General features: G+C 71.9%; 55 protein-coding genes and 4 tRNA genes. 31 read left to right on the top strand and 28 right to left on the bottom strand.

The annotated features are described in order from the left end of the window. Nucleotides 1–46: 46 nt before the first annotated feature. Nucleotides 47–1132 (top strand): right-handed parallel beta-helix repeat-containing protein, encoded by a 1086-nt coding sequence (locus ASD16_RS00295; protein WP_055911605.1) that lies wholly within the window; start codon nucleotides 47–49, stop codon nucleotides 1130–1132. 4 nt (nucleotides 1133–1136) lie between these two features. Here the strand turns inward: ASD16_RS00295 and ASD16_RS00290 are convergent, their stop codons facing one another. The 3 genes from ASD16_RS00290 to ASD16_RS00280 all read right to left on the bottom strand — a co-directional run bounded on the left by ASD16_RS00290 (nucleotide 1137) and on the right by ASD16_RS00280 (nucleotide 3535). Next, a complete protein-coding gene (locus ASD16_RS00290) occupies nucleotides 1137–2171 on the bottom strand; it encodes a NosD domain-containing protein (protein ID WP_055911602.1) in 1035 nt (344 codons plus the stop codon). 99 nt (nucleotides 2172–2270) lie between these two features. Further along, nucleotides 2271–2906 carry a VanZ family protein gene (locus ASD16_RS00285; RefSeq protein WP_082570517.1) on the bottom strand — a complete coding sequence of 212 codons (636 nt, stop codon included), beginning with the start codon at nucleotides 2904–2906 and terminating at the stop codon, nucleotides 2271–2273. Then, complete coding sequence (locus ASD16_RS00280; RefSeq protein ID WP_082570516.1) at nucleotides 2903–3535, bottom strand: M15 family metallopeptidase; 633 nt, start codon at nucleotides 3533–3535, stop codon at nucleotides 2903–2905. The genes ASD16_RS00285 and ASD16_RS00280 overlap by 4 nt, the downstream gene beginning before the upstream one ends. A gap of 87 nt (nucleotides 3536–3622) precedes the next feature. Between ASD16_RS00280 and ASD16_RS00275 the strand changes: the two genes are divergently transcribed. The 3 genes from ASD16_RS00275 to ASD16_RS00265 are packed head-to-tail and all read left to right on the top strand — an operon-like array spanning nucleotide 3623 to nucleotide 5680. After that, nucleotides 3623–4291, top strand: a complete 669-nt coding sequence (locus ASD16_RS00275; protein WP_055911599.1) for a response regulator transcription factor — start codon at nucleotides 3623–3625, stop codon at nucleotides 4289–4291. Nucleotides 4292–4301: 10 nt separating this feature from the next. Then, nucleotides 4302–5393 carry a sensor histidine kinase gene (locus tag ASD16_RS00270; protein WP_369817941.1) on the top strand — a complete coding sequence of 364 codons (1092 nt, stop codon included), beginning with the start codon at nucleotides 4302–4304 and terminating at the stop codon, nucleotides 5391–5393. Further along, nucleotides 5390–5680 carry a hypothetical protein gene (locus tag ASD16_RS00265; protein WP_055911593.1) on the top strand — a complete coding sequence of 97 codons (291 nt, stop codon included), beginning with the start codon at nucleotides 5390–5392 and terminating at the stop codon, nucleotides 5678–5680. The genes ASD16_RS00270 and ASD16_RS00265 overlap by 4 nt, the downstream gene beginning before the upstream one ends. 9 nt (nucleotides 5681–5689) lie before the next feature. On the opposite strand, the gene ASD16_RS00260 is transcribed toward ASD16_RS00265, so the two are convergent. From ASD16_RS00260 to ASD16_RS00250, 3 genes are all read right to left on the bottom strand, one after another. Further along, a complete protein-coding gene (locus ASD16_RS00260) occupies nucleotides 5690–5887 on the bottom strand; it encodes a DUF2510 domain-containing protein (RefSeq protein WP_162250273.1) in 198 nt (65 codons plus the stop codon). A 126-nt stretch (nucleotides 5888–6013) separates the two neighbouring features. Beyond that, nucleotides 6014–7780, bottom strand: a complete 1767-nt coding sequence (locus ASD16_RS00255; RefSeq protein WP_055911588.1) for a bifunctional UDP-sugar hydrolase/5'-nucleotidase — start codon at nucleotides 7778–7780, stop codon at nucleotides 6014–6016. Nucleotides 7781–7883: 103 nt separating this feature from the next. Next, a complete protein-coding gene (locus tag ASD16_RS00250) occupies nucleotides 7884–9482 on the bottom strand; it encodes a VWA domain-containing protein (RefSeq protein ID WP_235523055.1) in 1599 nt (532 codons plus the stop codon). A gap of 435 nt (nucleotides 9483–9917) precedes the next feature. Here ASD16_RS00250 and ASD16_RS00245 point away from each other — a divergent pair, with 435 nt between their 5' ends. Further along, nucleotides 9918–10652, top strand: a complete 735-nt coding sequence (locus ASD16_RS00245; protein WP_157453740.1) for a hypothetical protein — start codon at nucleotides 9918–9920, stop codon at nucleotides 10650–10652. A 7-nt stretch (nucleotides 10653–10659) separates the two neighbouring features. Here the strand turns inward: ASD16_RS00245 and ASD16_RS00240 are convergent, their stop codons facing one another. Further along, complete coding sequence (locus ASD16_RS00240) at nucleotides 10660–11547, bottom strand: helix-turn-helix transcriptional regulator (protein WP_055911578.1); 888 nt, start codon at nucleotides 11545–11547, stop codon at nucleotides 10660–10662. 133 nt (nucleotides 11548–11680) lie between these two features. Between ASD16_RS00240 and ASD16_RS00235 the strand changes: the two genes are divergently transcribed. From ASD16_RS00235 to ASD16_RS00225, 3 genes are read left to right on the top strand one after another with little or no spacing between them, the layout of a single operon-like run. Further along, nucleotides 11681–12943, top strand: a complete 1263-nt coding sequence (locus ASD16_RS00235) for a multidrug effflux MFS transporter (protein ID WP_082570515.1) — start codon at nucleotides 11681–11683, stop codon at nucleotides 12941–12943. 26 nt (nucleotides 12944–12969) lie between these two features. Beyond that, nucleotides 12970–13989 carry a zinc-dependent alcohol dehydrogenase family protein gene (locus tag ASD16_RS00230; RefSeq protein WP_055911575.1) on the top strand — a complete coding sequence of 340 codons (1020 nt, stop codon included), beginning with the start codon at nucleotides 12970–12972 and terminating at the stop codon, nucleotides 13987–13989. Nucleotides 13990–14005: 16 nt separating this feature from the next. Next, nucleotides 14006–14872 carry an SDR family NAD(P)-dependent oxidoreductase gene (locus ASD16_RS00225; RefSeq protein ID WP_055911572.1) on the top strand — a complete coding sequence of 289 codons (867 nt, stop codon included), beginning with the start codon at nucleotides 14006–14008 and terminating at the stop codon, nucleotides 14870–14872. Here ASD16_RS00225 and ASD16_RS00220 read toward each other — a convergent pair. Further along, complete coding sequence (locus ASD16_RS00220) at nucleotides 14856–15812, bottom strand: DUF4190 domain-containing protein (protein WP_055911569.1); 957 nt, start codon at nucleotides 15810–15812, stop codon at nucleotides 14856–14858. The genes ASD16_RS00225 and ASD16_RS00220 overlap by 17 nt on opposite strands. 260 nt (nucleotides 15813–16072) lie before the next feature. Between ASD16_RS00220 and ASD16_RS00215 the strand changes: the two genes are divergently transcribed. Continuing rightward, a complete protein-coding gene (locus ASD16_RS00215; protein WP_055911566.1) occupies nucleotides 16073–16993 on the top strand; it encodes an ABC transporter substrate-binding protein in 921 nt (306 codons plus the stop codon). A 198-nt stretch (nucleotides 16994–17191) separates the two neighbouring features. Then, nucleotides 17192–17267: transfer RNA gene (locus ASD16_RS00210), tRNA-Lys, on the top strand. A gap of 23 nt (nucleotides 17268–17290) precedes the next feature. Here the strand turns inward: ASD16_RS00210 and ASD16_RS00205 are convergent. Continuing rightward, nucleotides 17291–17854, bottom strand: coding sequence for a phosphoribosyltransferase family protein (locus ASD16_RS00205; RefSeq protein ID WP_235523054.1), 564 nt, complete (start codon nucleotides 17852–17854; stop codon nucleotides 17291–17293). Between the two features lie 214 nt (nucleotides 17855–18068). Here ASD16_RS00205 and ASD16_RS00200 point away from each other — a divergent pair, with 214 nt between their 5' ends. From ASD16_RS00200 to ASD16_RS21970, 5 genes are all read left to right on the top strand, one after another. Then, complete coding sequence (locus ASD16_RS00200) at nucleotides 18069–18299, top strand: hypothetical protein (RefSeq protein WP_055911563.1); 231 nt, start codon at nucleotides 18069–18071, stop codon at nucleotides 18297–18299. A 41-nt stretch (nucleotides 18300–18340) separates the two neighbouring features. Next, nucleotides 18341–18910: a GNAT family N-acetyltransferase gene (locus ASD16_RS00195; RefSeq protein WP_055911560.1), complete on the top strand. Its 570-nt coding sequence runs from the start codon at nucleotides 18341–18343 to the stop codon at nucleotides 18908–18910. Beyond that, nucleotides 18907–19467: a YqgE/AlgH family protein gene (locus ASD16_RS00190; protein ID WP_055911557.1), complete on the top strand. Its 561-nt coding sequence runs from the start codon at nucleotides 18907–18909 to the stop codon at nucleotides 19465–19467. Before ASD16_RS00195 ends, ASD16_RS00190 begins: the two co-directional genes overlap by 4 nt. 57 nt (nucleotides 19468–19524) lie before the next feature. Further along, on the top strand, nucleotides 19525–20472 hold the full coding sequence (locus tag ASD16_RS00185; protein WP_055911554.1) for a DUF808 domain-containing protein: 948 nt from the start codon (nucleotides 19525–19527) through the stop codon (nucleotides 20470–20472). A 155-nt stretch (nucleotides 20473–20627) separates the two neighbouring features. After that, nucleotides 20628–25007: an alpha-L-arabinofuranosidase C-terminal domain-containing protein gene (locus tag ASD16_RS21970; RefSeq protein WP_055911551.1), complete on the top strand. Its 4380-nt coding sequence runs from the start codon at nucleotides 20628–20630 to the stop codon at nucleotides 25005–25007. A gap of 45 nt (nucleotides 25008–25052) precedes the next feature. Here ASD16_RS21970 and ASD16_RS00175 read toward each other — a convergent pair whose 3' ends face one another. Next, complete coding sequence (locus ASD16_RS00175) at nucleotides 25053–25973, bottom strand: aldose 1-epimerase family protein (RefSeq protein WP_055911548.1); 921 nt, start codon at nucleotides 25971–25973, stop codon at nucleotides 25053–25055. Between the two features lie 355 nt (nucleotides 25974–26328). Between ASD16_RS00175 and ASD16_RS00170 the strand changes: the two genes are divergently transcribed. The 5 genes from ASD16_RS00170 to ASD16_RS00150 all read left to right on the top strand — a co-directional run bounded on the left by ASD16_RS00170 (nucleotide 26329) and on the right by ASD16_RS00150 (nucleotide 32536). Beyond that, entirely contained in the window at nucleotides 26329–27975 is a 1647-nt protein-coding gene (locus tag ASD16_RS00170; RefSeq protein WP_055911546.1) for an ABC transporter substrate-binding protein, read from the top strand. A 96-nt stretch (nucleotides 27976–28071) separates the two neighbouring features. Beyond that, entirely contained in the window at nucleotides 28072–29184 is a 1113-nt protein-coding gene (locus ASD16_RS00165; RefSeq protein ID WP_055911543.1) for an ABC transporter permease, read from the top strand. A 1-nt stretch (nucleotide 29185) separates the two neighbouring features. Continuing rightward, nucleotides 29186–30304 carry an ABC transporter permease gene (locus tag ASD16_RS00160; RefSeq protein ID WP_082570513.1) on the top strand — a complete coding sequence of 373 codons (1119 nt, stop codon included), beginning with the start codon at nucleotides 29186–29188 and terminating at the stop codon, nucleotides 30302–30304. Then, a complete protein-coding gene (locus ASD16_RS00155) occupies nucleotides 30304–32001 on the top strand; it encodes an ABC transporter ATP-binding protein (protein WP_055911540.1) in 1698 nt (565 codons plus the stop codon). The genes ASD16_RS00160 and ASD16_RS00155 overlap by 1 nt, the downstream gene beginning before the upstream one ends. Before the next feature lie 52 nt (nucleotides 32002–32053). Then, a complete protein-coding gene (locus ASD16_RS00150) occupies nucleotides 32054–32536 on the top strand; it encodes a hypothetical protein (protein ID WP_055911538.1) in 483 nt (160 codons plus the stop codon). On the opposite strand, the gene ASD16_RS00145 is transcribed toward ASD16_RS00150, so the two are convergent. Beyond that, nucleotides 32490–33551 carry a hypothetical protein gene (locus ASD16_RS00145; RefSeq protein ID WP_055911534.1) on the bottom strand — a complete coding sequence of 354 codons (1062 nt, stop codon included), beginning with the start codon at nucleotides 33549–33551 and terminating at the stop codon, nucleotides 32490–32492. The two genes, ASD16_RS00150 and ASD16_RS00145, sit on opposite strands and share 47 nt — an antisense overlap. 44 nt (nucleotides 33552–33595) lie before the next feature. Here ASD16_RS00145 and ASD16_RS00140 point away from each other — a divergent pair, with 44 nt between their 5' ends. Next, on the top strand, nucleotides 33596–34033 hold the full coding sequence (locus ASD16_RS00140; RefSeq protein ID WP_055911531.1) for a hypothetical protein: 438 nt from the start codon (nucleotides 33596–33598) through the stop codon (nucleotides 34031–34033). Here ASD16_RS00140 and ASD16_RS00135 read toward each other — a convergent pair. The 6 genes from ASD16_RS00135 to ASD16_RS00110 are packed head-to-tail and all read right to left on the bottom strand — an operon-like array spanning nucleotide 34030 to nucleotide 39261. After that, nucleotides 34030–34899, bottom strand: coding sequence for a prenyltransferase (locus ASD16_RS00135; RefSeq protein ID WP_055911528.1), 870 nt, complete (start codon nucleotides 34897–34899; stop codon nucleotides 34030–34032). The genes ASD16_RS00140 and ASD16_RS00135 overlap by 4 nt on opposite strands. Next, nucleotides 34896–35201 (bottom strand): lycopene cyclase domain-containing protein, encoded by a 306-nt coding sequence (locus ASD16_RS00130; protein ID WP_055911526.1) that lies wholly within the window; start codon nucleotides 35199–35201, stop codon nucleotides 34896–34898. Before ASD16_RS00130 ends, ASD16_RS00135 begins: the two co-directional genes overlap by 4 nt. After that, nucleotides 35198–35563, bottom strand: coding sequence for a lycopene cyclase domain-containing protein (locus tag ASD16_RS00125; protein ID WP_055911523.1), 366 nt, complete (start codon nucleotides 35561–35563; stop codon nucleotides 35198–35200). Before ASD16_RS00125 ends, ASD16_RS00130 begins: the two co-directional genes overlap by 4 nt. Continuing rightward, nucleotides 35560–37206: a phytoene desaturase family protein gene (crtI, locus tag ASD16_RS00120; protein WP_055911521.1), complete on the bottom strand. Its 1647-nt coding sequence runs from the start codon at nucleotides 37204–37206 to the stop codon at nucleotides 35560–35562. Before crtI ends, ASD16_RS00125 begins: the two co-directional genes overlap by 4 nt. Then, nucleotides 37203–38102 carry a squalene/phytoene synthase family protein gene (locus ASD16_RS00115; RefSeq protein WP_055915481.1) on the bottom strand — a complete coding sequence of 300 codons (900 nt, stop codon included), beginning with the start codon at nucleotides 38100–38102 and terminating at the stop codon, nucleotides 37203–37205. Before ASD16_RS00115 ends, crtI begins: the two co-directional genes overlap by 4 nt. Before the next feature lie 16 nt (nucleotides 38103–38118). Beyond that, nucleotides 38119–39261 (bottom strand): polyprenyl synthetase family protein, encoded by a 1143-nt coding sequence (locus ASD16_RS00110; protein WP_055911518.1) that lies wholly within the window; start codon nucleotides 39259–39261, stop codon nucleotides 38119–38121. 228 nt (nucleotides 39262–39489) lie between these two features. Here ASD16_RS00110 and galE point away from each other — a divergent pair, with 228 nt between their 5' ends. Beyond that, nucleotides 39490–40449 (top strand): UDP-glucose 4-epimerase GalE, encoded by a 960-nt coding sequence (galE, locus tag ASD16_RS00105; RefSeq protein WP_055911515.1) that lies wholly within the window; start codon nucleotides 39490–39492, stop codon nucleotides 40447–40449. Nucleotides 40450–40543: 94 nt separating this feature from the next. Beyond that, nucleotides 40544–41032, top strand: coding sequence for a hypothetical protein (locus ASD16_RS00100; RefSeq protein WP_055911512.1), 489 nt, complete (start codon nucleotides 40544–40546; stop codon nucleotides 41030–41032). A gap of 9 nt (nucleotides 41033–41041) precedes the next feature. Here ASD16_RS00100 and ASD16_RS00095 read toward each other — a convergent pair whose 3' ends face one another. The 3 genes from ASD16_RS00095 to ASD16_RS00085 form a co-directional block, all read right to left on the bottom strand. After that, on the bottom strand, nucleotides 41042–41953 hold the full coding sequence (locus ASD16_RS00095; RefSeq protein ID WP_055911509.1) for an LLM class flavin-dependent oxidoreductase: 912 nt from the start codon (nucleotides 41951–41953) through the stop codon (nucleotides 41042–41044). Nucleotides 41954–42037: 84 nt separating this feature from the next. After that, the gene (locus tag ASD16_RS00090; RefSeq protein ID WP_055911506.1) at nucleotides 42038–42949 is read right to left on the bottom strand and encodes a cation diffusion facilitator family transporter; all 912 of its coding nucleotides are present in this window, start codon (nucleotides 42947–42949) and stop codon (nucleotides 42038–42040) included. A gap of 3 nt (nucleotides 42950–42952) precedes the next feature. Then, nucleotides 42953–43306 (bottom strand): metallopeptidase family protein, encoded by a 354-nt coding sequence (locus ASD16_RS00085; protein ID WP_055915479.1) that lies wholly within the window; start codon nucleotides 43304–43306, stop codon nucleotides 42953–42955. 148 nt (nucleotides 43307–43454) lie between these two features. Here ASD16_RS00085 and ASD16_RS00080 point away from each other — a divergent pair. From ASD16_RS00080 to ASD16_RS00050, 7 genes are all read left to right on the top strand, one after another. Continuing rightward, nucleotides 43455–43527, top strand: a tRNA-Glu gene (locus ASD16_RS00080). A 45-nt stretch (nucleotides 43528–43572) separates the two neighbouring features. Beyond that, nucleotides 43573–43646: transfer RNA gene (locus ASD16_RS00075), tRNA-Asp, on the top strand. A 51-nt stretch (nucleotides 43647–43697) separates the two neighbouring features. After that, nucleotides 43698–43770, top strand: a tRNA-Phe gene (locus ASD16_RS00070). A gap of 134 nt (nucleotides 43771–43904) precedes the next feature. Then, on the top strand, nucleotides 43905–44930 hold the full coding sequence (locus tag ASD16_RS00065) for a DUF389 domain-containing protein (RefSeq protein WP_200942782.1): 1026 nt from the start codon (nucleotides 43905–43907) through the stop codon (nucleotides 44928–44930). 67 nt (nucleotides 44931–44997) lie between these two features. Continuing rightward, the gene (locus tag ASD16_RS00060; RefSeq protein ID WP_055911503.1) at nucleotides 44998–45438 is read left to right on the top strand and encodes a phage holin family protein; all 441 of its coding nucleotides are present in this window, start codon (nucleotides 44998–45000) and stop codon (nucleotides 45436–45438) included. 66 nt (nucleotides 45439–45504) lie between these two features. Further along, nucleotides 45505–45915, top strand: coding sequence for a phage holin family protein (locus ASD16_RS00055; protein WP_055911500.1), 411 nt, complete (start codon nucleotides 45505–45507; stop codon nucleotides 45913–45915). Beyond that, a complete protein-coding gene (locus ASD16_RS00050; protein WP_055911497.1) occupies nucleotides 45912–46226 on the top strand; it encodes a DUF3618 domain-containing protein in 315 nt (104 codons plus the stop codon). The genes ASD16_RS00055 and ASD16_RS00050 overlap by 4 nt, the downstream gene beginning before the upstream one ends. A 182-nt stretch (nucleotides 46227–46408) precedes the next feature. Here ASD16_RS00050 and ASD16_RS00045 read toward each other — a convergent pair whose 3' ends face one another. Further along, nucleotides 46409–46618 (bottom strand): BldC family transcriptional regulator, encoded by a 210-nt coding sequence (locus ASD16_RS00045; RefSeq protein ID WP_055911495.1) that lies wholly within the window; start codon nucleotides 46616–46618, stop codon nucleotides 46409–46411. A 512-nt stretch (nucleotides 46619–47130) separates the two neighbouring features. Here ASD16_RS00045 and ASD16_RS00040 point away from each other — a divergent pair. Continuing rightward, a complete protein-coding gene (locus ASD16_RS00040) occupies nucleotides 47131–47343 on the top strand; it encodes a DUF3073 domain-containing protein (protein ID WP_055911492.1) in 213 nt (70 codons plus the stop codon). Nucleotides 47344–47665: 322 nt separating this feature from the next. Here ASD16_RS00040 and purM read toward each other — a convergent pair whose 3' ends face one another. The 7 genes from purM to ASD16_RS00005 form a co-directional block, all read right to left on the bottom strand. Continuing rightward, complete coding sequence (gene purM, locus ASD16_RS00035) at nucleotides 47666–48796, bottom strand: phosphoribosylformylglycinamidine cyclo-ligase (protein ID WP_055911491.1); 1131 nt, start codon at nucleotides 48794–48796, stop codon at nucleotides 47666–47668. Continuing rightward, the gene (purF, locus tag ASD16_RS00030; protein ID WP_055911488.1) at nucleotides 48793–50340 is read right to left on the bottom strand and encodes an amidophosphoribosyltransferase; all 1548 of its coding nucleotides are present in this window, start codon (nucleotides 50338–50340) and stop codon (nucleotides 48793–48795) included. Before purF ends, purM begins: the two co-directional genes overlap by 4 nt. Nucleotides 50341–50390: 50 nt before the next feature. After that, the gene (locus tag ASD16_RS00025) at nucleotides 50391–50780 is read right to left on the bottom strand and encodes a histidine kinase (protein ID WP_235523053.1); all 390 of its coding nucleotides are present in this window, start codon (nucleotides 50778–50780) and stop codon (nucleotides 50391–50393) included. A gap of 35 nt (nucleotides 50781–50815) precedes the next feature. Next, the gene (locus ASD16_RS00020; protein WP_055911482.1) at nucleotides 50816–51196 is read right to left on the bottom strand and encodes a sterol carrier family protein; all 381 of its coding nucleotides are present in this window, start codon (nucleotides 51194–51196) and stop codon (nucleotides 50816–50818) included. Nucleotides 51197–51298: 102 nt separating this feature from the next. Further along, entirely contained in the window at nucleotides 51299–52675 is a 1377-nt protein-coding gene (locus ASD16_RS00015; protein WP_055911479.1) for a glycoside hydrolase family 6 protein, read from the bottom strand. 174 nt (nucleotides 52676–52849) lie between these two features. Then, on the bottom strand, nucleotides 52850–53860 hold the full coding sequence (rsgA, locus tag ASD16_RS00010; protein WP_235523052.1) for a ribosome small subunit-dependent GTPase A: 1011 nt from the start codon (nucleotides 53858–53860) through the stop codon (nucleotides 52850–52852). 339 nt (nucleotides 53861–54199) lie between these two features. Then, nucleotides 54200–54781: polysaccharide lyase family 1 protein (locus tag ASD16_RS00005; protein ID WP_369817884.1), on the bottom strand; the 582-nt coding region annotated here is incomplete at its 5' end.

Here is a 54781-nt window from a genome sequence, read left to right as displayed (position 1 = left end):
CGAGGGTGCGCCCATCAGGGGACGCCCCGATCCCACGGAGCACACCATGCGAACGACCTCTGTCCTGGCCACCGCCGCCCTCGTCGGCACGGCCGTCCTCGTCGCCACCCCCGCGAACGCCGCGCCGCTGGTCTGCGGCTCGACCGTGACCGTCAGCTCCTCGCTCACCACCGACCTGACCTGTACGGGTCCCGCGCCCGCGCTGACCCTCGGCGCGGGAGTCACGCTGAACCTCAAGGGCCACACGGTCAGCGGCCCGGGCACCGGGGTCGGGATCCTCGTGCCGCAGGACGGGGACGTCGTGATCCGCAACGGCACGCTCACGGGCTGGGGCGACGGCGTCGACACCGGCGGCCCGGTGGACGAGCCGCGCACGGGCACGGTGGCGGTGGACCGGGTCACGGTCACCGACAGCGGGACGGGCGTGGACGCGTCCGGCGAGCTGCCGTTCTCCGGCGGCAAGGCCACGACCGTGACGCGCAGCCACTTCGAGCGCGTCGGCACCGGCATCAACGCGTCGTGGTTCGCCGACGTGTGGGTCAGCGCCTCGACGTTCACGGACTCGACCCTCGGCCTGCGCGTGGACACCTCGGTCGCCGACGTGTCGGGCTCCCGGTTCGTCGGCAACGGGACGGCGATCGCGGCGACCGAGGGCGAGGTCCACGTCCACGGCTCGACGCTCGCCGACAACACGACCGGCATCCAGCTCTACTTCATGGGTGCGGCCACGGCCGACGCGAGCACGTTCCGCGGCAACGGCGTCGCCGTCAACGCGCTGGGCTTCGTGCCGCAGCTGGCGCTGACGGGCAACACGTTCACGGCGAACACCCAGGCCGTCGAGCTCGGCGACGTCGACGGCACGATCAGCTCGAACGTGTTCCGTCGCAACGGCTCGGGCGTGCACGGACAGTCGACGGCCACCAACGGCCTCGTCGTGCAGGACAACGTGCTGCGGGGCAACGGGGACGCGATCGTCTTCGACGCCGCCGACGCGAACACGTCGCTGGGCGGCAACACCGCGACCCGGAACAGCGGCTGGGGCATCTACGCGCCGGGCGTGACCGACCTGGGCGGGAACATGGCCAGCGGCAACGGGAACAGCCCGCAGTGTGTGGGGGTCTCCTGCTCCTGAGCGCTCAGCTCCGGGTGGGGCAGACCACCCCGGTGCACTGCGGTTCGAGGCCGTTGCCCTTGGCGACGTTGCCGCCGAGGTCCGTGGCGCCCGGCGCGTAGATGCCCCACCCGGAGTTCCGCACCGCCCGGTTGTCGCCGAGGGAGACCGCTGCGCCCTCCTCGGTGACGATGCCGTCGCCGTTGCGGGTGAGGGTGTTGCCGACGATCTGGGCCGGCCCGTCCCAGATGCCGCCGCTCGGTGCCGACGCCGTGATGCCGACCCCGTTGTCCCGGAACGTGTTGCCCACGACGTTGCCGGGGAGCGAGCCCAGGCTCACCGCGACGTCGTTGCCCACGAACGCGTTGTCCTGCGCCGTGACGAACGTCCATCCGGACGGCGAGACGACCTCCTCGGAGCCCGCGATGGTGTTCCGGACCAACGACAGGTTGGCGATACCCACGAACCCGGAGAGCCGTCGGTTGTCGACGAGCGTGCTGTCCGAGAACGCCGCGCTGCCACCGTCGGAGATCGACGAGATGACCACGTCGTTGCGGATCAGACGTGAGTGCGTGACCTTCACGTCCGAGAACCGCTCCAGCGCGAACACCGTCGAGTTGTCCACGACCTTCGAGGAGTCGATGACGAGCGGTCCGCCCCAGTCGTTCGCGTGCGCGACCGTGCCGTTCCCGTCGATCCGCAGGCCGGCCAGCGTCACGTTCCACGCGAACGCCCCCCACGCGTTCTCGACGACCGTCCCGAATCCGGTGATCCGCCCGTTGCGCACGTCGAACGGGAACACGTCCAGGTCGGTGGCCTGGAGCGCGAACGCGACGTCGCCACCGCGCAGGGTGTGCCCGCGCAGGTCGAGCGTCGCGGGCGGGACCACCGTGAACGCGACCCCGGGACACGTGAGGTTGCGGTCGAGGTGGTGGTCTCCGGTCAGGACGTCACCGCACCGCGCGGCCGTGCCCGGCGGCGACGCGTGGGCGGGCACGCCGAGCGCCAGCACCGCGGCGGCGAGCAGGGCGGTCAGGACAGGACGTGCGACGAGCCTCATGGCGACCCCCGGTGGACGCGCGACGCACGCCGCCCACGGCGTCGGCGCCGGTCTGATTCATCCATAGTTGCCCTGTTTGTCACGATCCAGCAAGGCTGGCTAGAAGGTGAACACCGCATCCCGAGGCAACCCGTCGCGGGGGGCTCCGGGTGGCCCGCAGGGTACGGAGGGCGTGCACCGGACGTCCTCCGGCGGACCGAAGCGCATCGGCGACGCGACGACGAGCACGCCGGCCAGGACGGCGAGCACCGTCCCGATCGTGCAGGCGCGGGTCAGGACCGTGGTGGTGCGCGCCCCGAACTTGCGCTGTGCGAGGGCGAACAGCCCGAGCCCGACCAGGCCTCCGGCGGTGTTGACGACGACGTCGGTGAGGTCGGAGCTCCCGACGGCGAGGACGTACTGGAGTACCTCCAGGCCCAGGCTCGCCGCCGCGAACGTGCCCGCGGCCTTCCACCACGGCCACGACGGTGCGAGGAGGCCGAGGTAGAGGCCGAAGGGGACGAACAGCGCGAGGTTGGCGACGACGTCGAAGCGCGTGCTGGCACCCGCATCGTCCGTGGCGACGAAGGGGACGAGCTTGACGATGCGCCACCCCGCGTCGCCGACCCACGGGAGCTCGAGCTTCCACAGCACGACCCACACGAGCAGCGCGAGGTAGACCGCGAAGAGCGCGACCAGGCGGGTCCGCGGGCGGGTCTGCGGGTCGGCGGTGGCCGGCTCGGCTGTCGTGATCACTGCTGCATCCTCGGGTCCTGCGTCGGGTCGGTGTACATCGCGGGGCAGCCGCCGTCGACGGCGTCGGGGCGCAGCTCGTAGTGCCACGACTCGTTGGCGTAGACCTGGCACAGCCCGTACGCGGCTCCGTGCTCCGACAGCCAGGAGATGGCCGCCCACGGTCCCACGTCGATCGCGGCACCCTGCACGTGAGGAGACGTGTCCGGAGTCGCGACCCACCGGGCGGCCTCCGCGGCCGAGCCGTACTCGGTGACCGCGTCGCGCAGCAGCTGGTCCTGGTACCCCGCCGACCGCCAGCCGCTGGTGACGACGAACGTGATGCCCTCGTCAGCGGCATCGGTCGCGGCCTGGCGGAGGGCGGCGAGCAGGTCGGCGTCGAGGTTCACGACCGCCGGGATGTCGTCGTCGAAGACCGTCACCCCGTCCGGGACGCTCCCGTCGGCGCCGGGACCGTCCTGGCGGGGAGGCAGGGCGGGCGCCTCGGACGTCGCGGAGAAGGAGGCCGCCGACTGCTGGTCGCCGAGGAACCCGACGACCGCGGCCACCATGACGGCGACGCCGACCACCAGGGAGATCACGGTGGCGGAGGAACGGCGCGCCGGTGGTCGCGCCTGGGTGCTGGAGAACATCGCTCCAGCCAACGCGACCGCGTGTTGCCGGTGCGTATGCACTTCCCGATATCTCGACGATAGGTGGCTGCTCGTAGAGTCGCAGGAGTGCGCGTGCTGATCGTCGAGGACGAGCCCTACCTGGCCGAGGCCATCCGTGACGGCCTGCGCCTGGAGGCCATCGCCGCCGACGTCGCCGGGGACGGGGACACGGCCCTGGAGCTGTTCGCCGTCCACTCCTACGACCTCGCCGTCCTCGACCGCGACATCCCCGGGCCGTCCGGTGACGACGTCGCCCAGCGCATCGTCGCCTCCGGCCGCGGGACGCCGATCCTCATGCTCACCGCGGCCGACCGGCTCGACGACCTGGCCTCCGGGTTCGGCCTCGGCGCCGACGACTACCTGACCAAGCCCTTCGAGATGCGCGAGCTGGTGCTCCGGCTCCGGGCGCTCGACCGCCGCCGCGCCCACCACCGGCCGCCCGTCCACGAGATCGCGGGCCTGCGGCTCGACCCGTTCCGCCGCGAGGTCTACCGCGACGGCCGCTACGTCCCGCTGACCCGCAAGCAGTTCGCCGTCCTGGAGGTCCTCGTCGCCGCACAGGGCGGGGTGGTGAGCGCGGAGGAGCTCCTCGAGCGGGCGTGGGACGAGAACGCGGACCCGTTCACCAACGCCGTGCGCATCACCGTCTCGGCGCTGCGCAAGCGGCTCGGTGAGCCGTGGCTCATCGCCACCGTCCCCGGCGCCGGGTACCGCATCGAGGACGAGCGTGGATAGGGAGCCGGGGCTGAGCGTCCGGCTCAAGCTGACCCTCAGCTACGCCGGGTTCCTCATGGTCGCCGGCTTCCTGCTCGTCGCCGTGGTGCTCGTGTTCCTCCTGCGGTACGTCCCCGACGAGGCGGTCACAGTCGCCGCGCCCGGCGGCCCCGGGCTCTTCATCCCCGGGCGGTCCGACCTCTGGCGGGCCTTCGCCCCGAAGGCGGCGCTGGCGCTGGCGTTCCTGCTGGTGCTCGGGCTGGCCGGCGGATGGGTCCTCGCCGGCCGGATGCTCGCGCCGCTCGAGCGCATCACCGACGCGACGCGGGCCGCGGGGGGCGGGTCGCTCTCGCACCGGATCGCCCTGCCGGGCCGCCGGGACGAGTTCCGGGACCTCGCCGACGCGTTCGACACGATGCTCGCCCGGCTCGAGGCGCACGTCGCCGAGCAGCGCCGGTTCGCCGCCAACGCCTCCCACGAGCTGCGCACCCCGCTGGCCACCACCCAGGCGCTCCTCGACGTCGCCCGGCAGGACCCCACGCACGACCCGGACGAGCTGGTCGAACGCCTCCACGCCGTCAACGCCCGCGCGATCGACCTCACCGAGGCGCTGCTGCTGCTCAGCCGGGCCGACCAGCGGTCCTTCACGCGCGAGCGCGTCGACCTGTCGCTCCTCGCCGAGGAGGCCGCCGAGACCCTGCTCCCGTTCGCGGAGAAGCGCGGCGTGAGCCTCGAGACGTCCGGCGACATCACGCCGACCGTCGGGTCACGCGCGCTGCTGCTGCAGATGACCACGAACCTCGTGCACAACGCGATCGTGCACAACCTCCCCTCCGGAGGGTCCGTGCGGGTGCGGACGGCGGCCCTGAAGGGGTCGGCGGTGCTCACCGTCGAGAACACCGGCGAGGCGCTCGACCCGCGGGTGGTCGCGACCCTCACCGAGCCGTTCCAGCGCGGTACCGCACGGGTACACGGCGACCAGGCGGGCGTCGGCCTCGGGCTGGCGATCGTCGAGAGCATCGTCCGCGCGCACGACGGCCACGTCGCCCTCATGCCCCGCGCCGGCGGCGGCCTCCGGGTCGTCGTCCGCCTGCCCGCCGCACCCCCGCGGACCGACCGGTGACGATCGAGGTCCCCGGGGCGATCTCAGCGACCCGCCTGCGCGTGGGCGTCTTCCTGATCCTGCTCTGGTGGATCCCGGTGTGGCTCGCTGCCCCGGTGATCGGCGAGGCCTTCGGGCTCGACGTGGTGGACGTCGCCGTCGCGCTCGCCGTCGTGCAGACGGTGGTCGGCGCGCTCGGCACCCTCGTCGCCGGCAAGCAGATCACCCGCATCCTGCGCGGCGTGCCGCGGAAGCAGATGCTGCCGACCGTCTGGCGGGTGTTCCGGCACGGATCTATCGAGAGCTGACGCCGTCCGTCAGAACGCCGACGTCACCGCGATGGACAGCGGCACGTTGATCCCCCGGGCGCTCGGCGCCCACGGCGGCTGCTCGTACCGCACGACCCCGGGCTTGTCGGGATCGACCAGGTACCCCGTCCACTGGGCGCCGTCCCAGTACCGCAGTCGCGCGGGCTGCTGCGGGTCGGGGTACCAGTCGGCCGGTGGGGTGGGCACCACTCGACGGTACTCCCCCACGACCCGGCGCTGCACGAGCCGGGACCCGCACACCACGGCGGCGCCCGACCCGCAGGTCGGGCGCCGCCCTGTCGCGTCAGTTGACGCGGGTGATCCGCGTCAGCGTCAGTTGACGCGGGTGATCCGCGTCAGCGGCGGCGGGCTGATGCCCGTCGGCTCCGCCGCCTGGAGGTAGGCCTCGAACGCCTGCAGGTCCTCCAGACCGCCGACGCGGTCGGTGCCGCTGCGCAGCACACCGAATCCGTCACCGCCGTCGGCCAGGAAGTTGTTCACCGTCACGCGGTAGCTCGCGGCGAGGTCGAGCGGGACGCCGTTGATCGTCACCGACGCGGGGTTGACCGCGCCGAGTGCCGGGTCCGTCGCGCAGGTGACGTTCGCCGCCGAGTTCGCGACGGCGAAGTCCCAGGTGTAGCTGAAGCCGGTGGACGGCAGCAGCACCTTGAAGAACCCCGGTGTGGGGCTCGCGAACGGCGAGTTGAGGCCGCAGAACTGCTGCTCGAGGAGCAGGTCGATCTGCGCTCCGGTCAGGGTGAGGGTCTGCAGGATGTTGCCGAACGGCTGCACGGTGAACGCCTCGCCGAACGTCACCACTCCGTCGCCCTCGCCCGCCGGGCCGGACGGGTAGGTCAGCCCCGCGCGCACGCCGCCCGGGTTCATGAACGCGACGACGGCCTGCCCCTCCGGTGCCGGCCCGTCGGTGGCAGCCAGCTGGGCGTCGGCGATCACGTCACCCATCAGCTGCTCGCCGTCGGGCTGGTTCGTGTTGGTCAGCTCGCCCGTGATGTGCCCGATCGGCCGGTTCGCGATCGGCGCCGCGAGGGTGTTGTACCGGTCGATGAGTGCCTTGATCGTCGGGTCCTCCGGGACGTCCCGGGTGACGACCCGGTTGTTGATCGTGAGGCTCGTGACGTCCTTGGTGGACCGGCTGACGCGCATGTCGATGTCCGTGACCAGGCGCCCGAAGCTGTAGGCGCTCGTCGTCGGGATGCCGTCGATCACGCAGTTGTACGGCTGGTGGGTGTGGCCGCTCACGACGAGGTCGACTGCCGGGTCGAACCGCGTGACGATGTCGACGATGGGGCCGGACACCCCGGCGCACCCGTTGATGTCGAGGGCCGTCGGTGACCCGCCCTCGTGCACCAGCACGACGATCGACTCGACGCCCTGCGCCTGCAGCTGCGGGACGAGCGCGTTCACGGTGTCGGCCTCGTCGCGGAAGTCGAGGCCCTGGATGCCGGCCGCGCTGACGATGTTGGGCGTGCCTTCGAGGGTCATGCCGATGAAGGCGACCTTGGCGCCGGTGAAGTTCTGGATGGAGTACGGCGCGAAGAGCGTCTCTCCGGTCGACTCCTGCACGACGTTCGCCGCCAGGAAGTCGAAGTCGGCGCCCGCGAAGGGCGTGCCGTCCTGGCAGCCGTCCGTCGGGTGACACCCACCGTTCGCCATGCGCAGGAGCTCCGTCGCCCCTTCGTCGAACTCGTGGTTGCCGACCGCGTTGAGGTCGAGGCCGATCGCGTTCATCGCCTCGATCGTGGGCTCGTCGTGGAACAGGGCCGACAGGAGGGGGCTCGCGCCGATGAGGTCGCCCGCGGAGACCACGATGGAGTTCCTGTTGGTCGCCTCGAGGTTCTTCACGTGGGTCGCGAGGTACGCGGACCCGCCCGCGTTGATGGTCCCGACGCGCCCTCCGCTGCCCGTCGGAGGCAGGAGGTTCCCGTGGAAGTCGTTGAGGGCCAGCACCTGGACCTCGACCTCGGACCTGTCCATGATCAGCGGGGGCTTGGGCTGGGACGCCTGTGCGGGTGCGGCGCCCAGCGCGACGGCGAGCAGGGTTGCTGCTCCGGCGGCGATGAACTGCGGTCGATGTGTCATTTTCGGACAGTACTGCCGCGTCCCGCCGGGGTAAATGCCCGTCCTGGGCGATTGTCCATGGCGCCGGCCGTCGGCTGCGCGGCGCTTCGCAGCGGCTGCCGGATCAGTACGTGATCCGCTGGTAGGCGTCGATCAGGGAGACGAACTCCGACCGCAGGCCGTAGGAGTCCTCGCCGAGCGCGGACTCGGCGCGGTCGCGTGCACGGGCGGGGTCGGCATCCTCGGCGAACTGCGAGCCCGTCACCGCGAGGGCGAACTCGGCGACGGCGGACGCGAACCGGAAGTCGCTCGTGGGGCGGGTCGTGTAGGCGTCGGCCGTGGCGGGGAACTCGACCTCGGTGCTGGTGCTCGCCCCCGGGTGCTTGTAGCGCACGTGCACCGTCAGGAAGTCGGTGGACCGCCCGGCGTCGACGTCCTGGTAGTCCAGGTCGTCGTCGACCGAGTCGCCGCGAGCCGGGACCAGCTCGTAGAACGCCGTGACCTCGTGCCCGGCTCCGACGTCGCCGGCGTCCTTGGTGTCGTCGTCGAACTCCTCGTCCTCCAGGCGACGGTTGTCATAGCCCAGCAGCCGGTACTCGGCGACGGTCGCGGGGTTGAACTCGACCTGGACCTTGAGATCCTGGGCGACGACGAACATCGTCGAGTCGAACTCGTCGACCAGGACCTTGCGCGCCTCGTGCAGGGTGTCGATGTAGGCGTAGTTGCCGTTCCCGTGGTCGGCGATCGCTTCCATCGTGCTGTCCTTGAGGTTGCCCATCCCGAAGCCCAGCACCGAGATGTAGACACCGGAGCGGGCGTGCTCCTCGATCAGCTCGGTGAGCTCCTCCGGGCTGGACGGGCCGACGTTGAAGTCCCCGTCGGTCGCCAGGACGACCCGGTTGTTGCCACCCTCGACGAAGTTCCTCGACGCCAGCTCGTAGGCGGTCTGCAGGCCCTGTGCGCCGCCCGTCGAACCGCCGGCCCGCAGGTCGCGCAGGACCCTCACCAGCTCGCCGTGCTGGTCGCCCGGCACGGAGTCGGCGAGCACCTGGTCACTGCCGGCGTAGGTCACGATCGAGACGGTGTCGTCCTCGTCGAGCTGCTCGACCAGCAGCTCGAACGAGTCGGCGAGCAGCGGCAGCTTGTTGGGCTCGTCCATCGAGCCGGACACGTCGAGCAGGAAGACGACGTTGTTGCCACGCTCGGTGGTCTTCGCGGCCGTGGCCTGGACGCCGATCATCGCGAGCTGGTGGTCGTCGGCCCACGGAGCGTCCGCGATCTGCGTCGTGACCGTGAACGGGTCCTCCGCGCTCGGCTCCGGCGTCGGGTAGTCGTAGTCGAAGTAGTTGACGAGCTCCTCGATCCGGACCCCCTCCGGCGCGACGCCCTGGTTCAGCTGGCGGCGCAGGTTGCTGTACGACGCCGTGTCGACGTCGGAGGCGAACGTCGACAACGGGCTCGTCGACACGTCCTGGAACGACTGCTCCGGGGAGTCGTCGTACTCCTCCTGGTCGTCGGGCGGGACGTCGCGCCACCCCTCGGACGGGAAGGAGTCGTCGTAGGCGACTCCCTGGTCGTAGGAGGCGTCGCTCGAGCCGCCGGCGCTGCAGGCACCGAGCACGCCCACGACGGCAACCACGGCCGCCGCGGCGACCACTCGGCTCGACGTCCTCGCGTGAGCACGCCGGCTCGCCGCAACCAGGTGGAATGACTGAGCGCGCATCGTTGCCTCCATTGTTCGAGGACTGAAGCGTCGCGGTCGACGAGGGCCGGGACCAGCACGGCAGGGTCACGCGACTGTCCCGTTCGAGTAACGAGGATCCCGTTCCGGTAACGATGCCGAATCGCAATCCGGGAACGGCACTCAGCGCGGCAGATACTGCTATGACCAGCGAATATGGACCTCCCGCGGCCTCCTCCGCGCGCGCGGAAGCCCGGCTTTTGTCGTGGCTCCGCCCCGACCTCAGCAGGCGACGAAGAACGTCACCAGAAATCCGCACGATCGGAATGAGGAATCCACTCCCGCCCCTTTTCGGACATTCGGGCGGGACGCCTCGCGGTCGCAGACGAGATCGAGCTGTGACCTGCAGAGGCCCCGGCCGTCCACCTGACAGACGATCCTTGACGGCAGGAGGCCTCGATGACGACGGCAGGACGCGTGAGACGGCAGACGGCACTCTGTGGCGCGCTGCTCGCCACGCTCGCCGGGTGCGCCACCGGGGCGGGTCCGGCCGGTGCGAGCTCGTCCGGCACCTACGACTGCATGGGGACGCCGATCTCCGCCGAGACGCTGACCGACCCGCGGCCGGCGACCGAGCTCGACGCCACCGGCCGGGCCGCCCTCGACGGGCTGGAGGTGCCCCCGATCGACCCGGCCGCGTGGACGATCGTGTCCACGGCTCCGCAGGAGGTCGTGCTGCTGCGTGCGCTGGCCGAGCCCGACGACCACGGCGCCGGCGACGTCCGCACCCACGAGCGCATGGTCATCACCCTCGTGGACGCGCCGAACATCCCGGGCTCACCGGCCTGGATGCTCTCGGCGCTCGGCTCGTGCGCGCTGACCGTGCCCGGTCCCGGCGGGGGCACGGCCACAGTGACCCTCGACCCGGCCGCACCCGTGAGCCCGGCCTCGACCGCAGTCGCTCTCCTGGTCACCGAGACGGCGTGCAACAGCGGTCAGGATGCCGCAGGTCGCGTCGAGGTGACCTCGCTGCAGGAGACCGGCTCCACCGTCGAGGTGGTGATCGCGGTCTCGCCCCGGCGCGGGGACCAGACCTGCCCGTCCAACCCACCGACCCCGTTCACGGTCGACCTCGACGAGCCCCTCGGCGACCGGCTGCTGCTGGACGCGTCGACGGTGCCGCCCCGGCCCATCACGGTGCCGACGCCCTGACGGGCCGTCACCGCTGCGCCGGCCCCGATCCGGCGTCGACGGGGTCGGCGGCCCACGAGGCGAGCAGCCGGAGCCGCTCCGCCGACGGGGAGCCTGGCTCGGCGGTGTAGATGAGGAGGGCCTGGCCCGGCTCGGCGGTGATGGCGAGCTCTTCGTACACGAGGGTGAGCTCGCCGACGAGGGGGTGGTGGAACCGCTTGGTCCCGGTGCCGTGGGTGCGCACGTTGTGGGCGCCCCACAGCCGCCGGAAGACGTCGCTGCGGGTCGAGAGCTCGCCGACCAGGTCCTGCAGCCCCTTGTCGTGAGGGTCGCGGCCGGCGTCGGCGCGCATGATCCCGACGCACATCTCGGCGAACAGGTCCCAGTCCGGGTAGAAGTCGTGCGCCGCGGGGTCCAGGAACTGGAAGCGGGCCAGGTTCGGCGTGCGTCCGCCGCCGGCTCCGATGACCGGTGAGTAGAAGGCGCGGCCGAGGGCGTTGGTCGCCAGGAGGTCCTGGTGCTGGTCGCGGACGAACGCGACGCCGTCGGTGATCGCGGACAGCGCCCACTGGAGGCTCGGGCGGGGCGCGCCGGTCGTGGTCGCGCGGCGGCGGGCGCGCCCCGAGAGCGGGATGCCGTCGGCCGCCCGCGCCAGGTCGAACAGGTGCGCACGCTCCGTGTCGTCCAGCTGCAGGGCGCGGGCGACGGCGTCCAGGACCGAGGCGGAGGCGCCCGCGATCGCGCCCCGCTCGAGCTTGGCGTAGTACTCCACGCTGACCCCGGCGAGGGCTGCCACCTCTCCGCGGCGCAGTCCCGCAACCCGCCGGTTGGCGCCTCCGATCATGCCTGCCGCCGCGGGGGTGACCTTGGCGCGTCGCGACATGAGGAACTCGCGCACGTCGGCTCGGTTGTCCATGACGTCGACGGTAGATCGCCCCCGGGTCGAGAGGGAGACCTGCGAGGGCACCCCTCGACGCGAGGGGTGCCCTGCCGGTACACCCCACGGCAGGGACTCCCGGGCGTCGGCGAGCGCAGGTTGTCTTGTCGGCATGACGTCCTCGTCCGAGCACCCCCCACCCGCCGTCGGGCGCCTGCTGCCACCTCTCCTGCTGTTGCTGACCGTCTTCGGGCCGATCTCGATGGACCTGTACCTGCCCGCCCTGCCCGCACTCACGGCGGAGCTGGGCGCCGCGACGTCGACCGCGCAGCTGACCGTGACCGCCTGCCTCGTGGGTCTCGCCCTGGGTCAGCTCGTGGCGGGGCCGCTGTCCGACCGGTTCGGCCGACGTCCGGTGCTCCTGGTCGGTGTCGTGGCGTACGTGCTCACGTCGCTGCTGTGCGCGACGAGCCCGACGGTGGAGTCGCTGGTCCTGGCCCGGCTGGTGCAGGGCCTGGCCGGCGGCGTCGGCATCGTGATCGCCCAGGCGGCCGGCCGCGACGTCTACGACGGTCCGGCGTTGCTGCGCTTCTACGGCCGGCTGACCGTGGCCGGAGGTCTGGCCGCGGTCGTCGGGCCCCTGCTCGGTGGGCAGCTGACCACGGTCACCGACTGGCGCGGCCTGTTCGTCGTCCTCGCTGCGGTCGGGGCGCTGCTGCTCGTGACAGCGCTCGCGCTCTTCCCCGAGACCCTCCCCGACCAGCGGCGGACGGTCGGCGGCTTCGCGCAGACCGGCCGCGCCTACCGGCTGCTGCTGTCCGACCGGGCGTACCTCGGGGCCGTGCTCAGCCAGGGCTTCACGTACGCGGCCCTGTTCGCCTACCTCGCCGGGGCCACCTACGTCCTGCAGGGCAGCTACGGGATGTCGCCGCAGGGGTACGCGCTCGCGTTCGGGCTCAACTCCGCGGGGTTCATGCTGTTCGGCCACCTCAGTGGCCGGTGCGCCGCGGCGTGGGGTGCGCACCGCACGCTGCTCGCCGGCACCGCGATCGCCGCCCTCGGGGCGGCGGGCTTGCTCGTCGCCGGACTGACACCCCTGCCGGTCGGTGTGGTCGTGGTGTCGCTGCTCGTCCTGGCCAGCGGGGTCGCGTTCAGCTCACCCCCGGCCACCACGCTCGCCCTGGCCGGCTACCCGCAGCTGGCCGGCACCGCCTCCTCGCTGCTGGGCATGGTCAGGTTCGGCCTCGGCGGGATCGCCGCGCCGCTGGTGGGCGTCGCCGGAGCCGCGAGCATCCTGCCGATGGGCGTCGTGACCCTCACCTGCCTCACCCTCGCCGCCGGGACGTACCTGGCGCTGACGCGCCGCGCCCGTCGGGGCCCGGCACACACCACCACCCCCGCCGTCGCGCTCGCTGAGCTCGTCGAGCAGCGGTAGGACCACCACCAGAAAGGGCACCCCTCATGCGTGCAGTCGTCATGTACGGCCCCGGCGACGTCCGGGTCGACCAGACCGAGCGGCCGACCCTCGTCGAGCCGACCGACGCGATCATCAAGCTCGCCGCGACCTGCATCTGCGGGTCCGACCTGTGGCCGTACCGCGGTGCCGACGAGGTCGACCACCAGCCGATGGGCCACGAGTACGTGGGCGTCGTCGCGGAGATCGGGTCCGAGGTCACGAGCCTCGCGGTCGGCGACTTCGTCGTCGGCTCGTTCTTCTCCTCCGACAACACCTGCGAGATCTGCCAGGCCGGCTACCAGACGCACTGCGTGCACCGTGGACCCGGTGCCGTCCCCGGCGCCCAGGCGGAGTACGCCCGGATCCCGCACGCCGACGGCACGCTCGTCGCGACCCCCGGCATGCCGGACGACGACCTGGTCCCGTCCCTGCTGGCCGCCTCCGACGTGCTCGGGACCGGCTGGTTCGCCGCCGTCGCGGCCGAGGTCGGCCCGGGCAAGACCGTGGCCGTGGTCGGCGACGGCGCGGTCGGCCTGCTCGGCGTGCTCGCGGCCAAGCAGCTCGGCGCCGAGCGGATCATCGCCATGTCCCGGCACGCCGACCGGCAGGCGCTCGCCCGCGACTTCGGTGCCACCGACATCGTCGAGGAGCGCGGCGACGAGGGCGTGGCCCGCATCAAGGAGCTCACCGGCGGCCTCGGCGCGCACTCCACGATCGAGGCCGTCGGCACCCAGGAGTCGATGATGCAGGCCATCCGCGCGACCCGCGCCGGTGGGCATGTCGGGTATGTCGGTGTCGCCCACGACGTGTCCCTCCCCGGCGACGAGCTGTTCTTCTCCGGTGTCCACCTGCACGGCGGACCGGCACCCGTGCGGCGCTTCCTGCCCGAGCTGATCACGCTCATCTGGGACCGCACGATCGACCCCGGCAAGGTCTTCGACCTCACCCTGCCGCTCGACCAGGCCGCCGCGGGCTACCGGGCCATGGACGAGCGTCGGGCGACCAAGGTTCTTCTCACTCTCTGATCCGGAGGCAGTCCTCATGACCGACTCTCACGTCTGGCTCATCACCGGCGCCGGCCGCGGCATGGGCGTCGACATCGCCCAGGCCGCGCTGGCCGCCGGCCACCAGGTCGTCGCGACCGCGCGCGACGCGGCCAAGGCGGCCGCAGCCGTCGGCGAGCACGCGAACCTGCTGACCGTGGCCCTCGACGTCACCGACCCCGACTCGGTCGACGCGGCCGTCCACGCCGCGACCGACCGGTTCGGCCGGATCGACGTCCTGGTCAACAACGCCGGCAACTTCCAGCCCGGCTTCTTCGAGGAGGTCTCCCCCGCGCAGTTCCGCGCTCAGATGGAGACCAACTTCTTCGGTCCCCTCGCCGTCACCCGGGCCGTGCTGCCCGTCATGCGCCGTCAGCGCTCCGGCCACGTCGTGACCATCACCTCGACCGCCGGCATCGTCAGTGGACCCTTCGGCAGTGCGTACGGCGCCTCCAAGTTCGCCCTCGAGGGCTGGACCGAGTCCCTGCGTGACGAGGTGGCGCGGTTCGGCATCCGCGTCACCGCAGTCGAACCCGGCTTCTTCCGCACCGAGCTTCTCGTGGAGGGCTCGTCGACCATCTGGCCCGAGCTCTCGATCGACGACTACGCCCAGGCCACCGAGCAGACGATCGCGGCGTGGAAGTCGATGAACGGGCAGCAGAGCGGCGATCCCGCCAGGCTCGCCGCGAACCTCGTCACGGTCGTCGCGCTCGACGAGGCCCCCGCCCGGTGGGTCGCAGGCGCGGACGCGGTCGACGGCATCCGGCGCAAGGGCGAGACCCTGATCGACCAGGCCGGTGCGCTGCTCGACCTGTCCACCGGGCTCGACCACGACGCCGAGGACCCGACTACTCCGGCCCCGTGACCGACCCGTCCAGAACCGACCCCCGCAGCTCCGGGTAGTCGGTCGCCACCGCGCAGTAGGCCGTCGTCGCGCCCGCCGACCAGTCGTCCGGGTGCGGGAAGCTCACGTCCGTCCAGACGACCCACTCGTCGAGCAGGCCGGGCGCGGCGCGCTCGATCCTCGCGGTGCACTCGGCGAACCCGCGGTCGTACTCCGCGTCCGTCGTGTCGTCCGAGGAGTCGACCGGACCCGACAGCGGCAGGACCGCCACGATCTCCAGGGCGTGCGCCTCGCGGCAGTCCACCGGGTCGGCGGTGCCGAGGTCCCACGAGCCCGGGTACTCGCGCAGGCAGTCGCCGACCACGAGATCCGAACGCAGCGTGTAGTCGGGAAGCTCGTCCTCGAACGCCAGGCCGCTGGCGACGCCGGGGTTCGTCGACGCCCAGATCGCGAGCCACACCCAGCCGATGCACACGAGCGTGCCCACCGCACCCACGACCACACCGGCGATCGCCATCCCGCGACCCTTCGTGCCGCGCCGCCGGATCCTGCGCAACGCACCGATCCCCAGGCCCAGACCGACGGGCCCCGGGAGCCCGCCGAGGACCAGCAGACCCGCGGCGCTGGTCACGAGCGAGGCGATCGCCAGCCCGTCGGTCGGAGGCGCGACGTAGGCGCCGTACCCGTAGGGCGCTCCCGAGGCATCGGCCGTGCCGTACGGCGGTGGCGCACCGTAGCCGACAGGGGCCCCGTAGGACGGTGGTGGCGCGTAGGTCTGCGACGCACGGTACGAAGCGGGCGGGGCGAAGGGCGACGCCTCCCCCGCGGTCGGTGGGGCGTACGGAGACGGCGCACCCGCAGGAGGCCGAGACTCCGGCACCACGGCGGCCGGCGCCGCGCGAAAGCCGCCCGGCGCGGCGAACGGCGTCCCGCCGGGCTCGTGCCCCGTCTGCTCACTCATCCGCCGCACCGTAGCGGAGGTCGCAGTCCGTGCGTCATGTCCCGACGAGGTTCACCCGCGCGAGCCGTACCGGACGATCCTGCTGGTCACGGCGCCGCGCCCTCACCCATGTGCCGAACTGTCGGATTGTGTGGTGACGGCTACCGCACCGTACGATCTCGCGATTGCTCTCCCGCGTGCGCGGCACCTGATCGATGCCGAGCCCGTGGCCCAGCCGAGAACCAGACGGTGCCCCACCCTGGCGCCGCGAGAGGTCCCCCGTGCGTCGTCCTCGTCTCGTCCTCGCGGCCGCAGCACTCGGTGCCGCGTCCGCCCTGCTTCTCACCGCCTGCGGCGGTGCCGGCTCAGGCTCGGCCGCCGTCGCGCTGCCGGACGACGGCAGCTCGCCCGGCTCGAGCAGCATCGTGAAGGTCGACAGCATCGCGGCCCTGGTGCCCCGCGAGATCGCCGACAGGGGCACGCTCGTCGTCGGGTCGGACACCTCGTACGCTCCGGCCGAGTACCTGGACGTCGATGGCGTGACGCCCGTCGGCTACGACGTCGACCTCGCGAAGGCCATCGCCGTCGTGCTCGGGCTGGAGGCCGACGTCCGGACGGCCGACTTCTCCAGCATCATCCCGGAGGTCGGGTCCACGTACGACGTCGGCATCTCGTCGTTCACCATCAATGCCGAGCGCATGACGCAGGTGAACATGGTCCAGTACCTCGAGGCCGGCGAGGCCTTCGCCGTCAGGAAGGGGAATCCCCAGGAGATCTCCCCCGACGACCTGTGCGGCGTGACCGTCGCGGTCCAGGCAGGCACGATCCAGGAGGAGGAGCTCGGCACGCTCACGGAGGAGTGCGAGAGCGCCGGCACGGAGTCGATCAGGACGCTCTCGTTCGACACGCAGACTGAGGCGACCGACGCTCTGCTCGATGGCCAGGCCGACGCGATCTACGCGGACTCTCCGATCGTCACCTACGCCGTCCAGATGTCGCGCCAGCTCGAGCTGCTCGGCGAGGCGTTCGCCACCGCCCCGCAGGGCATCGTCGTCTCGAAGGACGACCAGGCGCTGACTGACGCGATCCAGAAGGCCGTGCAGGAGCTCATCGACAGCGGCGCGTACGGCAGGATCCTCACCAGCTGGTTGGTGAGCGCCAGTCAGGTCACCACGGCCGAGCTCAACCCCTCGAGGCCCTGACGTCGCGAGCAGCCCCGCGACGGCGGTGTCGTCACCGCAGGACGCCGGCGGTGCTGTGTCACGGGGCTGAGGCGGTTGCGCAGGGACCTCGACGTGCATGGCACCGCGTCCCGTGCCGACTACAGTCGGCAGGCGGGAGGAGCGGGGAACGACACGGGAGCTGTCCCGAGAGTTCCACGGACCAAACCCGCATCCCCCGGGCCTCTAGCTCAATTGGCAGAGCAGCGGACTTTTAATCCGCGGGTTGTGGGTTCGATCCCCACGGGGCCCACCACCCAGGGGTTCACGCACCCACGGCTACCGGCGGCGGAGCTCCCGCACGTGGACCAGGCCGCGGAGGTTGAGGACCCGGCGGTCGGCGGAGCTCTCCAGGGCATCCACGACGACGGCGGCGCCCAGCCACCTGGCCTCCGCGTCGTCGACGAGCTGCTGGCACGCCAGCGCCTGTCCACCCGTCGCCGCCCACTCGTCGACGAAGAGGACCCGGTCACCGGGGCGCAGGACGGAGCGGCGGACGGCGAGGTCGAGGTGCCGGTCCCGGTAGTCGGGCGGCGTCCTGCGGACCAGCCACACCTCGTCGTGGGAGCCGCGTTCGGGTTCCTTGCGCACCGCTGCGAACCCGATCCCGAGGTGCAGAGCCACGAGCGGGCCGAGCAGGAAGCCGTGCGACTCCGTGCCGAGGATCACGGTGGGCTCGGCGTCGCGAAAGAGCGCGGCGAGCGCGGGACCGATCTCGGCCAGGACCGCGGGGTCGCGCCACCACGCGCTGTAGTCGGCGTAGTTCTTGCGGTGCTCGGGCCAGACCGGGGGGTCGGATCGCCAGGTGAACCCCGAGATCAGGCTCGTGCGCAGGTCGTTCACGGGGCCAGTGTGCAGGACAGCCTGGAGCGAGTGCCGGACCTTTTCGGCGCCGGGTATTCCGACCTCGGCTCTCGCCCCCTTCCAGGTGAGGCAGTTCACCGCAGAGCGAACACCCTGCGGGATGGTCTGCCGATGACCGATGGTTCGGATGAGCAGCACACGCGGAGCCCGCCCCGGCGAGCACCGCCCACCCCAGCGAGACGAGGTATCCGACATGACCGCACTCACGATCGACACCCTCGCCCCCGAGCTCACCCGGCAGGACCGTTGCGACCGCTGCGGCGCGCAGGCGTACGTCAAGGCGACCCTCCCCACGGCCGACGGCATGGAGCTGCTCTTCTGCGGTCACCACTTCCGCGCCCACGAGCTCAAGCTCGTCGCGGCCGGCGCGACGATCCAGGACGAGCGGCACAGGATCGACGAGCAGGCGACTGAGCGCGGCTGAGCGCGGCAGAGCGCGTCTGAGTCGTTCCGTAGCCTGGGGGGATGGCCATCGAGGTGCTCCCCGCCGTCGGGCGGTACGACGACTTCTTCGAGGTCGTCGGCGTGAAGAAGCCGGGCGGCGCGGGCTGCTGGTGCATGGCGTACCGGGACAGCCGCGTACCCAACGAGGAGCGCGCGCAGTACATGCGCGACGAGTGCGCCGCCGAGCCGGGCCCGGGCGTGCTGGCGTACGTGGACGGCGAGGTGGCGGGCTGGTGCTCCGTGGCCCCGCGCAGCACCTACCGCCGGCTGATGGGCTCGCGGACCATCCCGTTCGTCGACGACCGGGAGGCATGGAGCGTCGTCTGCTTCGTGGTCCGGCCCGCGTTCCGGCGCCAGGGACTGATGCACGAGCTCCTCGAGGGCGCGGTCGCGCACGCCGCAGGGCACGGTGCCGAGGTCGTCGAGGGGTACCCGGTCAGCATCGACGGCAGCGACCGGGTGGACGTCATCTCGGGGTACGTGGGCACCAGCCGCCTGTTCGAGGCGGCGGGGTTCACGCAGGCCGCCGAGACGACGGGGCACAGCGGCGGTCGGCCGCGGGTGGTCATGCGGCGGGAGGTGGGCACATGACGGATGCGGCACTGCGCGGCCGGCTCCTCGTCGCGACCCCCCGCCTGCGCGAGCCCACGTTCCACCGGACCGTCATCCTGGTGCTCGACCACGGCGAGGACGGCGCGATCGGCGTCGTGCTCAACCGCCCGTCGACGGTCGACGTCGGAGTGGTCCTGCCCGACTGGCAGGAGCACGTGAGCGACCCGCCGCGGCTGTTCCACGGCGGCCCCGTCGGCCTGGACGGGGCGATGGGCGTCGCGGCGCTCCCCCGCGGCGCCGGTTCGTCGCCGGAGGTCGACCGGGTGACGGGCCGGTTCGGCCTGGTGGACCTGGATGCGGAGCCGACATCGGTGGCACACCACGTGGGTGGCGTCCGGGTGTTCGCCGGGCACGCGGGGTGGGGCGCCGGGCAGCTGGAGGACGAGCTGGTCGAGCGCGCCTGGTTCGTGGTCGACGCGGTCCCCGACGACGTGCTGACGCCGGAGCCCGAGACGCTGTGGCGACGGGTGCTGCGACGCCAGGGCGGTGACCTCGCGATCGTGTCGACGTTCGCGGAGGACGCCAGCCTGAACTGAGACGCTCGCTGTGTCAGGATCACCCGAGCACCCGGCAGAACCGACGAGGGAGAACTGATGGCTGGCGGTCTGGCCGCGCTTCTGGACGACATCGCCGCCCTGGCCAAGCTGGCCGCGGCGTCGGTCGACGACGTGGGCGCGGCCGCCGGCCGGGCGAGCGCGAAGGCGGCGGGCGTCGTCATCGACGACACGGCCGTGACCCCGCGCTACGTCCACGGGTTCCAGCCGCAGCGCGAGCTGCCGATCGTCCGCAAGATCGCCGTCGGGTCGCTGCGCAACAAGCTGCTGTTCATCCTCCCGGCCGCCCTGCTGCTCAGCCAGTTCCTGCCGTGGCTGCTCACCCCGATCCTCATGGTCGGAGGGACGTACCTCGCGTACGAGGGTGCGGAGAAGATCTGGGAGCTGATCTCCGGGCACGCCAAGGAGCACACCACGACCCCGGTCGCGGTCCAGGGCGAGGACACCGAGAAGTCGATGGTGCGCGGCGCGATCCGCACCGACTTCATCCTGTCCGCCGAGATCATGGTGATCGCCCTCAACGAGGTCGCCGACGAGCCGTTCCTGTCCCGCACGATCATCCTGGCGGTCGTCGCGCTGGCCATCACGGTGCTGGTCTACGGCGTCGTCGGGCTCATCGTGAAGATGGACGACATCGGGCTGCACCTCGCGGAGCGTCGCAACGGTGCGGTCGCCGCGATCGGCCGCGGGCTGGTGCTCGCGATGCCGAAGGTGCTCTCGGTCCTGTCGACCGTCGGCATCGTCGCGATGCTGTGGGTCGGCGGGCACATCCTGCTCGCCGGCGTCGACGAGCTGGGCTGGCACGCGCCGTACGAGCTCCTGCACCACCTGGAGGAGGCCGTGGCGGTCGTGCCCGGCGTCGGCGGGTTGCTGGCCTGGCTGGTGGACACCCTCGGCTCGGCGCTGGTCGGGCTCGTGGTGGGTGCCGTGGTCGTCGGCATCATGCACCTCATCCCGAAGCGCAAGAAGGCCGAACCTGCGCACTGACCGTCCGGGCAGTTTCGGTAAACGTTGTAAACAACCCTTGCCGGACATTGCAGGCTCCCCCTATGGTCGTCGGACACCGGGATGTTAGCGCTCACATCGGGCGTGACGGTGTCCAGGACGAGGCGCACGACGACGTGCGCGCAGGGGAGGCAGCCATGCCCGTCGCACTGTCGCGACAGACCAGCAGGACCCGTCCGCACCGCCGTCGGCTCGGCCTTCGTGCCGCGCTCGCGGTGGCCCTCGTCGTGCCGCTGGGCGCGACCGTCGTGGCCCCGGCCAGCGCCGCTCCGCCTGTGCCCGACGGCGCGTGGACCGACGCGTTCGACGCAGCGACGCTCGACCCGCGCTGGACGGCAGTCAACGACGAGCCGACCGCCAGGTCCCTGACCACCACCCCCGGAGCGCTGACGCTGACCGCGCTGCCGGGCGACACGTGGCAGGGCAACAACTCGGCGCGCAACGTCATGACGCTCGACATCCCTGACGGCGACTTCTCGATCTCGGTGAGCGTGCAGGCACCGGTCGCGAAGACGTTCCAGGGCGCGGGCCTCATCGCGTACCAGGACCTCGACAACTACGTGCGCTCCGGCCTGACGTTCGTCGGAGGGCTCACGCCGTCCGGGGTCGCCATCGAGACCGACATCGAGACCGCGGCGATCTTCGCCGCCGACCACTTCGAGGACCGGCCCGGGTCGAGCGCCGAGACCCTGCGGCTGACCCGCACGGGCAGCACGGTCACCACCGCGCGCTGGGACGAGCCCACCTCCGCCTGGGTCGACGTGAGCTCCGTCGAGGTCACGTTCCCCATCGAGCACGTCGGCCTCTACGCGCTGGGGGCGCAGGACGGCACGACGTTCCCGGCGGTCTTCGACGACGTCGCGCTCGTGGCGTCGCCGGGCGAGGACGTGGTTCCCGACGGGCCGTTCACCCTGCGCGCGCCGGGGACCGCCCCGCACCTGACCACCGGTGCGGACGACGCCCTCGTCGTCGTCCAGCAGCGGCCGGGCGACGCGTTCGTGCTCGAGGCGACCGAGGTCGCCGACGGTCTGACGCTCACCGCCGGTGACCGCTCCGTCACCGTGCTGCCCGACGGCCGGCTCGCGCTGGGTGACGAGCCCACGGTGCTCCGCCTCACCGAGGCGGGCGGCGGCAAGCTGCACGTCACGTCGCAGGACGGCTCAAAGGCGGTGGGCATCGTCGACGGTGCGCTCGTCCTGGGCGACCCCGGGGCGGCCGCCGGGTTCGTGCTCGAGCCGTTCACGCTGGGCGAGGGTACGACCATCGAGATCGACGGCGACGGGACCGACGCCGAGATCTCCGACCGGCTGTACGGGATCTTCTACGAGGACATCAACTACGCCGCGGACGGCGGCCTCTACGCCGAGCTGGTGCGGAACCGCTCGTTCGAGTTCAACACCTCCGACAACGGCTCGTTCACCGGCCTGACCGGGTGGGACGTCCTGGACCGCAGCGGCGCGGGCACCACCGTCTCGGTCGTCGACGACGCGGGCCGGCTCAACGCCACCAACCGCAACCGGGCGGTCCTCGTGGCGGACGCGGCGGGCGACGGGCTGCGCAACGCGAGCTACAGCTCGGGTGTCGCGGTCAAGGACGGCGCGTCCTACGACGCGAGCGTCTGGGTGCGCACCACCACGCCGCAGACCCTGACCCTGGCCGTCGAGAACGGCACGGAGACTGTCGCGTCGGGTGCCGTCGACGTCGACGGATCGGACGTCTGGACGAGGTACGAGGTCACGCTGACCGCGAGCGCGACCACCGACTCCGGTCGGTTCGTCGTGCTCGCCGGTGCGGCGTCCACGCTCCACCTGGACCAGGTGTCGCTGTTCCCGCAGGACACGTGGGTCGGCCCGGTCAACGGGAAGTCCCCGCTGCGCAAGGACCTCGCCGAGAAGATCGCGGCGCTGGACCCGTCCTTCCTGCGCTTCCCCGGCGGCTGCGTGACCAACGTCGGCACGTTCCGCTCGTACGAGGAGTCCGGGTACACCGACCGGCGCCGCACGTACCAGTGGAAGGAGACCATCGGCCCGGTGGAGGAGCGCGCCACCAACTGGAACTTCTGGGGCTACAACCAGTCGTACGGCATCGGCTACCTGGAGTACATGGAGCTGGCCGAGGACCTCGGGTCCGTCCCGCTGCCCGTGCTGTCGGTCGGCGCCAACGGCTGCGGGAGCAGCATCCCCGAGCTGACCGACCCGGCGATGATCGACCGGTGGGTGCAGGACACGCTCGACCTCATCGAGTTCACGACGGGCGACGTGTCCACGACGTGGGGCGCGAAGCGTGCCGCGCTGGGTCACCCGGAGCCGTTCGAGCTGCCGTACATCGGGCTCGGCAACGAGGAGAACACCCCCACGTTCGAGGCCAACTTCCCGACGTTCCGCGACGCGATCGTGGCGAGGTACCCGGACATCAAGATCATCTCCAACTCTGGTCCGGACGACACCGGCGCACGGTTCGACGCCCTGTGGGAGTTCAACCGTGAGCAGGACGTGGACCTGGTCGACGAGCACTACTACAACGACCCGAGCTGGTTCCTGGCCAACACGGAGCGCTACGACACCTACGACCGCGAGGGTCCGCACGTCTTCCTCGGTGAGTACGCCTCGCGCGGCAACACGTGGTGGAACGGTCTGACCGAGGCCGCGTACATGACAGGCCTGGAGCGCAACGGCGACCTGGTCGAGCTCGCGTCGTACGCGCCCCTGCTGGCCAACGAGTCGTACGTGCAGTGGTCGCCGGACGCCATCTGGTTCGACAACGACGAGTCCTGGTCCAGCGCCAACTACTGGGTCCAGCACCTGTTCTCGAACAACGTCGGCGACCAGGTGGTGCCCAGCGTCCTGACCACCCCGTCGGTGGAGCCGCAGCCTCTGGACGGCGGCGTGTTCCTGTCCACGTGGGCCACCTCGGCCGCGTACGACAACGTCAGGGTGACCGGGAACGACGGCGGTGAGGTCCTGTTCGACGAGGACTTCGCCGACGCGTCCGCCTGGTCGCCGCAGACGGGCGACTGGTCCGTGGTGGACGGCGAGTACGTGCAGTCCAGCACCACCGTCACCGACGCCCGCAGCATCCCGACGGGCACCTACGAGCAGGACTGGAGCAACTACACGCTCGAGCTCGACGCCCGCAAGACGGCGGGGTCCGAGGGCTTCCTCGTGGGCTTCGCCGCGGGCGGGCCGAGCGACTTCTTCTGGTGGAACCTGGGTGGCTGGAACAACACCCGCCAGGCGCTGCAGAAGGCCGACGGCGGCGGTGCCGGTGAGGTGAAGGCGGTCGAGGGCCACAGCATCGCGACCGGCCAGACGTACCGGGTCAAGGTCGTCGTCACCGACCGGCACATCGACCTGTACCTCGACGGCGTGCTGCAGATGTCCTACGACGACCCGGCGCCCGCCGCGGACGTCTTCCAGGTGGTCACCCGCGACGAGGACAGCGGCGACATCGTCGCCAAGGTCGTCAACGTCTCCGCCGTCACGCAGCGCACCCAGGTGGAGGTCTCCGACGCGGAGATCGCTCCGACGGGCTCGGTCACCGAGATCGTCGCGCCGCCCGGCGCCACCAACACCAAGACCGCTCCGAGCACGGTCGAGCCGGTCACCCGCGAGCTCGGCGGCCTGTCGTCGTCGTTCACGTACGACCTCCCGCCCTACTCGGTGACGTTCCTGACGCTGCACACCGTGCCGAAGGACACGACGGCCCCGACGGTCGACTCCCTCCTGGTCACCCCCGACCCGGTCGGCGACTGGCGCAAGGCCCCGGCGACCGTCGTGGCCACGGCGTCCGACGACCGGGCGGGCGTCTCGCTCGAGATGTCGGTCGACGGCGGTTCGTGGACGCCGACCGCCTCCGTGCAGGTCGACGGCCACGGCGAGCACACCGTCGCAGTCCGCGCGACGGACGCCGCCGGGAACGTGTCGGACGTCCGGTCGGCCACGTTCCGGCTGGACGCGATCGCGCCGGCGACGTCCGCGAGCGTGGATGCCCAGCGGCGCGTGACGCTCACCGGGACCGACCAGGGTTCGGGGGTCGATCGGATCGAGTACCGGGTCGGCGCCGGGTCGTGGACGACCTACACCGCACCGGTGCAGCTCGGTGCCGCGGCCACCACGGTCGAGCACCGGGCGGTCGACGAGGTCGGCAACGTGGGCGCGACGACGAGCACCACCGTCCCCGCCGCGAACGCCGTCCGCTCGACGACGTCGGTGACGATCGAGCCGCACGTCGTCCGACGCACCACGCAGGCCACGGTCGTCGCCACGGTCAAGGCCCAGCAGGGTGCCGCACCCACCGGTGAGGTGACCACGACGGTCCGCCGGGCCCGGGTGCACGGCGACGGCCCGGTCGTCGCGCAGGTCACCGGCACCCTGACGCCCGGCCCGAAGAAGGACTCGGTCGCCCGGCTCCGGCTGCCTCGGCTGGCCACCGGGATCTACGTGGTCGAGACGACGTACGCGGGGTCGCCGACGGTCCAGGCGTCCGCCGACCGCAGGGTGCTGGTCGTCCTGCCCTGACGGGCGGGGGCGGCCGGACCCCTCACCGGCCGCCCCCGTCGCACGTCACCCTGCCGCCAGCCCCCACGTCCCGGTCCAGGTCTCCCCGGGGACGAGCGTGATCAGGTCCGCGCCGGACCGGAACGCATGGGGTGGGCAGGTCATCGGCTCGACGGCCAGGGACTGCCGTTGCCGCTCGGCCGGAAGGACTCCGTCGGCCGAGTAGACCATGAGGTACGGGAAGGCCTCGTCGACCCACAGCCGCACGCCCTGGGTGCTCGCCGGGTCGGTCAGGTGGACGACGGCGCGCCCGTCGGCACCCCGGGCGAGGTCGCCGAACACGGTGTCGAGCACCGTGGACCCCACGGCACGCGAGGAGCGGAAGTCGAGCGGTCCGCCGGTCACGTCGACCGGCACGGGTCGTTCGTCGCGGTCGGCCGGCACCGGGGAGTGGGTGCCGGCGGGCACCAGCAGGTCCAGGCCCTCGACGGGGGCCCCGAGGCCGAGGTACGGGTGGAACCCCATGCCGAACGGGGCGGGCTCGATGCCCGTGTTCGTCGCCGACGACGCGACCGTCAGCCCGTCGGCGGAGAGGTGGTACCCGACCTGCAGGGTCAGCTCCCAGGCGTACCCGGGCTGCGGGCGCAGCACGCACGCGAGCACGACGTCGCTCTCGGTGAAGGACACCTCGGCCCAGTCCAGCCAGCGGACCATTCCGTGGATGGCGTTGCCGCGCTCCGGCTCGTCCATCGCGACCTGGCACGTGCGGCCGCCGAAGGTGTACCGGCCGTCCGCGATCCGGTTCGGGAACGGCGCGAGCACCTGTCCCCGGCCGTCGGGCGCACGCTCGGACTCCGCGAAGCCGTCCAGCACGGGCCGCCCGCCGAGGGTGCACTCGCGCAGCCCGCCCCCCACCTGCGTGACGACCGCCTCGTGGTCGCCGGCCATGATGCGGTACTGCCGCCCGGACGGTGGCGTGCCGGTCATGTCATCTCCTCGTGTGCGCTGTTCCGGCCCCCTGACCAGACCACCCGCCAACGTAGCCGACGACGAACGGGAGCTCGCCACACCATGGCGGACTGGAGCTCGGGTTCACCGCCGGCATCCTGCTCGGCGTGCCGGGCCAGCTCCTGGGCCATGCGGTGCGCGTGCCGTCGACCGACGACGACGGCGTCCCCCGGGAAATCTCCGACCGATCGTGACCATCCCGAGATGTGGATGTTACTTACCGGTAAGACCCTCGTGATGCCTGACACATCTGTGTGCTACCCATAGCCCACTGAGAAACAGCCGACGGGTCCGTGTTGACGCGCGCCCGCGGCCCTGACAGAAGAGGTAGCGCATGTCCTCCCTCGCACCACACCGTCGCCGCGTCCTCGCGGCGACCGCCGGTCTCGCAGCGACCGCTCTCGTCCTGACCGCCTGCTCGGGCGGCAACGACGACGAGGGCGGCGACGGCGGCACCTCCGCCGGAGGCGCCCTGACCATCGGCACCACCGACAAGGTCACGACCCTCGACCCGGCCGGCTCGTACGACAACGGCTCGTTCGCTGTCATGAACCAGGTGTTCCCGTTCCTCATGAACACCCCGTACGGCAGCCCGGACGTCGAGCCGGACATCGCGGAGTCCGCGGAGTTCACGGCGCCGACCGAGTACACCGTCACGCTCAAGCCGGACCTGAAGTGGGCCAACGGCAACGACCTGACGTCCGCGGACGTGAAGTTCTCGTTCGACCGCCAGCTCGCGATCGCCGACGAGAACGGTCCGTCCTCGCTGCTCTACAACCTGGACAGCGTGGACGCGGTCGACGACACCACGGTGGTCTTCCACCTGAAGTCGGAGAACGACCAGATCTTCCCGCAGATCCTGTCCAGCCCGGCCGGCCCGATCGTCGACGACGAGGTCTTCTCCGCCGACGCGCTGACGCCGGACAACGAGATCGTCGACGGCAACGCGTTCGCCGGCCAGTACACGATCACGAGCTACGCGTTCAACGAGCTCATCTCGTACGAGGCCTACGCGGACTACGCGGGTGTCCTGCCCCCGGCCGAGACCGCCGAGGTCAACGTCAAGTACTACGCCGACTCGTCGAACCTCAAGCTGGACATCCAGGAGGGCAACATCGACGTGGCGTTCCGCAGCCTCTCGGCCACGGACATCGCGGACCTGGCGACGAACGACGCCGTCAAGGTCGTCGACGGTCCCGGCGGTGAGATCCGCTACATCACGTTCAACTTCGACACGCAGCCGTACGGCACCAAGGCCGACGGCGCCGACCCGGCGAAGGCCCTCGCGGTCCGCCAGGCGGTCGCCGACCTGATCGACCGCGCGCCGCTGTCGGAGCAGGTCTACAAGGGCACCTACACGCCCCTGTACTCCTACGTGCCGGACGGCCTGACCGGTGCCACCGAGTCGCTGAAGAGCCTGTACGGCGACGGCAACGGCGGCCCCGACGCCGACAAGGCCAAGGCCACGCTCGAGGCAGCCGGCGTCACCGTCCCGGTCGCGCTCAGCCTCCAGTACTCGAACGACCACTACGGTCCGTCGTCGGCCGACGAGTACGCGCTGATCAAGGACCAGCTGGAGAAGGACGGCCTGTTCGCGGTCGACCTGCAGACCACCGAGTGGGTGCAGTACTCCAAGGACCGCACCGCCGACGTCTACCCGTCGTACCAGCTCGGCTGGTTCCCGGACTACTCGGACGCCGACAACTACCTGACGCCGTTCTTCCTCAAGGAGAACTTCCTGTCGAACCACTACGACAACCCCGAGGTCAACGACCTCATCCTGGAGCAGGCGACGACGACGGACGCCGACGCCCGCACCGCGCTCATCGAGGAGATCCAGGACAAGGTGGCAGCGGACCTGTCCACCGTCCCGTACCTCCAGGGTGCTCAGGTGGCCGTCGTCGGCAAGGACGTGACGGGCACCGAGGACACCCTCGACGCCTCGTTCAAGTTCCGCTACGGCGCGCTCGCGAACGGCTGATCCTTCAGCAGGCCGACGGTCCCGTCCCCCGCCACACTCGGGGGGCGGGGCCGTCCGGCACGTCCGTACGGCACGTCTTCGACAAGGCAGGAACCCATGACCTCCACCACCACCGGAGCGCCCGTCGGCGTCGCGCCCCCGGGGCCCACCACGCCGGCGACCCCGGCCGCGAAGAGCAGGCGATCGGGGGGACACCTCGGCAGCTACCTGCTGGTGCGGTTCCTGCTGATCTTCCCGACGATCTTCATCCTGGTCACCACCGTCTTCGTCCTCATGCGCGCGACCGGCGACCCGATCACCGCCTCGCTGGGCGGGCGGCTGACGCACGACCAGCTGCAGGAGCGGATCCACGAGGCCGGCTACGACCGGCCGATCCTCGTGCAGTACGTCGAGTACCTGGGCAACGTCTTCCGCGGGGACTTCGGCACCACGATCTCCGACAACCGCCCGGTCACCGAGGTCGTCCTGACGTACGGGACCGCGACTCTGGAGCTCGCGTTCTACGCGCTGCTCGTCGCGCTCCTGGTCGGCATCCCGCTGGGCCGCATCGCCGCCGCCCGCCGCGACAAGGGCGTCGACGCATCGCTGCGCATCTCCGGGATCCTGGCCTACGCGACGCCCGTGTTCTTCGCCGGCATCCTGCTCAAGCTCATCTTCTCCGTCTGGCTGGGCTGGCTCCCGGTCGCGGGGCGCGCGTCCACCGACGCGCAGATCGAGATCCAGCGCAACGGGTCCGACACCGGCATCTTCCTCATCGACGCGATCAGCACCGGAGACCCGTCCGTGGTCCTCGACGTGCTCGAGCACGCGATCCTGCCCGCGCTCGCGCTCGGGCTCCTGACCGGCGGCATCTTCCTGCGCCTGGTCCGCACCAACGTCATCGGCACGCTGTCGACGGGGTACGTCGAGGCGGCCCGCTCGCGCGGCGTCAACGAGCGCCGGCTGCTGCGCCAGCACGCGTGGCGCCCCGCGCTCGTCCCGATCATCACCGTGATCGGCCTCCAGGTCGCGCTGCTGCTGTCCGGCGCCGTCCTGACCGAGAAGACCTTCGAGTGGAAGGGCCTCGGCTTCCAGCTGGTCCAGTACCTGCTGGCCCGCGACTTCGTCGCCGTGCAGGGCATCGTCGTCCTGCTCGCCGTGGTGGTGGCGCTGACGAACTTCATCGTCGACGTCATCGCCGCGCTCGTCGACCCGAGGATCAGGTACTGACATGACTGCACTGACCCCCCTCGACGGCCCCGACGTCGTCCACGCGGAACCTGCCGCGCCGGAGCACGTGGCGCTGTGGAAGCGCCTGCCGGTGGTGCGCCACGTCCGCACGAGCGTCGGCCTGCAGCGCACCATGCTGGTCATCGGCATCGTCCTGATGCTCATCTTCGTCATCACCGCGGCGTTCGCCCCGCTGCTCGCCCCCTACGGGTACGCGCAGCTGAGCTCGGGGGACGTGAACTTCGGCTCGCAGCAGCCGCCCTCGGCGGAGAACCTGCTGGGCACCACGGTCGGCGGCTACGACGTGCTGTCCCGCACGATCTGGGGCGCCCGTCCCGCGTTCCTCGTGATCGTCGTCGCCGTCGTGCTCTCGATCTTCGCGGGCGTCGCGCTCGGCCTGGTGTCGGGCTACTTCGGCGGCTGGGTGGACCGCGTGCTCGTCGTCATCGCCGACGCGCTCTTCGCCTTCCCGTCGCTGCTGCTCGCCATCGTCGTCGCCATCGTCATCAGCGGCGGCCAGTCGTCGATGTGGGGCGGGGTGATGGCCGCGGCCATCTCGCTGAGCGTGGTGATGATCCCCCAGTACTTCCGCGTGGTCCGTGCCGAGGTGGTGCGTGTCAAGGCGGAGGCGTTCGTCGAGTCCGCCCGCGTGATCGGCTCGGGGCACCTGCGGATCATGGGCCGCCACGTCCTGCGCAACTCCACGCGGACCCTCCCGCTGATCCTCACCCTGAACTGCTCCGAGGCGGTGCTCACCCTGGCGGGCCTCGGATTCCTCGGCTTCGGCATCGAGCCGACGGCCGCCGCCGACTGGGGCTACGACCTGTCGAAGTCGCTGTCCGACGTGACCAGCGGCATCTGGTGGACCGCGGTGCCCCCGGGCGTCGCGATCGTGCTCACCGTGCTCGGGCTGACGCTCGTCGGGGAGTCGCTCAACGACCTCGCGGACCCGCGTCTGCGCCGGCGCCGGGCCGCCAAGGCCGCCGCGCCGCTGAGCCCGGTCACCGCCGTCCCCGGCGGCGTCGCCACCGACCGCGTCCCGGGCGTCGAGAGCATCGACGACCTGGAAGGGCCCACTGACCTGTTCGACGGGCCGTTCGACGAGAGGAGTGACCGCTGATGACCAACGTCGTCGACATCACCGACCTGCACGTCTCGTTCGCCACCGACGCCGGCACCGTCCGGGCCGTCGAGGGCGTGACCCTCCAGGTCGCCGCCGGGGAGGTGCTCGCGATCGTCGGCGAGTCCGGCTCCGGCAAGACCGTCACCGCCCGCTCGATCCTCGGCCTGCTGCCGGAGACCGCCCTGAGCAGCGGCACCGTCCTGCTCACGCGCAAGGACGGGTCGGCCACGCACGACATCGTCACCCTGGGCGGCAACGACCTGCGCGACGTGCGCGGGCGGGATGCCGCGATGGTCTTCCAGGAGCCGTCCACCGCCCTGAACCCGGTGTTCCCGGTGGGCTGGCAGATCGCGGAGGGGCTGAGGGCCCACGGCCGCCTGTCCGACAAGGACGCCCGGACACGCGCGATCGAGGTGCTCCGCCTGGTCGGCATCCCCGACCCGGAGCACCGCGTCGACCACTACCCGCACCAGTTCTCGGGCGGGCAGAAGCAGCGCATCGTCATCGCCCAGGCGCTCGTCCTCGACCCGGGCCTGATCATCGCCGACGAGCCGACCACGGCCCTGGACGTCACCGTGCAGGCCGAGATCCTCGAGCTGCTGCGCCGGCTCCCCCAGGAGTTCGGCTCCGCGATCGTCCTGATCACGCACAACATGGGGGTCGTCGCGGACCTCGCCGACCGCGTCGCGGTGATGTACAACGGCGAGATCGTCGAGCAGGCCGACGTCCACACCCTGTTCGCGTCGCCGCAGCACCCCTACACGCAGCGGCTGCTCGACGCCGTGCCGCGAGTGGGCGGGCGGCGCCTCCGGGACCGCGTCCGTGTCGCCGACGAGCTCGAGGCGATGGTGGTCGACGAGTCGGCCACCCCGGTCGTCGAGGCGTCCGACCTGCGGATCGTCTACCCCGGCCGGCTGCGGCAGCCCTCGTTCACGGCCGTCGACGGCGTCAACCTCGTCATCCGGCCCGGCGAGGTGCTGGGCCTGGTCGGCGAGTCGGGCAGCGGCAAGACGACGATCGGCCGGGCCATCGCCGGGCTGACCCCCATCAGCGGCGGCTCCCTGAAGGTCCACGGCGTCGAGATGCTCGACGTCAAGGAGAAGGTCTTCCGCCCGGTCCGCAAGCGCATCGGGTTCGTCTTCCAGGACCCGGCGACCAGCTTCAACCCGCTGCTCACGATCGCCCAGTGCGTCGCCGAGCCGATGGTCGTGCACGGTCTGGCGCCGAACCCCGAGGAGGCCCGTCCGCGGGTCGACGAGCTGATGGAGGCCGTCCAGCTGCCCAAGGCGTTCGGCGACCGGTTCCCGCACGAGCTGTCGGGCGGGCAGCGGCAGCGCGCCAGCCTGGCCCGGGCGCTCATCCTGGGCCCGGAGCTGCTCATCGCCGACGAGCCGACCAGCGCCCTGGACGTCTCGGTGCAGGCCCGGGTGCTCGACCTGTTCGCCCGCCTGCAGGCCGAGCTGGGCTTCGCGTGCCTGTTCATCAGCCACGACCTGGCCGTCGTGGACCTGCTGGCCCACCGCATCGCGGTCCTGCACCGCGGCGTGCTGGTCGAGGAGGGCACGGGCGACGAGGTGCTCGGTGCACCGAAGCACCCGTACACGCAGCGCCTGCTGGCGTCGCTGCCGGTGCCGGACCCGGTCGAGCAGGCCGCTCGCCGCGAGACGTGGAGGAACCTGCGCGCGCACGGGTGAACCCCGGACCGGTTCACCCCCAGGTGGACCGGTCCGCTCCTAGCGTGGCGGGATGCCCACCGCTGACCAGCAGGTTCGCTCGCGCCTGGTGCGCGTGCTCGCGGTGCTGGCTGCCCTCGCGACGATCCCGCTGTGGGCCCCGCCGGACCACGTGACCACCTCCGACGGAGTCTTCATGGTTGCGGCGGCCGCTCCCCACGGGGTCGCTGTGGTGCGGCTCGCGGCACTGGTCCTCGTCGTGCTGCTCGCCGGCCTGACGCTGTGGCGCGGCCGGCGCGTCGTGGCGCTCTTCGCGGTGCCGGCCGTGGCGCTGAGCTGGGTGTGGTGGCGCACGGAGGGTGGCGGCAGCTACACCGTCGCGATGTTCGGCTCGGCGGGGCAGGATCCCCCGCACGCGTTCACGTCGCCCTGGTTCGCGGTCGCGGCGGCCCTGGTCCTGCTGGTGGTCCTCACGTGGACGCTCGCCGCGATCGGGATCGCCGCGCGCGTCAGACGCACGCCTCGCGGCGGGCCGAGTACCGGTCGTACAGGGTGACGACCAGGGCGACCACGTAGGCGAAGAGCAGCACGTCGCCGACCGCCACCTGCCCGCGTTGCCCGGTCGCGAACGCCGCGAAGACCAGCATGGTGACGACGCTGATGAGGGTGTTGACAACCACCTCGACGCCGAGCGACGCCCGCCCGCGCCACAGGGCCAGCGCCGCGTGGACCAGCACCGTCCCGGCCACCACGAGCACCACCACGGACAGCCGCCCCTCCGTCAGCGGGTACGACTCGAACAGGACGGCGGTGACCAGCCCCGCCAGCGCGACCTTCTCGGCGAGGTGACCGATGCCCCTCGGCGCGACCCCGACCGGACCCCGCGGCACCCAGCCCACCCGCGCGGCCACGACGTCCGCGTCCACCGTGAACGGCCAGTCCGCGGGCGGCAGGCGCCGGACCACGCGGCGGCCGACCACGACCAGCACGACCGCGAGCACCGCGAGCAGCCCCCAGACCCACGGGTACGCGTCCACCAGCTTCCCGAACTCGTCGGTGAAGTCCAGCTGCGCGACGTGGATCCACCACTCCTGCGGCAGCTTGACCACCACCCAGATGAGGCCCGCCGTCCAGAGGAACGCGGCCTTGCTGAGGCGCGCGGCGTCCCACCGCGTCCGGACCACCTCGATCGCGATCACGAAGTACTCGAACGTGTTCGGGAACACCATGAGCAGCCAGCGCAGGTCGGTCAGCTCGAACAGGAGCACCCCGACCAACCGGTAGTACCAGAGGAATGCCGCAACCCCGACCGCGAACGGGTTGCGCCAGTTCCGCAGCACCGACAGGTAGGCGATCGTCAGGTAGTAGATGTCGAGGGCCTTGTCGTACGACTGGTAGTTGTCGAGCGGCAGCCCGGTGAACGCCGTGAAGATCGACTTGTCGACGCCGTCGATCACCAGCGCGGCGAGGATCGCCGGCAGCGGGAACCGCGGGATGAACAGCGGCACCACCAGCCGCAGCCCCACGACCAGCACGAACACGGTCCAGTCGATCGTGCTCGCGTCCGTCATTCCCGGACTGTAGCCACGATGCCCGGCGTCGGTAGCGTGTTTCCGTGACAGAGCCGACCCGCACCCGCACCGACCGGCTCGCATACGTCCTGGCCCAGGTGGCGGCGGTGCTGGCGGTAGGGATCGGCTTCGCGATGCAGGTCCTGCTCGTCGGGCCCGTCGGGCTGTCCCCCGACCTCGGCTGGGCCGTCGGCCTCACCGCCGTCGTCGTCCTGTCGGCGGGCGTGGCGCTCGCGAGGGTGTCCCCTTCGCGGATCGCCCTCCTGCACGTCGTCCCGGCACTCCTGCTCACGCGGTGGTGGTTCTCCGGAGCGAGCCAGGCGGGCTGGTTCGCCTGGTCGACCGGGTCGGCAGGCGACCCCTCGCCGACGCTCGCGCTCGGTGCCGTCCGCGTCGCCGTCCCGGTCCTGCTCGGGCTCCTGTGGACCCTGACGGGGATCGGGATCGTGACGCAGGTGCGCAGGACCCCGGAGCCCGGCTAGCTCCGGGCGATCACGATCAGCAGCATCGTCACCAGGAAGCCGGTCACCAGGTTCAGCCAGAGGAACCGGCGCCAGCCGACGTTCGCGCGCTCGCAGTCCTCGTCGCGCACCGACCAGAACTGCGCGGCGCTGATCGCGTACGGGATCGGCAGCAGGGCGGCGAGCGTCCCGGGCCACGGCACGACGAGCAGCACCGCGGCCGCCAGCACGTAGAGCACGGTCGACGCGACGACCGTCGGGTGCGCGCCGAGCGCGGTCGCGACGGACGCGATCCCGCCCTCGCGGTCCGCCCGCACGTCCTGCACGGCCCCGAACGCGTGCGACGCCATCCCCCAGAGCACGAAGGCGACCAGCACGGGCCACGTCGTCGAGGCGCTCAGGTCGGCGCCGACCAGCACCAGCGCGTACAGCAGCGGGCCGACGAAGTGCATCGCCGACGTCAGCGAGTCCAGCACCGGGCGCTCCTTGAACCGGAGCACCGGCGCGGAGTACGCCACGACGAGGAACAGGACGAGCGCCAGGGTGAGGTTGGCGGCGAGGTCGCCGACCAGCAGGAGGTAGACGACGAACGGCACCGTCGTGACCAGGCACGCCCACAGGATCCGGCGGTGCACCTCCCGCGCGCGGGCGGGCTCCACGAGGCCGCCCTCGATCCCGCCCTTGCGCGGGTTGCGCAGGTCGGAGGCGTAGTCGAACACGTCGTTGATCCCGTACATCAGCAGGTTGTACGGACCGAGGAAGAACAGGGTGCCGACGACGAACGTCGCGTCGAGGCGCCCACCGGTGGCCAGCAGGTAGCCCGCCGCGAACGGGTACGCGGTGTTGATCCAGGAGAACGGCCGGGACGCGGCGAGGACCTCTCTCACGCGCGGTCCTGACGGGTCGTGCGCCGACCCAGCGCCACCCAGAGCACCGGCATGCCGATGGCGGCGGCGATCGCGTACGCGAAGTCCTCCAGGGGTGCGCCCCAGATGTAGAGGCCGAGGATCTTGTCGGGGTCGAACACGTAGAGGCCGACGTCGATCATGATCGTGTCGAAGACGGCGGTCAGCACGCACAGGTGCAGGACGGTCCACACCAGCGGCATCCCGCGCATCCCCCGCAGCACGCGCCAGGAGAGGGCCCCGAGCACGGCGAGCACGATCACGTTGAGCACGATGTTCGTCATCGCGGCTCTTCGTCGTCGGCGGCGCCGTCGAGGGCCCGGCGCCCCGCCTCGCGCTGCACGGCGCTCTGGTCGAACCACCGCCACGCCAGCAGCGCGGTGTAGCACAGGAGCGCCAGGAAGAACGCCTCCTCGACCGGCAGCTCGGGTGCCAGCAGCAGGCCCGTCATGTGCGGGGAGTCCCCGCGCGCGAAGATCCCGAGCAGGAGCCCGATCCCGTCCCAGAGCAGGAAGGCGACCACGCCGATCCCGACGGTCAGCGCGGCCCGGCGCGGGTCGAACCAGAACGCGAGGCGGAACCGCCGGTCCAGCAGGGCGAGGCCGCCCAGCGAGAGCAGCAGGGCGCCGAGGTACAGGAAACTCATCCGACCGACTCGCTCCACACCCCGCGGGGCCGGGACGAGGCCAGGAACCCGGGTCGCAGCGGGGCGGGCAGGGGTCGCGACGACGTCTCCCCGAGCATCCGCTTGACCACGAGCTCGGCGCTGATCAGGCACATCGGCAGTCCCACACCGGGGATCGTGCCACCTCCGACGTGCAGCACGTTCGGGACGCGCGCCGACGCGTCGCCCGGCCGGAACATCGCGCTCTGCCGCAGGGTGTGCTCCATCCCGAGGGCGGAGCCGCGCCAGGCGGAGAAGTCGCGGGCGAAGTCGGCGGGGGCGACCACCCGGCGGGTCACCACGCGGTCGCGCAGCCCGGGGATCCCTGCCCAGGTCCCGACCTGGTCGAGGTACCGGTCGGCGTGCCGCTCGACGGCGTCCCGGTCCCCCGCTCCCAGCGACGGGTCCGCGGGGAACGGGACGAGCACGAACAGGTTCTCGTGCCCTGGGGGCGCGGCCGTCGGGTCGCTCGCGGACGTCCGCGACACGTACATCGACGCCGCCTCGGGCACCCGCAGGCCGTCCGGCGGGGTCGAGCGACCCGCTCCGAGGATGTCCTCGAAGTTGCCGGGCCAGTCGCGCGTGAAGAACAGCGAGTGGTGCGCCAGCTCGGGGAGCTCCCCGCGCACCCCGGCCATGATCAGCAGCGCGGAGATCCCCGGACCCCGGTCCTCCCACCACGCGCCGGGCAGCTCGCGGTGCCGCCCCAGCAGCGCGGTCTCCGTGTGGTGACGGTCGGCCGCGGACACGACCACGTCGGCGCGGACGAAGCTCCCGTCGGCCAGCCGCACTCCGCGGGCCTCTCCTGACCTGCGCGGATGCCGCAGAGACGGGCGGGCGTCGTCGACCTCGATCGACGCCACGTCGGTCCCCGTGCGCACGTCCACGCCCTCCTTGCGGGCGATCCGCTCAAGCGCCTCGATGACCGTGTACATCCCGCCGCGAGGGAAACGTACGCCGTCGACGAGGTCCAGGTGGCTCATCAGCGAGTACAGCGCGGGCACCCGGTACGGCGAGGACCCGAGGAACACCGCGTGGTAGCCGAGCACCTGCCGGAGCACCGGGTCCGTCACCGTCGCGGCCACCTTGTCGGCGAGCGTGCCCGTCAGCAGGCCCGCCAGGGTCCCCGACTGCTTGGCGACGTCCAGGGACAGCAGCCGGTCCGGCCGCGCGAAGGTCGTGTAGAGGAACGAGTCGAGGGCCGTCCGGTACGCCTGCGTGGAGGCCTCCGTGTACCTGCGGATCGCGTCCCCCGCCCCCGGCTCGCGCGCCTCGAACGTCGCCCAGTTGGTCTCGGCGTCACCGACCACGTCGAACGGCTCCGACACCCCGCCGTCGGCCGGCTCGGGGAACAGTCGGTACGCGGGATCCAGCCGCTCGAGCTCGACGTGGTCCTCGATCCGCTCACCCAGCAGCGCGAACGCGTGCTCGAACACCTCGGGCATGAAGTACCAGGACGGCCCGGTGTCGAACCGGAACCCGTCGACCGACAGCGTCCCGGCCCGCCCGCCCAGCTGGTCGTGCCGTTCCAGCAGGGTCACCAGGGCGCCCCCGCGGGCCAGGAGGGCAGCGGTGGTCAACCCGGCGATGCCCCCACCGATGACGACGACGCGTCCGGCGGTCATGCGTCGACGGCCCGGCCCGCCCGCGCCTCCGCCAGCACGGACTCGCCGACGACCAGCAGCTTCACGGGCGTGGGCAGCCGCACCCGGCCCACCAGGAGGTCCTCCGGCGGCCGCGACGCGATCTCGTCGAGCAGCCGCTGGTACAGCGCGAGGGTGGCGCCCACCGCGTACCGCGCGCGCCGCGGCAGGCTCGGCACGGCCGCCCGTGCCGTCTCCACGTCGTCGGTGATCTCCCGCAGGATCGCGCTCAGCTGCGCGTCGTCCAGGTGTCCCGGGGTCGTGCCCGGGAAGTAGGTGCGGCCGAGCTCCTCGGTGTCGGCACCGAGGTCGCGCAGGAAGTTGATCTTCTGGAACGCCGCACCGAGCGCCCGCGCACCCGCCACCTGCTCCTGGTCGGGCTCCCGTACCGGCTCCCCGGGCTGCCGGTCCTCGTTGAGGAACGCCCGCACGCACATCAGGCCCACCACCTCGGCGGAGCCGTACACGTAGGCCTCGTAGCTGGGCCGGTCGTGCTCGCGCACGGTCAGGTCCGACCGCATGGACGCGAAGAACGGCACGGTCTCCGCGGCGCTGATCCCCACGCGCCGAGCGGTGCGGGCGAACGCGTGCACCACCAGGTTCGTCGAGTAGCCCGTCCGCAGCGCGCGAGCGGTCTGCTCCTCGAGCTCGTCCAGCTCGGCGCCCGCGTCGTCGCCGCGGTAGGTGTCGACCACCTCGTCGGCCAGCCGCACCAGGGCGTACACCGCGCGGATGTCCTCCTGCGCCCGCCGCCCGAGCAGGCGCGTGCCCAGGCCGAACGACGTGGAGTAGGCGGCCAGTACACCCGCGCTCGTCCGCGCGGCGGTGGCGTCGTACAGCCGCAGCGCCCGGTCACGGGCCGTTCGCAGGTCCGACATCGACTCTCCCAGCACCTCAGTGACCCCGTCCGACAAGATCGTCGACGACGCCCACAAGGTAGCCTCCCAACGGCTCGGGCACCCCGTCCACCGCCAGCTCCCGTGCGCGCTGCCCGGTCGCCCGGGTCAGCTCCCGCACCGCGTCCAGCGCCCCGCTCGACACCAGCACGTCCCGCACCGCGGCGGCCCCGGCCTCGTCCAGGTCGGCTCGCCCGACGTGTGCGTCGAGCACCGCGCACCCGGCCTCGTCGGCCATCGCGTACGCCCGGCGCAGCAGCTCGGTGCGCTTGCCCTCGCGCAGGTCGGACAGCACCGACTTGCCGGTCACCGCGGGGTCGCCGAACACCCCCAGGTCGTCGTCGGCGAGCTGGAACGCCACCCCGAGGGCGGACCCCACAGCGCCGAGCCGGGCCACCTGGGCGTCGTCGGCACCCGCCAGCACCGCGCCGACCACGAGCGGCAGGCTGCCGGAGTACGCCGCCGTCTTCAGCTCCGCGACCGCGAGCGCGTCGACGTCCCGGGGCGAGGACAGCGACGCGGTGACGTCCAGCAGCTCCCCGACCACGGTCGTCTCGATGCCCTCGGCGAGCAACCCGACCACCCGCACCAGCGCGGTGCGGTCCGCGGGAGCGCTGGCGACCAGGGCGAAGGCCGACGCGATGGCCAGGTCGCCGGCCAGCAGGCCGGCGGCGAGCACCTGGTCGGTGAGGGTCCTCTCCTTGAGCCCTCGACCGACCAGGCGGGCTCGGGTGGCACCCGCGACGTTGGGCCGCCCGCGGCGCACCTCGTCGTGGTCGAGCAGGTCGTCGTGCACGAGCATCGCGGTGTGCAGCACCTCGATCGCGGCGGCGACGGGGGCGATCGCTGCCGCGTCGTCGCTCCCGAGCCCCAGGTACGCGGCGACGGCGAGGCGTGGCCGCATGAGCTTGCCACCCACGCCGTCCGCCAGGTCGGCCCAGAGTCGCGCCGCGACGTCGGACCGCGCGGCGGCGGCGCGCACGCGCGCGTCGAGGAACTCCTGCAGCACCGACGACGTCACCGCCATGGTCCGTTCGACGGCCTCCGCCAGGTCCGCGCGCTCCGCGACCTCGGGGTGGGCGTCGGTCTGCAGAGTTCGCGACGTGCCCGACTGCGTCCGCAGCGCCGACTCGACGTGCATGCGCTCTCCCGTCCCTGCTGATGAAGGCTGCCGTCACCGGCCCGTCCGACCCGCCCGACCGCCGCCCGCGAGAAATACTCAGCCTACTGAGCATTCTCCGGACCGCCACCGCGCAGGACTGTTCTGCACCCTTCGCCCGCAGGGCCCTCGGCGGATGCACCCCGCGCCGACTTTCCTGCGCGACGGACACGTCGGCCGCCTGGCGCGGTCGTCGGTACGCTCGGCTCCATGACATGGCTGGTCACCGGGGGTGCCGGGTACATCGGGTCGCACGTGGTGCGGGCGTTCGGGCAGGTCGGGCTGGAGACGGTGGTCCTGGACGACCTGTCCAGCGGTCACCGGGACTTCGTCCCCGACGGGGTGCCGCTGGTGGAGGGATCGATCCTCGACACCGACCTCGTGGCGGACACGCTCGTGCAGCACGGCATCGTCGGCGTCGTGCACCTCGCCGGGTTCAAGTACGCGGGCGTCTCCGTGGACCGGCCCCTGCACACGTACGACCAGAACGTCACCGGCACGGCTCACCTGCTCGAGGCGATGGCCTCCCAGGGCGTCGACGCGATCGTGTTCTCGTCGTCGGCCGCCGTCTACGGCACCCCGGACGTCGACCTGGTGACCGAGACCACCGCGACGGCCCCGGAGTCCCCGTACGGCGAGTCCAAGCTCATCGGCGAGTGGCTGCTGCGGGACCAGGGCCGGGCCGTCGGGCTGCGGCACACGTCCCTGCGCTACTTCAACGTCGTCGGCTCCGCCACCCCCGACCTGTACGACACCAGCCCGCACAACCTCTTCCCCCTCGTGCTGGACGCGCTGGCCGGGGGTCGCACACCGCGGATCAACGGAACCGACTACGCGACGCCGGACGGCACCTGCGTCCGCGACTACATCCACGTGTCCGACCTGGCGGGCTCGCACGTCGCCGCGGCCCAGGCGCTCGCCGCGGGCCGGACCCTGGAGCCGGTCTACAACCTGGGCTCGGGGACGGGCGTCTCGGTGCGGGAGATCATGACCGCCATGGCCGAGGGCACGGGCATCCCGTTCGAGCCCGAGGTGGCCCCGCGCCGCCCGGGAGACCCGGCGCGCATCGTGGCATCCGGCGAGCTGGCGGCCCGGGACCTCGACTGGCAGATGCGCCACACCCTCCTGGACATGGTCACCAGCGCCTGGGAAGCCCGCCAGGCCCACTGACGCCTTCCCGGTCCGTCGTTCCGCCCACACGGCCTGGTCACGGGTGCGACGATGCGCGCGCACCTCTGCGCACCCGACCGAGGAACGGAACGACATGACCGAGACGCGCCAGTACGTGGACGACATCAGCAGCAGCCTGCGCACGGCCGGGTACGAGGTCGGGATGCACGCGATCGGCGGGATGCCGGCGTTGACCGGCTACCGGTCCGACTTCAAGCTGCAGTGGATGGCCAGCAGGCTGCACACCTTCGTCACCGTGCGCTCGGTCCCGGTGGTGACGGTCGGCGAGCTGGAGGCGTTCGCCCAGGCGTCCCTGGAGTACACCAAGGCCGCCAAGGGCGCGATGCGCGGGGTCCAGTCCGGCGTCGCGGCGATCGCGGTGCTGGTGGGCGAGCGCGTCGAGGAGGACGCGGCGCAGTACGCCCGCAAGCAGCTCGTGCGGAACTTCGCCGCCTTCGCCTGGCCCGTCACCGTCGACCTGAGCACGGGCGAACGAAGCAGCCACCGTGGCCGGCCCACGATCGGCGCGATCTTCACCGGCTGGATGCGCAAGCAGATCGCCACGGCACTCCCGGAGCTCTGAGCCGCTCGCTCAGAGCGCCTGCAGCCTCGGGAGCTGGTCCACCAGGCCCTCCAGCACGGACTCGTCACCGGCGTAGATGCCGTCGGCGCGCGGCCAGTGGACCACCACGTCGGTGAACCCCAGCGCCGCCGCACGCTCGATGCCCTCGGTGACCACGTCGAGGGAGGTCATCGAGAAGATCGGCGCGCCGTCCAGGCTCAGGTACCGGCGCAGCGGTGGTGCGCCCGCGGGCCGGTGCTCGGCCTCGATCGCATCGACCTGGTCGAGCATCGTCGCCAGGCCCGTCCACCACTGCTCCTGCGCGGCGCGGGGCTCGTCGGGCACGTCCTCCGTCGCGTACGCGGGTCCGTAGGTGGCCCACCCCTGCCCGTACCGCGCGGCCAGCGCCATCGTGCGCGGTCCGTTGGCGGCGACGACGAACGGGGTGCGCGGCTGCGCGATCGTGCCGGGGATCATCCGTGCCTCGTCGGCCCGGTAGAACGTGCCCTGGTGCGACGTCACGGGCTGGGTCAGCAGCTGGTCGAGCAGCCCCACGAACTCCTCGAACCGGCGCGTCCGCTCGCCACGGGTGGGCGGGTCGCCCAGGACCGAGGCGTCGAACCCCTCACCGCCGGCACCCACCCCGAGCAGGAACCGGCCGTTGCTGACGTCGTCGAGCCCCAGCACGTCCTTCGCGAACGGGACCGGGTGGCGGAAGTTGGGCGACGCCACCCACGTGCCGAGCCCGATCCGCTCGGTGACCGCGGCGGCGGCGGCGAGCAGCGGGACGGTCGCGAACCACGGCTGGTCGACGAGCGTGCGCCAGGCCAGGTGGTCGTACGTCCACGCGTGGTCGAACCCCCACTCCTCGACCTGGACCCACCGGCGACGAGCAGACACCCACCGCTCCTGCGGCAGCAACGCGATCCCCACAGCAACCATGCGCCGACCCTAGGCCCGCCGACCCACAGCGTCCGCACTCGTGCGGCTCGGAGCCCGCACGAGTGCGAACGTCGCGGCGGCGGGTCAGGCGTGGGCGTGGTGCTCCGTGCCGGTGGTGGACGGGGGTTCCAGCTGGAACGTGCAGTGGTCGACGTCGAAGTGGCCGGCCAGGCAGTGCCGAAGGTCGCCGAGCACGCGTCCGGCCTCACCCCGGGACAGGAGGTCGTCGGGCACCTCGACGTGCGCGGAGAGCACCGGGACGCCGGACGTGATGGTCCAGGCGTGCAGGTCGTGCACGCCGAGCACACCGGGGACGCCGCAGATGTGCGCGCGGATCGCGTCCAGGTCGACGCCGCGCGGGGTGGCCTCCAGGAGCACCGTCCCCACCTCGCGCAGCAGCGAGACCGCCCGCGGCACGATCATCAGGCCGATGAGCACCGACGCGATGCCGTCGGCCCGCAGGTACCCGGTAGCCAGCACGACCAGCGCGGCCGCGACGACCGCCGCGGACCCCAGCAGGTCCCCGAGCACCTCCAGGTAGGCACCCCGCACGGTCAGCGACTCCTCCTGACCGCGGCGCAGGAGCGCCAGACCGACCCCGTTGGCGACGAGCCCGACGACCGCGACGGCGAGCATCAGCCCCGCCTCCACCTCGCCGGGTGTGACGATCCGCCTGATCCCGCCCACGATCACGCCGACCCCGACAGCCCCGATGACCAGCCCGTTCACCAGCGCGGCGAGGATCTCCGCGCGCTGCCACCCGAACGTGCGGGCGGCGGTCGCGGGCCGTGCGGCGAGCGCGGTGGCGCCGAGCGCCAGGCCGACCCCGGCCGCGTCGGTGAGCATGTGCCCCGCGTCGGCGATCAGCGCGAACGACCCCGAGACCAGACCGCCGACCACCTCGACCACGAGCACGACGAGCGTGAGGACGAGGACCGCGAGGAGCCGGCCGCGATGCGCCTGGGCCGCGGTGGAGTGGGAGTGGTCGTGTCCCACGAGTCAGTCCCAGCCCAGCTCGTGCAGCCGCTCGTCGTCGATGCCGAAGTGGTGGGCGATCTCGTGCACGACCGTGACGGCGACCTCCTCGACGACCTCCTCGCGGCTGTCGCAGACGGCGAGCGTCGGCAGGCGGAAGATCGTGATCCGGTCGGGCAGCGACCCGGCGGCCCAGAACTCCCCGCGCTCCGTCAGCGGGGTGCCCTCGTAGAGCCCGAGCAGGTCGACCTCGCCCTCGGGCGGCGCGTCCTCGACGAGGACCACCACGTTGTCCATCATCGCCGCGAGCTCGTCGGGGATCTCGTCGAGCGCGTCACGGACCGCGTCCTCGAACTCGGCGGGAGACATGTCGACCATGAACCCATCCTGCCTGCTCAGCGACGTGAGCAGGCGGGTGACGACCGCCACTGTCGATCGACTTTGGAGTTCGGGCCGCTGACCCCGTATGCTCATCACCGGTCATCCGGCGCCTCGGCGTTGGGGGTTGGATGTTCGCGTTGGACACGCCCCCATCGTCTAGCGGCCTAGGACCCCGCCCTTTCACGGCGGTAGCACGGGTTCGAATCCCGTTGGGGGTACGAGCAGTTCAGAAGTTCAGCAGTACAGGCCTTGCAGCAGTTCAAGGCCCCGTAGCGCAGTTGGTTAGCGCGCCGCCCTGTCACGGCGGAGGTCGCGGGTTCAAGTCCCGTCGGGGTCGCTCGATCCGCCCGGTCATCCTGTTCACAGGAACCCGGGCGTCGTCGGTTACGGCCACTTAGCTCAGTTGGTAGAGCGTTCGACTGAAAATCGAAAGGTCGGCAGTTCGACCCTGCCAGTGGCCACAGCAGAAGCCCCGCCCGGACTCCGGAGCGGGGCTTCGTCGTCCTCCCCCCGACGCCGTGCGGCGCGTCTCCTCGGACCGGCCGGTCAGGTCCGCGACGATGACGAGGATCCACCGGGAGCTCGGGGAGGCGCTGTGGCCAGCCTGACGACGATCACCGCCGAGGACATCGACCGCATCCGGACGTCGGTCTTCATCGAGCCGCCGGTCACCAGCCGCTCGTCGACGCGGTTCTGGGTGCTCCTCGTGCTGGCGTCGGTCATCGCGTCGGCCGGCGTCGTCGCGGACTCCACGGCGACCGTCATCGGCGCCATGATCGTGGCCCCGCTGATGACGCCGATCCTCGGGATCGCGCTCGCCGTCGTGCTCGCCGACCGGCCCCACCTGCTCCGCAGCCTGGTGCACGTGATCCTCGGCGCTCTCGTGGTGATCGCCATCGGCTACCTCGTGGGGATGCTGGTCGACCCCGCCGACGACTACGTGGGCAACTCGCAGGTCGCCGGCCGGATCAGCCCCAAGCTCATCGACCTGCTCGCCGCCCTGGCGACCGGCACCGTCGGCGCGTTCGCGCTGGTGCGCTCGGACATCTCCGACGCGCTGCCGGGCGTCGCGATCGCCATCTCGCTCGTCCCTCCGCTCTCCGTCACCGGCCTGCTCCTGGAGGCCGGACGCACGGCCGACGCTGCGGAGTCGACGCTCCTGTTCCTGACCAACGTGGCGGCGATCATCGCGACCGGGACCCTGGTCCTCGGCCTCGCCGGGGTCCGGTCCGCCGCGCAGGCCGCCGGCGGACCGGTCGGGCGCACCAGCCGCCGGACGATCGCGCTCGTGGTCGGGCTGCTGGTCGTCGTCGCGGTCCCGTTGGCCGCAGGCTCCGTGCGGGTGGCGCGCGACCAGCACCTCGAGACGACCGCCCGGCCGGTCGCCGAGGAGTGGGCTCGCGACGCCGGCTGGGAGGTCACGAGGGTCACGGCGCTGAACGGCCTGGTGACCGTCGACGCGCTGGGCCCGCCGCCGTCGATCGACCCGGAGACGCTCCGCGACGCCTTCGACGACCAGACGCTCCAGGACGTCGACCTGCGGCTCCGCCTCGTCGTGGGCGGCACCCGCCTCTGCCCGGCCGACGCGGACGCGTGCTCGGCACCGGTCCCGGGCGGGTAGAGCGCGGCGGACCCCTGACCAGCGCTCTTCCTCCTACGCTGGGTGCACCGCCGTACGAGGAGGACCCATGGCCAGCACCCCCGGTGCCGATCGACCCCGCAGCTTCTTCGACCGGTTGACGGAGCCGTTCACGGACCGGGCGCGCGAGAAGTTCGAGCAGGCCGAGGACCACGTCCGCGAAGCCATCCAGCACGAGATCGACGCCGTGGCACGCAGTGTCCGGACGCGGGCCATCGAGGTGCGCCCGTCCGCCATCGGGTTCGGCGTCGCCGCGCTCCTCAGCTTCTTCGGTCTGGCCCTCCTGGTCACCGCCTCCGTGCTGGGCCTGTCCCACGCCGTCGAGCCCTGGCTCTCGGCGCTCATCATCGGCGTCGCCCTCCTGCTCATCGGCGCCGGCGTCGCCGCGTGGGCCAAGCGGCACCTGCCTCCCGGACCGTCGGTGTCGGTGGTCCGCATCCACGAGCCGGTCCACCCCGCCGAGGAGCAGGTGCACCCGTGGGCAGACTGACTCGCGGGCGGGTTCGCCGACCACCAGACTGATGCCCTACGGACAAGCAGACGAGAGGCCGTGCCCATGACCACGCAGTCGGGACTGCCGGGCGACGAGAAGTCGCTGGGCCAGCTGGTGTCCGAGCTCAGCGAGCAAGGAGCGCGGCTGGTCCGCGCCGAGATCGACCTGGCCAAGGCGGAGATCACCGGGCGGGCGCAGCAGCTGGGCGTCGGTGCCGGGCTCATCATCGCCGGCGCCGTGCTGGCGCTCTACCTGCTCGCCGCCGGGATCGCCACCACCATCATCGTGCTGGACCTGTGGCTCGACCTGTGGCTGGCCGCGCTGATCGTGTGCGCGTTCCTGCTGCTCGTGATCGTGATCCTGGTCCTGATCGGCATCAACCGCGTGAAGGCCGGGTCGCCACCGACGCCGGCGAAGGCGATCGAGAACGTGCAGCAGGACATCGAGGCAGTCAAGGCGGGGTTCAGCGCATGAGCGACGAGTCGGTCCAGAAGCCCGCGAGCACGCAGAAGCCCTTCAGCACACCCGAGATGGTGGCTCTGGAGGCCGAGCTCGCGGTGACCCGTGCCCAGCTGGCGTCGACGGTGGACGAGCTCGTGGCTCGCCTGGACCCGCGTGCGCAGGCCGGGCGGGCCGTCGCGTCGGGACGTCAGCTCTGGAGTGATGCGACGAGCAGCGGCGTGGCGCCGGACGCCCGCAAGAAGGCGCTGGCCGTGATCGGCGGGGTCGCGGCGGGGGCGGTGGCTCTGCTCGCGCTCGTCATCGCCGCGGGCCGCAAGAGCTGAGCGTCAGGTCCTGCTCGACGTCTCTCGGGACAGGAGAACTGCGAGGCTCGCGTCGTCGCGAGCCCCGCAGTTCTTCGTGTGCAGATCGGGAGGGCAGTCTGTGGAGCGGGGCGTACCGTGCGCTCGACCGTCGAGCGCCCGTCGATCCTGGTCGACGGGCTCGGCCGGGCGGGTGCGGTCGCTCAGCCGTCCGACGCGCGCTGCTGCGGAACACCGTTCAGCAGGTCGCGCACCTCGGACTCGCGGTAACGCCGGTGACCACCGAGGGTGCGGATCGAGGACAGCTTCCCGGCCTTGGCCCACCGGGTCACAGTCTTCGGATCAACCCGGAACAGAGTCGCGACCTCGGAGGGCGTGAGCAGTGCTTCGGTCTCTACGGGGTGTGCGTTCATCAGCTGCCTCCTGGCAAGCGTGCGGCCCGCGGTGCCGACAGTGCCGGCGCCCGGCCAGTTCAGGTGCGGGTGGTGCAGGGTCCAACCGTGTGAATCGTTCTTGCGATGCCGAGCCTACGTCGTCGATGCCCAAATCATGACATCGCCCCTCTAGCATGAACGAAAGCCGCAGACAGCGCATTCCGGGACACGTTCCCGTAACGAACCTCTACAGGACTCTCATAGAACTCTCATACCGCTGCACTCTGCGGCCACAGCACCACCCTAAACCCGACCAAACGGTCATACGCACCGACGCGCGCATCCGTCCACGCACGCTTGGACGGGTGACCTGGACCCGCGGTCGGCACGAACCGGTCGGAGGCGGGCACGTGACGCGGATCGCCCGCGGCGAGTGGTCGGAATAGCGAACGACCATGTACCGTTGCCCCTCGAAGAGACGATTCAGCACCCCGGGGCCGCACGTGTCAGCACGGAGCCGCCCCGCATCCACGTAAGAGGGGGTCGATGCCATGGGGCGCGGCCGTCAGAAGGCTAAGCAGACGAAGGTGGCCCGGGAGCTGAAGTACTTCAGCCCGGAGACCAACTACCGAGCTCTCGAGCAGGAGCTCACGTCGCACGGCCACAACGATGTCGTCACCGACAACCGCCCTCGCGCGGCTGTGGAGACGGACACTGACGACGACAGCGACGACTACCGGCGCTGGTCCGACGACGACCGCTGACGCGGTCGTCACTCATCTCGCGCCCGTCGCGGGATCGCCGAGCGAGACGGCGGCAGCCCAGCTGTCGCTCGTCTCGCACGTCGCTCTCTGGGCCCTTGCTGTCATGGTCGTGCTCTCCGCCGTCCTGCCGAGGTGGGGCTACCAGGTCACGCACTCCCCTGACGCCCGTCGGCGGTCTGCGCGCTGGGCTGGTGGCTCACGGCCGTAGCCGTGGTCCTCGCGTTGATCAGCACGACGCCCGCGCACTACGCACGGCAACCACGGCGCGGCTCGTCGGGCTACGCCCTGCTGTCACCGCGGTCGACGCCCGGTGGCACCCCGGCTACGCCCGGTAGGCACCCGTGAGCCGGACCGCTCCGCCGTGCACGCCCTTCGTCCCGGCCACGAAGCCCGGGGCGCCGACGACGTCGGTCGCGGGGTCGGCGTGCCGGACGGTGCCCAGCTCCCAGGCCGGCAGCCCGAGCTCGGCGGCGTGCGCGAGGACCCCGTCCACGGCGTCGGCGGCGACGATCGCGACCATGCCGACACCCAGGTTGAGCGTGCCCTCCAGGTCGGTCCACGGCACCTGCCCCAAGCGCTGCACCAGCGAGAAGATCGGCTGCAGCGTCCACCCCGAGCGGTCGATGTCCGCGACCAGACCCTGCGGCAGCACGCGGGCGACGTTCGACGCGAGCCCACCACCGGTGACGTGGCTGTACGCGTGCAGGCCGGCGACACCGGCGCGCTCCGCCAGCGCGAGGCAGTCGGACGCGTAGACGCGGGTGGGCTCCAGGAGCTCCTCCCCCAGCGTCCGGCCGAGCTCGTCGACGTGGCGGTCCAGCGACCAGCCGGCCACCGACACGACCTTGCGGACCAGCGAGTACCCGTTGGAGTGCAGACCGCTCGAGCCCAGGGCGAGCAGCACGTCTCCGGCGCGCACCCGCTCCGGGCCCAGCAGCTGGTCGGCCTCGACGACGCCCGTCGCGGCACCGGCCACGTCGTACTCGTCGGGACCCAGCAGCCCCGGGTGCTCGGCGGTCTCGCCACCGACGAGGGCCGTCCCGGCCACCGAGCAGGCCGCCGCGATGCCGCGCACGATGCCGGCGATGCGCTCGGGCACCACGCGGCCGCACGCGATGTAGTCCGTCATGAACAGCGGCTTGGCGCCGACCACGACGATGTCGTCGACGACCATGCCCACCAGGTCGAACCCGATGGTGTCGTGGATGTCGAGGGCCTGCGCGATGGCGACCTTGGTGCCGACCCCGTCGGTCGACGTGGCCAGCAGCGGCTTGCGGTAGGTCAGCAGCGCGCTGGCGTCGTAGAGCCCCGCGAAGCCGCCGACGCCACCGAGCACCTGCGGCCCGTGCGTCGCCTTGACGGCGTCCTTCATCAGCTCGACGGCCTTGTCCCCGGCCTCGGTGTCGACGCCCGCGGTCGCATAGGTGACCTGCGTGCCCGGCGCCCCGCTCACGGGTGGTCCAGGGCGCTCGCGCCACCGGCGCTGGGCACGATCGAGAGCAGACCGTCCTCGGGTGCACCCAGCGGGAGCTCGTTCTGCTCGAGCAGGAACTTGCCGAGCCGGTCGTCCGGGGGCAGCTCGATGGGGTACTGGCCCGTGAAGCAGGCGGCGCAGAGCTGCGACGCGGGCTGCTCGGTGGCGGCGATCATGCCCTCCGGGGAGATGTAGCCGAGCGAGTCGGCGCCCAGCGACGCGGCGATCTCGTCGACCCCCAGGCCGTTGGCGATGAGCTCGGCGCGGGACGCGAAGTCGATGCCGTAGAAGCACGGCCACTTCACCGGCGGGGAGCTGATGCGCACGTGCACCTCGGCGGCTCCGGCCTCACGCAGCATCCGGATCAGGGCGCGCTGGGTGTTGCCGCGGACGATCGAGTCGTCGACGACCACCAGGCGCTTGCCGCGGATCACGTCCTTGAGCGGGTTGAGCTTGAGCCGGATGCCGAGCTGGCGCAGGGTCTGCGACGGCTGGATGAACGTGCGCCCGACATAGGCGTTCTTGGTCAGTCCCTGGCCGAACGTGATGCCGGACTCGGCGGCGTAGCCGACGGCCGCGGGTGTCCCGGACTCGGGCACGGGGATGACCAGGTCGGCCTCGACCGGGTGCTCGACCGCGAGGCGCCGGCCCATCGCGACGCGCGCGGCGTGCACGGACCGACCGGCGATGGAGGTGTCGGGACGCGCGAGGTAGACGTACTCGAAGACGCATCCGGCACGGTCGATCGTCGCGAAGCGGCTGCTGCGCAGACCGTCGGCGTCGATCGCGATGAACTCCCCGGGCTCGATCTCGCGGACGAACGAGGCGCCGACGATGTCGAGGGCCGGGGTCTCGCTGGCCACGACCCAGCCGCGCTCCAGCCGGCCGAGGACCAGCGGCCGGACGCCCTGCGGGTCCCGCGCGGCGTACAGCGTGTGCTCGTCCATGAAGACCAGGCTGAACGCGCCGCGCAGGCGCGGGAGCACCTCGAGCGCGGTGGCCTCCAGGGTGTGGTCCGGGTCCCCCGCCAGCAGCGCCGTGATCAGCGCGGTGTCGGTGGTGTTGCCGCGCGCGAGCTCCCCGCGCCGCTGGCTGCCGTACCGCTCGGCGACGAGGTCGACCAGCTCCGCGGCGTTGGTGAGGTTGCCGTTGTGGCCCAGGGCGACGGTGCCGGCGGCCGTGGGGCCGAGCGTCGGCTGCGCGTTCTCCCAGGTGCTGCCACCGGTGGTCGAGTAGCGCGTGTGCCCGATGGCGATGTGCCCCTGCAGGGCGTTCAGCGCGGTCTCGTCGAAGACCTGGGAGACGAGACCCATGTCCTTGTAGACCAGCAGCTGCTGGCCGTTGGAGGTGGCGATGCCCGCCGACTCCTGACCACGGTGCTGCAGTGCGTAGAGACCGAAGTAGGTCAGCTTGGCGACTTCCTCGCCAGGTGCCCACACACCGAAGACGCCACAAGCGTCCTGGGGGCCTTTTTCGTTGGGGAGGAGGTCGTGGTTCAGACGTCCGTCTGCGCGGGGGGCCACGTGCCTATGGTCGCACAGTCCTCGTGGTGGGCGACCAGGGTGACCGCGCGTCAGACGGTGGGGCGGACGGCCTTGCGCACGCTGCGCCGGTCCGCGAGCACCGCGACGAGCCCGCCGAGGAACCCACCGAGGACGCCACCGGCGACGGCCATGACGGTGCGCACGGCACCCTCGCCGTCGAGGAACGAGATGAAGCCGGAGCCGTCGGCCACCCAGGGGACCTCGGGGCGGACGACCGCGACCAGCACCAGGGCCACGACGACGCCGACGAGGACGCCCGCGGTGATGAACGCGCCGTACTTGGGGGCGTGGCGCACGGTCGCCGGCTGCGCGACCAGGGCCAGCTCCTCCTCCGAGGGGATCGGCACGCCGCGCGCGTCCACGGGAACCGACGGACCGGGCGCTGGTTCCGGGGTCACGGGCTGGGGGTCGTCAGGCACCCCGTGATCCTAGGTCAGCGCCCCCGTCGGCGTGCTCAGCCGCGGTGGCGGGCGGCCTGCAGCGGGAGCCACTCGCGCAGGTCGGCGCGCTCGCCGGACGCCCGGATCCGGCCGTCGGCCACGGCGGAGTCCCAGGTCAGCGCGCCGGTCGCCAGTCCGAGCCAGGTCTGCGCGTCCGTCTCCACGACGTTCGGCGGGGTCCCACGGGTGTGACGAGGTCCCTCCACCGCCTGCACGGCGCCGTCCGGTGGGACCCGGACCTCGACCGCGTTGCCGGGCGCCACCTCGGCGAGCTCCTCGAGGGTGAACCGCACCGCGGTGCGCCGGGCGGACGTCGGGGCGCCGGACGGGTCAGCCCGCCAGACGGCAAGTGCGGCCCGCCCGTCGGCAGGATCGGTACGACGGCGCGGCGGCATGGTCCGATTCTCCCCGACGCCGAGGGGACTGCCGTGTGAGGTCGCCGCCCCACGCACGAGGGCCTGCGGGGACGAACCCCCGCAGGCCCTCGTGTCAGGCGGTCACCACGTGGCGTTGCGCGCCAGCTCCAGGGCGATCTCCTGGTACCACGCACCGGCGGACGGGCCGCCGTTGCAGGTGCCGTCGGACTCGCCGGGCAGCTTGACCCACAGGAGGGCCTCCAGGCCCGAGCCGTCGTTCACCAGGGTCGGCTTCTCGCCGAGCGCCCGGCCGCGCGGGTTGCACCACTCGCCGTTGGAGCCGTTGCCGTTGCGGGAGGTGTCGATGACGAACTTCTTGCCGCCCAGCTGCTGGGAGATCTGCTGGCCGTACGTCTTCGACGCCGAGGTGGTGTGGTAGTTCGACGTGTTCAGCGCGAAGCCGACCGCGTACTCGAAGCCGACCTGGTTGAGGCGGCTCACGACGGTGCTGACCGGCAGCCAGCCCGAGTTGCCGGCGTCGATGAAGACGCGTGCGCCCTTGAGCGTGAGTGCCTTCGCGGCGTACTTCAGGAAGCCGATGCGGTCGCCCTGGCCGTTGCAGTCGCCCAGCTGGGCGAGCGCGTCGGGCTCGAGGATCACGTACGGGCGGCCCTGGATGCCGGACGCGATCGTGTCGATCCACGCCGCGTAGGCGCTCTCGGCCACGCCGCCACCGGAGTACGAGCCGCAGTCACGGCCGGGGATGGCGTAGACGACGAGCGTCCCCGTCTTGCCGGCGGCGACGGCGCGACCGGTGTAGTCGGCGACCTCGGCCTTGGCGTGCGCCGCGTCGGCCCAGTTGCCCACCCAGTACGCGGCCGGCGTCAGGGCGATCTTCGCGAGCAGCGTCTTGTCGGAGCCGCCCGCCGCCTGCCACGCGCGGTACGCCTGCGTGGTGGGGTCGAGGTAGAAGTTGCTGCTGTTCGGCGGGTTGGTCACCGTCGGCGTGGGGGTCGGGGTCTGCGTCGCCGTGGGGGTCGGCGTCGGCGTCTGCGTCGCCGTGGGGGTCGGCGTCGGGGTCTGCGTCGCGGTGGGCGTCTGCGTCGGCGTCGTGCCGGTGCAGGTGGTGCCGTTCAGCGTGAAGGTCGACGGGACCGGGTTGGACCCGCTCCAGGAGCCGTTGAACCCGAAGTTCGTCTTCCCGTTCGTGCCCACCGAGCCGTTGTACGGAAGGCTCGCGACGGAGACCGACGAACCGCTCTGGGTCGCGCTGCCGTTCCAGAGCTGCGTGATCTTCTGCCCGGCCGTGAAGGTCCACCCGACCGTCCACGAGCTGACCGGGTCACCCAGGTTGGTGACCGTGACGTCGGCGCCGTAGCCACCGCCCCACTGGTTCGTGATCTTGTACTCGACCTTGCAGCCGGGCGCGGCCTGCGCTGCGGTCGCGGCGGCCGTGAGGCCTCCGACCGCGATGGTCGCGGCAGCGAGCAGCGCGGTGGCGGATCTGCGGGTGGGCATGGGTCTCCTCGGGACGTCTGTGTCTGGGCGGGGTGGGCCGCACGTCGGCGATGACGGCGGCGCACCCCGGTCCCGACGAGGAAACCCGACCGCCCTCAGGTCTGGCGAGCGCTCGGCCGGATACGAAACGTTTTGGTACTCGATCCGGGTCGTCGATGCGCTTCCGCGACCGTCTCAGGGACGCGGGCGGCCGGGTCCGCGCAGGCCCCGCTGGTACTCCTTGGTGACCTTCTTCCACCGGTCGCGCTCCTCGGCCCGCAGCCGCGCGTCCGACCGCCGCGCCTGGTAGGCCGCCTCGCGCGCCAGCCGGCGCCAGCTGTCGAACCGGCGCTCGGCGAGCTCACCGTTGTCGAGCGCCGCCTGGATCGCGCAGCCCGGCTCGCCCGCGTGGTGGCAGTCGGCGAACCGGCACGCGGCGGCCAGCTCCGCGACGTCCGCGAAGGTCGTGTCCAGCGCGTCCTCGTCGGCCACCACGCCGACCCCGCGGATGCCGGGCGTGTCGATGAGCATCGCGCCGCCGGCGAGCGGGACCAGCTCACGATGCGTGGTGGTGTGCCGGCCGCGCCCGTCGACCCGGCGCTCACCCGTCGCCATGACGTCCCGGCCGGCGAGCGCGTTGACCAGGGTGGACTTGCCCGCGCCCGACGGGCCGACGGCGACGAGTGTGGCGCCCGGGACGAGCAGTGCCCGCAGGGCGTCGATCCCCTGGCCGGTGGGGACGCTGACCGTGTGGACGTCGACCGCGAGCGCCACCGCCTCGACCTCCGCGGTCATCCCCTCGGGGTCCGGGACGAGGTCGGCCTTCGTCAGGACGACGACGGGCGTCGCCCCCGAGCGCCATGCGAGCGTGAGCATCCGCTCGACGCGGCCGAGGTCCGGGTCGGGCTCCAGGTGCTCGACCACGAGGACGACGTCGATGTTGGCGGCGAGCGCCTGCACCCGGGAGGTGGCGCCCGCGCTGTCGCGGACCAGGGCGGTGGTGCGGGGACGCAGGCTCGGCCCCGTGTCGTCGACGCGCAGCCAGTCGCCGACCGTCGGCGGCAGCCGTTCGCCGTCCTCCGTCGCGAGCAGGCCGTCCCGGTCGAGCTCCACCCGGTGCGGCTCGTGCTCGCCGTCCAGCCCGTCGGCGGGCAGCACGAGCACGGCGCCCTTGTCGGCGCGCACCACACGGAAGAGGTCGGTCACACCACGACGGTACGAGCGCGCGGCAGCGAGGAGCCACGGAAATAGGAAGGGCCGCGCACCGCGCGGCCCTTCCTCTTCCAGGACTCAGAGGTGGCCGACCCCCGCACCGGAGGTGACGATCGACTTCACCGTGCTCGCGGTGTCGAGCGTGTAGGAGTACGTCACCGACTTCACCGAGCCACCGGTCTGGCCGGCGGTGGAGTTGACGAAGTAGTTGTTCCTCGCCACGAGCGTGCCCGCCGGGGACGAGCCCTCACCGAGGTGGAAGGTGNGCGCGGCAGCGAGGAGCCACGGAAATAGGAAGGGCCGCGCACCGCGCGGCCCTTCCTCTTCCAGGACTCAGAGGTGGCCGACCCCCGCACCGGAGGTGACGATCGACTTCACCGTGCTCGCGGTGTCGAGCGTGTAGGAGTACGTCACCGACTTCACCGAGCCACCGGTCTGGCCGGCGGTGGAGCTGACGAAGTAGTTGTTCCTCGCCACGAGCGTGCCCGCCGGGGACGAGCCCTCACCGAGGTGGAAGGTGTCGTCGGTGTTCTCGAAGTAGTTGCCCTCGACCAGGACACCACCYTCCATCGTGGAGGCCACCCCGTACGACCCGACCGAGCTGTACAGGTTGTTGAACACGTGCACCGGGTTGCCGAACCGCACCCGCGGGTTGCGCTGGTTGGTGCCGTCGAACCAGTTGTGGTGGTACGTGACCCGCAGCTTGCCGCGGTCCTGGGACCCGTTGTCGTCCGAGTGCCCGACCAGGGAGTTCTTGTCCTGCCCGTCGAAGTGGTTCCAGGAGATCGTCACGTAGTCCGAGCCRCGCTTGGTGTCCACCGAGCCGTCGTAGCCGGTGAAGAACGTGTTGTGGTCGATCCAGACGTTGGTCGACGTCTCGATGTTGATCGCGTCGTCGTCCCAGTCGTCGAACGA

Source organism: Cellulomonas sp. Root485 (genome assembly GCF_001426705.1).
GTDB lineage: Bacteria > Actinomycetota > Actinomycetes > Actinomycetales > Cellulomonadaceae > Cellulomonas.
This window is presented reverse-complemented; position numbering and strand designations above follow the sequence as displayed.

What these genes read in the sequence shown, in the direction of transcription:
- ASD16_RS00045 (WP_055911495.1), bottom strand. Translation starts at nt 46,618, where the DNA reads ATGAACGCACACCCCGTAGAGACCGAAGCACTGCTCACGCCCTCCGAG.
- crtI (WP_055911521.1), bottom strand. Translation starts at nt 37,206, where the DNA reads ATGACCGCCGGACGCGTCGTCGTCATCGGTGGGGGCATCGCCGGGTTG.
- ASD16_RS00250 (WP_235523055.1), bottom strand. Translation starts at nt 9,482, where the DNA reads ATGCGCGCTCAGTCATTCCACCTGGTTGCGGCGAGCCGGCGTGCTCAC.
- ASD16_RS00290 (WP_055911602.1), bottom strand. Translation starts at nt 2,171, where the DNA reads ATGAGGCTCGTCGCACGTCCTGTCCTGACCGCCCTGCTCGCCGCCGCG.
- ASD16_RS00130 (WP_055911526.1), bottom strand. Translation starts at nt 35,201, where the DNA reads ATGACGAACATCGTGCTCAACGTGATCGTGCTCGCCGTGCTCGGGGCC.
- ASD16_RS00095 (WP_055911509.1), bottom strand. Translation starts at nt 41,953, where the DNA reads ATGGTTGCTGTGGGGATCGCGTTGCTGCCGCAGGAGCGGTGGGTGTCT.
- galE (WP_055911515.1), top strand. Translation starts at nt 39,490, where the DNA reads ATGACATGGCTGGTCACCGGGGGTGCCGGGTACATCGGGTCGCACGTG.
- ASD16_RS00115 (WP_055915481.1), bottom strand. Translation starts at nt 38,102, where the DNA reads ATGTCGGACCTGCGAACGGCCCGTGACCGGGCGCTGCGGCTGTACGAC.
- ASD16_RS00085 (WP_055915479.1), bottom strand. Translation starts at nt 43,306, where the DNA reads ATGGTCGACATGTCTCCCGCCGAGTTCGAGGACGCGGTCCGTGACGCG.
- ASD16_RS00170 (WP_055911546.1), top strand. Translation starts at nt 26,329, where the DNA reads ATGTCCTCCCTCGCACCACACCGTCGCCGCGTCCTCGCGGCGACCGCC.
- ASD16_RS00175 (WP_055911548.1), bottom strand. Translation starts at nt 25,973, where the DNA reads ATGACCGGCACGCCACCGTCCGGGCGGCAGTACCGCATCATGGCCGGC.
- ASD16_RS00020 (WP_055911482.1), bottom strand. Translation starts at nt 51,196, where the DNA reads ATGCCGCCGCGCCGTCGTACCGATCCTGCCGACGGGCGGGCCGCACTT.
- ASD16_RS00230 (WP_055911575.1), top strand. Translation starts at nt 12,970, where the DNA reads ATGCGTGCAGTCGTCATGTACGGCCCCGGCGACGTCCGGGTCGACCAG.
- ASD16_RS00225 (WP_055911572.1), top strand. Translation starts at nt 14,006, where the DNA reads ATGACCGACTCTCACGTCTGGCTCATCACCGGCGCCGGCCGCGGCATG.
- ASD16_RS00125 (WP_055911523.1), bottom strand. Translation starts at nt 35,563, where the DNA reads ATGAGTTTCCTGTACCTCGGCGCCCTGCTGCTCTCGCTGGGCGGCCTC.
- ASD16_RS00145 (WP_055911534.1), bottom strand. Translation starts at nt 33,551, where the DNA reads ATGACGGACGCGAGCACGATCGACTGGACCGTGTTCGTGCTGGTCGTG.
- ASD16_RS00220 (WP_055911569.1), bottom strand. Translation starts at nt 15,812, where the DNA reads ATGAGTGAGCAGACGGGGCACGAGCCCGGCGGGACGCCGTTCGCCGCG.
- ASD16_RS00295 (WP_055911605.1), top strand. Translation starts at nt 47, where the DNA reads ATGCGAACGACCTCTGTCCTGGCCACCGCCGCCCTCGTCGGCACGGCC.
- ASD16_RS00160 (WP_082570513.1), top strand. Translation starts at nt 29,186, where the DNA reads ATGACTGCACTGACCCCCCTCGACGGCCCCGACGTCGTCCACGCGGAA.
- ASD16_RS00240 (WP_055911578.1), bottom strand. Translation starts at nt 11,547, where the DNA reads ATGGACAACCGAGCCGACGTGCGCGAGTTCCTCATGTCGCGACGCGCC.
- ASD16_RS00060 (WP_055911503.1), top strand. Translation starts at nt 44,998, where the DNA reads ATGGCCAGCACCCCCGGTGCCGATCGACCCCGCAGCTTCTTCGACCGG.
- ASD16_RS00255 (WP_055911588.1), bottom strand. Translation starts at nt 7,780, where the DNA reads ATGACACATCGACCGCAGTTCATCGCCGCCGGAGCAGCAACCCTGCTC.
- ASD16_RS00200 (WP_055911563.1), top strand. Translation starts at nt 18,069, where the DNA reads ATGACCGCACTCACGATCGACACCCTCGCCCCCGAGCTCACCCGGCAG.
- ASD16_RS00055 (WP_055911500.1), top strand. Translation starts at nt 45,505, where the DNA reads ATGACCACGCAGTCGGGACTGCCGGGCGACGAGAAGTCGCTGGGCCAG.
- ASD16_RS00280 (WP_082570516.1), bottom strand. Translation starts at nt 3,535, where the DNA reads ATGTTCTCCAGCACCCAGGCGCGACCACCGGCGCGCCGTTCCTCCGCC.
- ASD16_RS00150 (WP_055911538.1), top strand. Translation starts at nt 32,054, where the DNA reads ATGCCCACCGCTGACCAGCAGGTTCGCTCGCGCCTGGTGCGCGTGCTC.
- ASD16_RS00040 (WP_055911492.1), top strand. Translation starts at nt 47,131, where the DNA reads ATGGGGCGCGGCCGTCAGAAGGCTAAGCAGACGAAGGTGGCCCGGGAG.
- ASD16_RS00195 (WP_055911560.1), top strand. Translation starts at nt 18,341, where the DNA reads ATGGCCATCGAGGTGCTCCCCGCCGTCGGGCGGTACGACGACTTCTTC.
- ASD16_RS00100 (WP_055911512.1), top strand. Translation starts at nt 40,544, where the DNA reads ATGACCGAGACGCGCCAGTACGTGGACGACATCAGCAGCAGCCTGCGC.
- ASD16_RS00185 (WP_055911554.1), top strand. Translation starts at nt 19,525, where the DNA reads ATGGCTGGCGGTCTGGCCGCGCTTCTGGACGACATCGCCGCCCTGGCC.
- ASD16_RS00155 (WP_055911540.1), top strand. Translation starts at nt 30,304, where the DNA reads ATGACCAACGTCGTCGACATCACCGACCTGCACGTCTCGTTCGCCACC.
- ASD16_RS00050 (WP_055911497.1), top strand. Translation starts at nt 45,912, where the DNA reads ATGAGCGACGAGTCGGTCCAGAAGCCCGCGAGCACGCAGAAGCCCTTC.
- ASD16_RS00235 (WP_082570515.1), top strand. Translation starts at nt 11,681, where the DNA reads ATGACGTCCTCGTCCGAGCACCCCCCACCCGCCGTCGGGCGCCTGCTG.
- ASD16_RS21970 (WP_055911551.1), top strand. Translation starts at nt 20,628, where the DNA reads ATGCCCGTCGCACTGTCGCGACAGACCAGCAGGACCCGTCCGCACCGC.
- ASD16_RS00165 (WP_055911543.1), top strand. Translation starts at nt 28,072, where the DNA reads ATGACCTCCACCACCACCGGAGCGCCCGTCGGCGTCGCGCCCCCGGGG.
- ASD16_RS00190 (WP_055911557.1), top strand. Translation starts at nt 18,907, where the DNA reads ATGACGGATGCGGCACTGCGCGGCCGGCTCCTCGTCGCGACCCCCCGC.
- ASD16_RS00015 (WP_055911479.1), bottom strand. Translation starts at nt 52,675, where the DNA reads ATGCCCACCCGCAGATCCGCCACCGCGCTGCTCGCTGCCGCGACCATC.
- ASD16_RS00110 (WP_055911518.1), bottom strand. Translation starts at nt 39,261, where the DNA reads ATGCACGTCGAGTCGGCGCTGCGGACGCAGTCGGGCACGTCGCGAACT.